Here is a 55,970-nt window from a genome sequence, read left to right as displayed (position 1 = left end):
GCCGACCAGCCGACAGACTGGCGATACCTGTTTGTCGCGATGCCACACAGCGAAACCACGCTGTCGATCGTCGCGAACACCGGCGTCGCGCTCACGGTGCTGATCGCCTGCCTTGCCGCGGCCGACGGGTCCCGGCGATTCCGGCGGATGGCCACGCCCTTGATCGCGGTCGGCAGCATGTCGTTGACCGCCTACGTTTTCCATGTGGCCGCGATCGCGGTACTCGGCTTCGACGTACTCCCCGCCGGTTCGCTCCCGGTGCTGCTCAGCCTGAGCGCCATCATCATGATGTTCGCGTACTGCTGGAGCCGTTTCTTCCGCCGCGGACCGCTGGAGTGGTTGCTGTATCGCGCGACGTCGGTGGCCGAGCGGGTGCGTTAGCCGTCCACCGCCCCTGTGCCTCGGACAGTTCGGGCGGTAGCGTCGGCGGAATGAAGATTCGTGGGGCGATCCTGGAGCGGATCGCGGCGCCGGTGCCGTTCGCCGAGTCGGCGCCTATCAGCGTCGGCGAGCTTGACCTGGGCGAGCCGGGGGCGGGCGAACTGCTGGTGCGGATCGAGGCGGCCGGGCTGTGCCATTCAGACCTGTCGGTAGTAGACGGCAATCGGGTGCGGCCGGTGCCGATGCTGCTCGGGCACGAGGCGGCCGGACGGATCGAGGCGATCGGTCCTGGCGGTAGTGATCTCGCGATCGGGCAGCGCGTGGTGATGACCTTCCTGCCGCGCTGCGGCGAATGCGCGGGCTGCGCGACCGACGGCCGGACGCCCTGCGTGCCGGGCAGCGTCGCCAACAACGCGGGCGAATTGCTCGGCGGCGGAAGACGATTGAGCCGCGACGGCGCCGAGGTGCACCATCACCTCGGGGTGTCCGCCTTCGCGACGCACGCGGTGGTGGACCGCAGGTCGGTGGTTCCGGTGGACGACGACGTGCCGCCCGAGGTGGCGGCCGTACTCGGCTGTGCGGTGTTGACCGGCGGTGGCGCGCTGTTGAATTCGGCGAAACCGGGGCCGGGGGACCGGATCATGGTGGTCGGGCTCGGCGGCGTCGGCATGGCGGCGGTGCTGGTCGCGGTGTCGCTGGCGGCCGATGGTCACGAGGTCATCGCCGTCGACACGGTTCCGGAAAAGCTGGCCCTGGCAAAGGAATTGGGTGCCACGTCCGCCTATACGCCGGCTCAGGTGGCCGAGCTGGGTGTGCAGGCGGAGATAGTCGTCGAGGCGGCGGGCAATATCCGCGCCTTCGAAACCGCTGTCGCCGCAACGGCTGCCGGTGGCACCACGGTGACCGTCGGTCTGCCCGCCCCCGATGCTCGTGCCAGCATCTCCCCGCTTGCCCTTGTCGCGCAAGGCCGTTCGATCGTCGGCAGCTATCTGGGCTCGGCGGTCCCCGCCCGCGACATTCCCACCTATGTCCGCATGTGGCGTGCGGGCCGTTTGCCGGTCGAACGTCTGGTGTCCGCGCACATCGGCCTCGACGAAATCAACCACGCCATGGACGAACTCGCCGCAGGTCACGCCCTTCGGCAGGTCATCGTTTTCGACTGACGAGTGGCAGGGCCGCGGCCCGGCGTCGAAGCCATGGACGCGCCGCTTCGACGGCTTTGGTGATCGCGTCGTGCTCTTCCATCCGGCGGAATGGGACGCCGAGCATCACCGACGAGCACTTCGCCGAGACCATGCGGGTGCTGGAGAAATTGGCCGAAAATATGGCTGGCGCCGCCGCGACCAAGTAAGTAACCTGAACTGACCAGAGTAGTCAAAGTGGTCGAAACGGGTGATCAGATGGCTCGAAAGCGATCGGAGCGACCTGATGTCGCATGGCCCCTTGCCGACGCAAAGGCCAGGTTGTCCGAGTTGATCGACAAGGTGGAACGGGAGGGACCGCAAGTGATCAGTAAGCATGGACGAGAGGTCGCCGTCGTCGTACCCATCGATGAATGGCGTCGGCGGAACGCGCGGCAGGGGAGCTTGGCCGAATTCTTCGCCGACTCGCCGCTACGTGATGCCGATCTAGTCGTGGACCGGGACAGGACGGAATCGCATCACCGCGACGTGACCCTGTGACGGCATTCGAGGTCGAGCCCGCAGGCTATCTCCTGGACACCAACGCCGTCTCGGAGTGGATCAAGCCGCGACCGGACCGCGGGCTGATGGAGTGGTTGCACGAAGCCGACGAGGAACGAATGTTCCTCAGCGTCATCACCATCGGGGAGATTCGTCGAGGCGTCGACCGGATGTCCGACGGACGGCGCAAGGCACGCCTGACCACCTGGCTGTCCGAACAGGTCGCCGACAGATTCGATAAGCGACTACTACCGGTCGACTTCGGCGTCGCGCAAGCCTGGGGCCGAATCCGCGCCAGAGCCGAAAGCATCGGGCAACGCGTCGATGCTGTCGACGCGCTCATCGCGGCGACGGCCGAGGCGCACGGACTTGCCGTTGTCACGCGCAACCGCAAGGACTTCCGTGGCACCGGGGTGCGGTTACTGTGCCCGTGGGGCGAATAGTTATGTGCGGGTGAGGAATTCGGTCCCGACCTCGATGTAGTCGGCGGTTCGGCTGATCAGCAGGGAGTGACCACGCTCGGTGAAGGTGCGGAAATCGCAGCCGGGATGCAGGTCGCGTAGGCGATCGGCGTGGGTGGTGGTGATCAGCGGATCGTCGTCCGCTCGGAAAATCACAGTGGGTCCAGCCCATCCGGGCCCGCGCATGAGCTTGTCGACGCCCTCGGCGAGTTCGAGCAGCAGACGATAGGAATTGGCGGCACCCGCGCTACCCGCCGCGTCGGTGGCCGTCAGAACCTGCTCGATCCAGAACTGGGGATACAGCGCGCCTGGGCGCACGACGGAGCCGAGCGTCAGCGAGGCGCAGTCGTGAGCTCGATCGATCCCCCCGCATCGAGCACCGCGACCACGCCGTCGACCAACTCGGCACAGGTCGCGACGCTCGACAGGTAGTCCGGCGCGATAGTCCGGAACCGCGGCATCAGCGCATCCGCTAAATCGAGCCAGCCGATACTGATCCCCGCGCCACCACTGAGCAGCAGCACCGGATCGCCAATTCCGCCGGTGAAGTACCGCCAATCATGCTGCCCGACACTGAGTTTCTTACGATCGTGCTGCCGTAGAAAGACCGCTGCCCGCTCGCGAATCGAAGTCACGCCCGCGACGGTGAGTCAGATGTCGGCCAGGCGCAAACATGCGCATGTAGCAATGTAAATCACAGAGGTCAGCAGACTGCCGCGCCGACACGGTCGATAGGCTGACACCGACGAAAACGGAAAGAGGAGGTGCGGTGACCACACGGGTCGGAGTACTCGGAGCGCGCGGCAAAGTCGGACAGGCCATCTGTGCGGCGGTAGACGCGGCGGCCGATCTGGAACTGGTCGCCGCCGTCGACAAGGACGATTCGCTCGACGCGTTCACCGAGGCGAACGCGCAGGTCGTCGTCGACTTCACCCACCCAGACGTGGTGATGGGGAACCTGAAGTTCCTGGTACAGAACGGCATCCACGCGGTCGTCGGCACCACCGGCTTCGACGCCGCCCGCCTCGACGAGGTGCGCGGCTGGCTGGCCGACCGCCCCGACACCGGCGTGCTGATCGCACCGAACTTCGCCATCGGCGCGGTGCTGTCCATGCGCTTCGCCGAACAAGCCGCCCGGTTCTTCGAATCGGTCGAGGTCATCGAACTGCACCACCCGAACAAGGCCGACGCGCCCTCCGGCACCGCCTACCGCACCGCGGGCCTGATCGCCGCCGCCCGCGACCAGGCAGGCGTCGGCCGCAGCCCCGACGCCACCACCACCGAACTGGATGGTGCCCGCGGCGCCGACGTCGACGGCGTCCGAGTGCACTCGATCCGCCTGGCCGGACTGGTCGCCCACCAGGAGGTGCTGTTCGGCACCCAGGGCGAGACCCTCACCATCCGGCACGACTCCATCGACCGATCGTCCTTCGCCCCCGGCGTGCTGCTCGGCGTCCGCGAGATCGCCAACCGCCCCGGCCTCACCGTCGGACTCGACCCGTTCCTCGACCTGTGAACGAGCGAACCATTCCCACCCAGGCCCGTACGAACGGCGCGGCCGGAGATCAACGCGGCGCGGTCGTGAACGAGACCGCGGTCCGCACCGAGGTGGCGTCGTGAGCGAACGTCAGCGAGTGAACCGAAGATGCGGCGCGCAGGTGCGCACGATGGAACCGAGCGCTAGCGAGGTGGCGTCGTGAGTGCCGCGGATGGGACCAGGCAGAACCGGGAAGTCGTCAAGGTCGTCGCGTTCCTCGCGGTGCTCGTCCTCGTGCTCGGCTTCTACTTCCTGCTCCTCGGCCGAATCGCGTTCAGCCTCATCGGTTCCGGCGGCGTCGCCGCGATCCTCATCGGCATCGGCGTGCTGATCCTGCCGTTCGTCGGTGCCTGGGTCGTCGCCGCGACCGTGCGCGCCGCCCTAGCCCACCAGCACCTGGCCCGCCGCATCCACGAGGAGGGCCGCGAACTCGACACCTCCGAACTACCGCACCGCCCGTCCGGCCGGATCGAACGCGACGCGGCCGACGAGCTATTCGCCCAGGTGAAAACCGAATGGGAAGCAGACCCCGACAACTGGCGCGTCTCCTATCGCCTGGCCCGCGCCTACGACTACGCCGGGGACCGCACCCGCGCCCGCGCAACCATGCGCCGCGCGGTAGCACTGGAAAAACTCGAACGCGACCAAGCGAAATAGCCGGCGGGACTGCGCAAGTGCCGCACGACCCGCGCCGCGCACTAGGCTCGACCCGTGGCGCAGTTGCTGATCATCCATCACACGCCGTCCCCGCACATGCAGGCCATGTTCGAGGCGGTGGTCTCCGGCGCGACCGACCCGGAGATCGAAGGGGTGGACGTCGTGCGCCGCGCCGCACTCGCCGTCACAGCCTCGGATGTGCTGGCCGCCAACGGATATCTGCTCGGCAGCCCGGCGAACCTCGGCTACATGTCGGGCGCCCTCAAGCACGCGTTCGACACGTTCTACTATCCGTGTCTGGACTCGACGCGCGGTCGGCCGTTCGGTTTCTATCTGCACGGCAACGAAGGCACCGAGGGCGCCGAACGCGGTGTCGGGCAGATCACCACCGGCCTCGGCTGGACACCGGCAGCGGCGCCGGTCATCGTGTCGGGGCCACCGATCAAGGACGACATCCAGCGCTGCTGGGAACTCGGTGCGACCATTGCCGCGCAACTAATGGGCGACTGACAGTTTTTGTCCTCGAAATAGCTAGCAGTGACAATCCATGCCGGTTACAAATAACAGACGGCCCCGATTTCTGGTGTCTGACCATTCGGTGCTTCGGCCCGGCATACTGACAGAACGTTGTTGCGGTGGGGATGTGACGAGTTTGCTCGGGAATGGAGATTTCAGGTGACGTTGGCCGAAGGGGGCAATAACGCACCGCGCCGGATCGGAGTGGTCGAAGACCACGAATCAGTAGCGATCGGACTGGCTGCCATGCTTGCGCCGGAACCCGATCTCGACCTGGTGTTGACCGCTGGCACGGTACCGGAATTACTGGCCGCCGCTCAGGATCTACCGCAACTGGACTTGGTCGTGCTCGACCTGCGCTTGGCCGACGGCTCGACGCCCGAGGACAACGTGCGAGCCCTGCGCGACCGCGGCATCGAGGTGCTGATCTTCACCGGCGCGGACAACGCGTTCCTCGTGCGGTCCGCCGCACGGGCCGGTGTGCTCGGCGTGGTGCGCAAATCCGAGGACGTGCAGACCGTCGTCGCGGCCGTGCGCCGTGCGGGCTCTGGCGAACAGGTGGTGACCACCGACTGGGCCGCCGCCATCGACGGCGACCCGCAGCTGTCCGACGTCGGGCTGAGCCCGCGTCAGGAAGAGGTGCTCACGCTGTACGCATCCGGCGAAAAGGCCTCTCGGGTAGCGCGATTGACCGGTCTGTCCGAACAGACGGTCAACGACTACCTTGGTCGCATCCGGCAGAAGTACGCCGACGCGGGCCGCCCGGCGCCGACCAAGACCGACCTGTACAAGCGGGCGGTGGAGGACGGATGGCTTCCGGTACCCGAGCGGCACCCGCGCGGATGAGCGAGCGCAGCGCGCGCGAACACCATGCACTGCCGACCGCGCGATCGTGGTGGTGCCCAGCGCACAGCGAGGCGGAGTCATGACCGCGTCCAGCATGCTGGACACCCCGACCACCCCCGTGTCACTCGATCGCATCACCACGAGCCGTTGGCGCCGGGGCAGTGCTCCGGCGTCGGCCTCGAGTGGCTACGAAGGCGCGTCCGATCGCATTCTGCGCCGCTTCGGGCTGGCGATCGGAATCGCCGGGGTGATCGTCGCGGTGGTGGAGCTGCCGGAGATCGCGGACCAGAGCCGGTTCGTCGCCGGTGGCTGGACAATCCTCACGGTGGTACTGGCTTTCGGGCTGTTCCCGGTGCTCGCTGCGGTGTCGATCGCGTCGAGCAGGCACCTCATCCAGCTGGTCGCCGGTGCGGCGGCGGTGAGCTTTCTCGCGGCGATGGCCGTGATCCCGTTCGCGTATCCGAATCCGGAACCCGACACCTCCTCGGTGTGGCTGTATCGCGTGCTCGCGCTCGGCGTGCTCGCGGCCGTGCTGGCGTGGCGGCCGATGATCGCGGTCGGCTACCTCGTGATCGGTGCGGTGCTGTCGGCCTGCGCCAACGCGTTCGTGGTCTCGGACGCGACGCCCGTGGTGTTCGCCGGTGACTTCGTGCGCGCGGCCGGATTGTGTGCGCTGTTCCTGTGGTGTGCCGTCTACGCCAAAGCCGCCGCGGATCGGGTTGACCGGGAATCGGCGATCGAGAGCAGGCGCGCGGCGGCCGTCGCGGGTGCCGCGGCCCGCGACCGGGAACGTGCGCGCTTCGCCGCGCTGATCCACGACGCGGTGCTGTCCACCCTGCTCGACGCGTCAAGGGCGGGTACCGACTCGCCGGTGCTGCGCCGGCAAGCCGAACGGACACTCGAACAGCTCGACGAATGCCGGGTCGGCGACTCGGAACCGAATCGGCTCGACGCACAGTCGGCCAGCGGGTTCCTGCGTTCGGCCGTGCACGAGGTCAACCCGGGTATCCGCTTCACCGCGCGGCGCTGGTCCGGATTCGACGACCTGCGCCTGCCGGTGGACGCCGCGGGCACCATCGCCGCCGCGCTCACCGAGGCGGTGCGCAACAGCCTGCGTCATGCCACGGTGCCGGGCCGCGAGGTGCAGCGCACCGTCACGGTGACGATCAGCGCGGGTGGCATCAGGGTCGTATTCCGTGATGACGGTGCGGGTTTCGATATGAGTCATGTGCCCGTCGATCGCCTCGGCATCTCGGTGAGCATTCTCGGGCGGATGCGCCAGCTCGCAGGCGGCGCCGGCTTCGTGGAATCACAACCGGGCGAGGGCACCACGGTGACGTTGGTGTGGGGCAGTGATGGCTGACACCGATACCGAATTCGGGCTCCGGGACCTACTCGGACTGCGGGATCCGGCGGCCGGGCTGTTCCTGCTCATCTTGCAGGCGACCATCGTGCTGTACATGGTGCGCAACTTCGGCGATTCACCGCTGATCGCGGCGGTGGCCGCGCTGGTGCTGCTGGCCGCGGCCGGGGTACTGGTGCTGGTGATCCCGGTCGATCCGCTGCCATTGCCCGCGACGGTGTTCGTGGCCGCGTCCGGTCCGGTGGCGACCGCGCTCACCTCGTTCGGTGTCGATTACGGCTGGTCGAGGCAGGTGTGGACCGCGTTCGCGTCGTCCTATGTGCTCGCGGTGCTCGTGCTGCGCGGTCGGCTCGGCGCGGCGTGGCTCGGCGTCGGTGGCGTCGCGGTGGTGATCGCGACCGTCGGCGTGGTGAACGGGCTGCGCGGCGGCGTGATCGCCGGATCTATCGTGCCGATCTCCACGGTGGCCGGTGTCTCGCTCTTCGCGGTGATCATGCGGCCCACCCAGCGTTCGCTGCGGCTGCTGCGCGAGGAGTCGACGATGCGCGCCGCCGCCGAGGCGACCATGGCCGCGGAGAACGGCGAACGCGACCGCCAGCTGGCCCGCCTCGACAAGGTGGCAAGGCCCATCCTGGAACGCATCGCCGACGGTGTCGAACTCACCGCCACCGAACGCGAACAATGTCGCCTGCTCGAAGCCGAACTGCGCGACGGCCTACGCGCGCCTCAACTCGTCACCGACGAACTCAGCAGCGCCGCCCGCGGCGCCCGCTCCCGCGGCGTCGAGGTGGTTCTGCTCGACGACGGCGGCTTCGCCGGTGTCCCACGCTGGGTTCGTCAACAGGTAATCGAAGCCGCGACAAAGGAATTGGACGCCGCCAACGCCGGCTCGGTCACCGTCCGAGTCCTCCCGATGGGCCGCCGCATCCTGGCCACCGTCCTCGCCAACGCCCCCCACCAAGACCGCCGCACCGAAATAGACGCCGCCGGAAGCATCAAGGTCTCCACCTAGCCCGCGAAGGTTGTCGGACCCGCATGGCATTGTGCGGGGTATGCGGAAGATTAGTGTCGGGGTGGCGCGGCGGGTGGCGCTGGCGGCGCAGGGGTTCGGGGCGCGCAAGCCGGTGCGGGCCACGCGGCGGTCGGTGCTCGGGGTGATCGAGAAAACGCAACTGTTGCAGTTGGATTCGGTGTCGGCGGTGGTGCGGGCGCACTATGCGCCGGTGTTCAGCCGGATCGGGGCCTATGATCGGACGCTGCTCGAAGAGGCGGCCTGGAGCCACACTGCGCGGCGGCCGCGGCGGCTGGTGGAGTATTGGGCGCACGAGGCCGCGCTGATCCCGGTCGAGGACTGGCCACTGATGCGGTGGCGGATGAAGCAGTTCGAGAACGGGCGTTGGGGAGCGGCCACGAAGGTTACCGAGCGTAATCCCGCGCTGGCCAAAGACATCCTGGATGTCATTGCCGAGGTCGGCGCGTGCACCGCCGGGGAGGTGGAACGGCATCTGGAACTGGACAAGCCGCGCGCCAAGGGTTCCTGGTGGAACCTCAGTGACACCAAGGTGATCTGCGAGCAGCTGTTCGCCTCCGGTGCCCTTTCGGTCGACAAGCGCGTCAGCTTCGCCAGGCACTACGACCTGGTCGAACGCGTGATCCCGCCGGAAGTCTTGGCGCGCAACGTCTCCGAGGAGGACTCGGTACGCGAACTGGTGCGCCGCGCGGCCACCGCGCACGGCATCGGCACCGAAACCGACCTGCGCGACTACTACCGCCTGCACCGCCGCCAAACCGAACCGGCCATCGCCGACCTAGTCGACGCGGGCGAACTACTCCCGGTCGAGGTCGAAGGTTGGGACAAGCCCGCCTACCTGCGCGCGGGCACTCCCACCCCGCGCCGCGTCGAGGGCGCCGCCCTGCTGTGCCCGTTCGACCCGCTGATCTTCTTCCGCGCCCGCACCGAACGCCTCTTCGACTTCCACTACCGCATCGAGATCTACACCCCGGAACCCAAACGGGTGCACGGCTATTACGTCTTCCCGTTCCTACTCAACGGCGAACTCGTCGGCCGCGTCGACCTCCGCGCCGAACGCGCGGCGGGCCGCCTGTCCGTCCCCGCCGCCTTCGCCGAACCCGGCCACGACACCCCCGCCACCGCCCACGCCCTCACCGAGTCTCTCCGCGACATGGCCGACTGGCTCGAACTGGACAAGGTGGTAATCGGCCCCCGAGGCAACCTCGCACCGTTCCTCTAGAACGGCAATCATGATCAACGGCACATGGCCGAGTAAGGCCACCACCGTGTGCCGTTGATCATGGACCGCGGCGAGATCCGTCAGACGTCGCGCTTGGGCCCGTAGCCGCGCATCTGATCGCGGAGCGCGCCGGAGACCGCGCCGGACAACCAGGAGTTCAGCGACTGGTTGCTCTGCGCCGCGGCCTCTTCGGCCTTGGACTTCAATGTTTCGACCAGGCGCAGGGTGACGCGGCTGATGTCGCCGGTCATTTCCTCGAAGGTCGGATGATCGTCGGCCGCGGTCTGCTTGCGCAGGTCGACCTTGGCTTCGGTGCCGTCGAAGGAGAGGTGCACCGTGCGGTCACCCAGTTCGGTATTGAGCTCGGCGGCCAGTTCGGACAGCGCGGCAAGCAGCACCAGCCGGGCCGAGCTCTCTGTCGCCGCGGCCAACGCCGCCGCCGTGGCCTGGGTCTTTTCGTCGCCGAGGGCGGCGGCCGCGATCAGGTCCTCGCGCAGGCGGGCGGTGTACTTGTTCAGATCCATGACATCAGTGTGACGCCATATTTGATGTCGCACAAGGACGGGAGTGACATCATGATCGTGCGGCGGGTGCCGCCGCACCCGACCGGCCGGTCCATTCAGCGGCGACGGTGTCGAGAGCGTTCCGCCGACCGGGTAGCCTTTCTGACCATGACGAACGGTGTATCGACGCAATCGGAGCTGCGCGCGTCCGGCACAGTAGGTGTCGCGATGGTGACCCCCTTCAGTGCCGACGGCAAGCTCGACGTCGATGCCGGGGTCTCGCTCGCTGCCCGCCTAGTCGACCGTGGCGTCGACCTACTCGCCATCTCCGGGACCACCGGCGAATCGCCGACCACCAGCGAACAGGAAAAGGCGGACCTGCTCCGCGCCGTCGTCGATGCCGTTGGCGACCGCGCCACCGTGATCGCGGGCGCGGGCACCTACGACACCGCCCATTCCATCGAACTCGCCCGCAACGCCCAGCGCGCCGGCGCGCACGGCCTGCTCGTGGTGACGCCGTACTACTCGCGCCCCTCGCAGGAGGGCCTGTTCGCGCACTTCACCGCGGTCGCCGACGCCACCGACCTGCCGGTCACCCTCTACGACATTCCGCCGCGCTCGGTGGTCCCGATCGCCAGCGACACCATCCGCCGCCTGGCCGAGCACCCGCGCATCGTCGCGGTGAAAGACGCCAAGGGCGATATGAACGCGGGCGCGGACCTCATCGCGAACACCGGCCTCGCCTTCTACTCCGGCGACGACACGCTGAACCTGCCATGGCTGTCGATCGGCGCGACCGGATTCATCAGCGTCATCGGGCATCTCGTGCCCGAGCGCCTGCGCGAGCTGCTCACCGCCTACACCTCCGGCGCGGTGGCGCGCGCCCGCGAGATCAACGCGGCCCTGGTGCCGTTGAACTCGGCGATGTTCCGTTTGGGCGGTGTCGCGATGAGCAAAGGCGGCCTGCGCCTGCTCGGGATCGACGCGGGTGAACCGCGATTGCCGCAGTTGATGCCGAACCCTGAACAACTCGAGTTCCTCGCTGCTGATCTACGGGCAGCCGGGGTGCTCGAATGAGAGAGCGGAGCGAGCGAATCACCACAAACCAGAGCGAGCTAAATGACCGGTGTGCCTCACGCATGACGGAGCTGAGCGTCGTCGAGGTGCACATGAGCGAGCGAATCATCGGCACTGCGACCCCGGTCCGGCCGGAACCGAGCGTTAGCGAGGTGCGGGCATGACCGAACCTGTCGCACGTCGGCCGCGCAGAACCGCCTCGCGCACCGCGGGGCCGCCGCCGGCCGTGCCCGCCGAGCAGCCGGCGCGCATCGAGAAGCCGCAAAAGGCCGTTGCGCAGGCCGAAGCTCAGCCGGAGGCCGTGCAGTCCGCACCCGCCGAGCAGCCCGCGGCGATGAAGACCGCGAGGAAGTCGAGCGCGGCGAAGAAGTCCGCACCGGCGAAGAAGTCGGCCCCGCGCGCCGAAGCGCCGCAAAACGGCCAGCAGGCAAGGAAATCCGGCCGTGGCCGCCAGCAGTCCGGTCGCGGCCGCGCCGAACAGTCCGCGCCCCAACAGGATCCGCGTGCCGCGGCACCCGCGCATGACCGGCTCGGCGCACCGCCGAAGCTGCCCAAGAACGGCCTGCGCATCTTCGCGCTCGGCGGTATCGGCGAAATCGGCCGCAACATGACCGTTTTCGAATACGGCGGCAAGCTGCTCATCGTCGACTGTGGCGTGCTGTTCCCCGAGGATCAGCAGCCCGGCGTCGACCTGATCCTGCCCGACTTCCGGCCGATCGAGCACCGGATCAACGATGTCGTCGCCGTCGTGCTCACGCACGGCCACGAGGACCACATCGGCGCGGTGCCGTTCCTGTTGCGGCTGCGCGCCGATATCCCGGTCGTCGGCTCGAAGTTCACCCTCGCGCTGGTCGCGGCGAAGTGCAGAGAGCACCGCCAGCAGCCGAAGCTGATCGAGGTCATCGAGGGCCAGCACACCACGCACGGTCCGTTCGACTGCGAGTACTTCGCCGTCAACCACTCCATCCCGGACGCGCTCGCCGTCGCCATCCGCACCCCGGCGGGCGTCGTACTGCACACCGGCGACATCAAGCTCGACCAGCTGCCGCTGGATGGTCGCCTCACCGACCTTGCCGGGTTCTCCCGGCTCGGCGACGAGGGTGTCGACCTGTTCCTGGTCGACTCCACCAACGCCGAGGTTCCCGGCTTCGTCACGCCGGAACGCGAGATCGGCGGGGTGCTCGACACGGTGATCGGCAAGGCGCGCAACCGCGTGATCGTCGCCTCCTTCGCCAGCCATGTGCATCGCATCCAGCAGGTCGTCGATGTTGCCCAAAAGTACGGCAGGCGAATCTGTTTCGTCGGTCGCTCGATGGTGCGCAACATGCAGATCGCGCAGGATCTCGGCTATCTGACCGTGCCGGACAGCGTGGTCGTCGACCTGGACCAGGCCGCGACACTGCCCGGCGATCGCCTGGTGCTGATCTCGACCGGTTCGCAGGGCGAGCCGCTGTCGGCGCTGTCCAGGATGGCCCGCGGCGATCACCGCCAGATCAACATCCGCGAGGACGATCTCGTGGTGCTGGCCTCCTCGCTCATCCCCGGCAACGAGAACTCGGTGTTCGCGGTGGTGAACGGCCTGGCCAGGCTCGGCGCCACGGTGATCACCCAGCAGAACGCCAAGGTGCACGTCTCCGGGCACGCGTCCGCGGGCGAGCTGCTGTACCTGTACAACGCGGTGCGCCCGACCAATGCGATGCCGGTGCACGGCGAATGGCGGCACCTGCGTGCCAATGCCGCGCTCGCCATCGCGACCGGCGTGCCGGAGGACCGGGTCATGCTCGCCGAGGACGGCGTCGTGGTCGACCTGGTCGACGGGATCGCGTCCATCGTCGGTCGGGTGCCGGTCGGCCACGTGTACGTCGACGGCCTCTCGGTCGGTGACGTCGGCGAATCGACGCTGTCGGACCGCCTGGTGCTCGGCGAGGGCGGTTTCATCTCGATCACCGTCGCGATCGACGAGACCACCGGCAAGGCGGTCAGCACGCCGGAGGTCAACGGACGCGGCTTCTCCGACGATCCGACGGCGCTCACCGTCGCGGCCGAACTGGTCGAGGCGGAACTGCTGCGGCTGGCGACCGAGGGTGTCACCGACATCCATCGGATCGCGCAGAGCGTGCGGCGCGTCGTCGGCCGCTGGGTCGCCGACACCTACCGTCGCCGTCCGATGATCGTGCCCACGGTTATCGGCGTCTGATCCTGGAATAACGAAAAGCGCCGGATGCCCGTGGCAACCGGCGCTTTTCGGGTTTCTCAGCTCATTCCTGGCAGGCCGCTGATTCGATTTTCGCGCTCTTGACGATATTGCAGGCGAAGGTGTGATCGACCTTCCATTCGCCGCCTTCGGAGACGAAGGAGACGAACGCGTCGTCGACCGGGGTGCCGCCGATGGTGACCTCGGCGTCGGCCTTCAGCTTGCCGTCCGTGGGCTCGTTCACGTTGGTGATCTCCACCTTGACTCTCTGCTTCTTGGCGGCGTCGACGAGGTTGGCGACCAGGTAGGGATCCTGCTCCGCGGCTTGGATCCAGCCGATCTTCTCTTTGTCCGGCACGTTCGGATCGAACGCCTTGGTGAGCCGGTCGTTCAGCTGCTGTGTCGAGGGCTTGGCCAGCACGGGCGAGGACGGTGTGGTCGGCGCGGAGCCGGTTTCCTTGTCGCCCTTGTCACTTCCGCCCTGGAGTTCGCCGGGTTTGGTGTCGGCATTGGCGGTGCTGCTCGGCGACGAGGACTGCTTGTCACCGGAGGCGCAGGCGGTGAGCGTGCACGCGGCGGCGGTGAGGACGATGGCCACGGCGGTCCGGAAAGTGCGGTGTTTCACGATGTTTCCCCTGAAATCGATGCGCGGACGTCAGCCGTGGTTGGACGTGCAGTTCCAGTGCACGATATAGGCGTCGGAGTTGTTGTTGGACAACGCCTTACCCTGCGCACCGGCACGGGACGCGGCGTAGCCCCAGCTGTAGGCGCCGCTGTGGCGGGAATAGGCAACTGCCCCACAGCCATTGGCGAACCAGACCACCGTCGCGCAGTCTCCGGCGCCGCAGCCGCGGACCGCCCGCGCCTGCGCCCCCGCCGAATCCGGGTAGTCGTAGGAGTAGCCGATCAGCCCGGTAGAGGTGGACAGCGCGATCGCGCCGTAGTTGTACGCCTTGGCTTGTGCGGCAGGCGCGCTGATAGCCAGCGCACAACTAGCTGCGGCCGCGATGGCCGCACCAGTCACAAACTTCTTCACAGGGAATGTGCCCTTCTTGTTTTTGAGGCCCACGACCCGATGGACCGAGTGACAAGTTACATAGCGAGCACTCATTGCGGTACCCAAGAATTCGGGGGCTCTCGCGCGCCGAACCGCGGCGATATCACACTCCCGGACCCGAATACGACCGCACACTTTTGCGGTGCCGCACGGGTAATCGCCCGCAATTTCGAGTGTGGGAAATCATATGGTCTGCGGGTCGGTATGTTCAGGGGGTGAGCATCGCGCAGCGGGAACGTCAGGAACTCGTCGAGACCATGACGGCCGTCGGGCCGGAGGCACCGACGCTCTGTGGCACCTGGACGGTGCGAGACCTGGCCGCGCACTTGGTGGTTCGCGAACGACGGCTCGACGCCGCGCCGGGCATCATGCTGAAGCCGTTCGCCGGGTATCTCGAAGGCGTGCAGGCGAAAGTGGCCAGCAAACCGTTCCCCGAGCTGCTCGAACTGGTCAGGACCGGGCCGCCGTGGTGGTCGCCGCTGCGCCCGATCGACGCGCTCGCCAATCTGACCGAGATGTTCGTCCACCACGAGGACGTGCGCCGCGGCAGCCCCGGCTGGATGCCACGCGAGATCTCGCAGGCCGACGAGGACAAGTACTGGTCGCTGGTCAGCCGCATGGCGCGGCGGTCCTACCGCAAATCCCCGGTCACGGTCGTGTTGGAGTCGCTGGACGGTAAACGAGCGGTCGTTCGTTCGAGGCCGGGCGACGAGGTGACGTTGACCGGCGCACCGTCGGAGCTGCTACTGCACTCGTTCGGCCGCGACGAGGTCCGCATCGAGACCACCGGCGAACCCGACGCCGTCAGCACGGTATTGGGCCTCGACCGTTCCGTTTAACCGCTACTTCGCAGACATGCTCGGTTCCTCGCCCATCCGGCAGACGGTCAAGCCCTCTGTGAAGACACGGTTTGCTGTGTGAAGTCGGACCCGACCGGTCGGGTCCGACACGCTGGATCGGCGGTTGGGGGCGCGCGACCCGGATCCGCAGCGACCTGGGCATCTGCACAGTTCGGCACTCCTGAGACCTGCGATACCAGTGTTGCGGATGGTCTGGGAGGGGCGTTTGCGGCTAGCCTGGGCTCATGGCAGGTAAGTCCCGCAGCACCACGACTACTCGGGCGCGGGCGGGATCGGCGCGGGGGAGGACCACCACGGCTCGGTCCCGCGCGGCGACGCCCCGCACCACGACGACCCCGCGCGGGCGCCGCCAACCCGTCCGGCGGCCGGTTCGGCGCAAGTCGAACACCGCGCCGCTCGCGGTGTTCAGCCGCGGCATCAGTAGCGGCTGGAACATGCTTGCGCGCGGCCTCGGCGCCACCACGCGGACGTTGAGCAAGGCGGGCGAGATCGAGCACGGCCACCGTCGTGACGGCATCGCGCTTGCCCTGATCGCGTTGAGCGCGGTGATCGCGGCCGCGGTGTGGCTGTCGGCGGGTGGTCCGGTCGGGCACTGGGTTGGCGAAGCGATCCGTGCCGTTGCCGGATCGGCGTCGGCCGGTTTGCCGTTCGTGGCCACCGCGATCGCGGTGATTCTCATGCGGACCGAGGCGCATCCGGAGATCCGGCCGCGGCTGGTGCTCGGCGGGCTGCTGGTCGGTCTGCCGGTGCTAGGGCTGTGGCACGTCATCGCCGGGGCGCCGACCGATCCGCACGGGCGTTCGCGCGCCGCGGGTTTCGTCGGATTCGTGGTGGGCGGGCCGCTCACCAACGGACTCACCGCCTGGCTTTCGGTGCCGATCCTGTTGCTGGCCATCGTCTTCGGCGTGCTGCTGCTGACCGGCACCACCGTGCGCGAGGTGCCGGCCCGACTGCGCGAGTACTTCGGTACCGGCAGCGGCGGCGACGAATACGGTGAGTACGACGGCGAATTCGAGTACGACCCGGCCAAATATGACGCCGACGGGTTCCCGCTGCATTCCGCCAAGACGAAGCGCCGCGGCCGCACCCCCGTGGAGAACTATCCCCCCGACGAATTCGGCGATCCCGACGCGGTAACCGAGGTGCTCGGCGAGCCGCCGTTGCAGGACGCCAAGCCGATCGCGACGGAAGAGCCTGCCGCCAAGCCGAAACCGAAGAAGCAACGCCCGGTCGTGAAGGTCGAGGACCAGACCCCGCCGCCGCCGAAGCAGCTCGAGTTCGTCGCCGACCGAGAGGTCGAGGGCGACTACATCCTGCCGCCGATGTCGCTGCTGACCGACGGCGATCCGCCCAAGAAGCGCAGTGCCGCCAACGAATCGATGATCGAGGCGATCACCGAGGTGCTGGTGCAGTTCAAGATCGACGCCGCCGTCACCGGTTTCGTGCGCGGCCCGACGGTCACCCGCTACGAGGTGGAGCTCGGGCCGGGTGTGAAGGTCGAGAAGATCACCGCGCTTGCCCGCAATATCGCGTATGCCGTTGCGACCGAGAACGTTCGGCTGCTCGCGCCGATTCCTGGCAAGTCCGCCGTCGGTATCGAGGTGCCGAACTCCGACCGCGAACTGGTCCGCCTCGCCGATGTGCTCAAGGCGCCGTCGACCCGAAATGACCACCACCCGTTGGTGATCGGGCTCGGCAAGAACATCGAGGGCGATTACCTCGCGGCGAACCTGGCCAAGATGCCGCACCTGTTGGTCGCCGGTTCCACCGGCTCGGGTAAGTCGAGTTTCGTGAACTCGATGCTGGTCTCGCTGCTGCATCGGGCCACGCCGGACGAGGTCAGGATGATCCTGATCGACCCGAAGATGGTGGAACTCACCCCGTACGAGGGCATTCCGCACCTGATCACGCCCATCATCACCCAGCCGAAGAAGGCGGCCGCCGCGCTGACCTGGCTGGTGGAGGAGATGGAGCAGCGCTATCAGGACATGCAGGCCAACAAGGTTCGCCACATCGACGACTTCAACAAGAAGGTGAAGTCCGGCGCGATCACCGCGCCGCTGGGCAGCGAACGGGTGTACCGGCCCTATCCGTACATCCTCGCCATCGTCGACGAGCTCGCCGACCTGATGATGACCGCGCCCCGCGACGTCGAGGACGCGATCGTGCGGATCACCCAAAAGGCCCGTGCCGCAGGCATTCACCTGGTGCTCGCCACCCAGCGGCCCTCGGTCGACGTGGTCACCGGCCTGATCAAGACCAACGTGCCGTCCCGATTGGCCTTCGCCACTTCGTCATTGACCGACTCGCGCGTCATCCTGGACCAGCCGGGCGCCGAGAAACTGATCGGCATGGGCGACGGCCTTTTCCTGCCGATGGGCGCGAACAAGCCGACCCGCCTGCAGGGCGCGTTCATCAGCGACGAGGAAATCCACGCCGTCGTCGACTTCGCCAAGAACCAGGCCGAGCCCGAGTACCAGGAAGGCGTCACCGCCGCCAAACAGGGCGAAAAGAAAGACGTCGACCCCGACATCGGCGACGACCTCGACGTCTTCATCCAGGCCGTCGAGCTCGTCGTCACCTCCCAATTCGGTTCCACCTCAATGCTGCAACGCAAACTCCGCGTCGGCTTCGCCAAGGCGGGCCGCCTCATGGACCTGATGGAAACCCGCGGCGTAGTAGGACCGAGCGAAGGCTCCAAAGCCCGCGACGTCCTCATCAAGCCCGACGAGCTGGACGGCCTGCTGTGGACCATCCGCGGCGGCGGCGAAGAGCCACCGCCGGAGGAATCCGACTAGTCGCCGCACACTCGCGGCGCTGCGCGCGATCGAATTCACAGGTTCACCGCCGATACCACGGACGCCAGGCCGTGCGCGGGAGCCACCGCGTGCCCGGAAGGATTTGAACCTCCGGCCTCCTGCTTCGTAGGCAGGCGCTCTCTCCGCTGAGCTACGGGCACTCGCGCCCCACCCGGGCGCGAAAGCTGGGTTCCCTCGACGAGATTCGAACTCGCACCTGCCGGAATCTAGGTCCGGTGCCTCTACCGATTGGGCTACGAGGGATTGGGTTTCGTATCCATGGGTGGAGTCGAACCACCGGCCTGCACCTTCGGAGGGTGCCGCTCTTCCACTGAGCTACATGGATAGGAAACACGGGTGGCAGCAGGAGGATTCGAACCTCCGGTGGTGAATACACCTGATTTACAGTCAGGCCCCTTCGGCCGCTCGGGCATACTGCCGTGATCGTCGCTGTGGAGTTGTGCGGTACGGACACGAAAAAGGGGTCACCCCTTGGCGTTTGCCGCGGAGTGACCCCTTGCTCGGGTCTGTGGAAGACACGGGTCAGGGGCCGCTCCGGACGGTCAGCCGTCGATAGCTGACCGTCGATAGCACGGCATTGGCGCGCGACCGCCAGGCACCAGTGCGCGACCACTGTCGCTGCTGGGTCCCGGTCATCGTCTTCGCCTTCCTGATGGTGTGCGTTCTCTGGTACCGACGTTAACATCCGAATTTCGGGATGGGAACCGAATTTCGGGGTCAGCAGGTGCGGTTGGCCTCGCGGGAGATCGTGAACCCGGCGCCGGTGGTGTCATTGGTGCAGGTCACTCCGCTCTCGGCGGAGTCACAGGTGAACGGTCCAACGGTAAGCATCCCACCATACGGAAGTACTCGTCCGCCACCGCGGCTCCCACCGTCGATCGGCGCGCCGACGAACACGCCCTGGTTCAAACAGAGCGCTTTCGCATGTGCGCCGACGGCCAGCGCGCTCGCTTGCGGATTCTTGCTCCAGCAATCCGTGAACTCGGCGGGCACCGGCGAGGTGGCCCCCTGACAGCCGGCCTGAGCGTTGTCGTCGATCGGCTGATCGAGGATCGCGCAGAGGAACGCCCCGCACCCGGCCAGCAACGTCAGCGCGACGGCGCACGGCACCACAGCGATACGAGCTCCTCGGATTTGCATGACGGCATTCTGTCCTGCGATCCCCGGCTTTCGGCTGGGGCGCGCCGTGCCGCGTGATCGAAGGTGATCCGCGAGCAGTGCCATCACCGCAGGTGACAGCGGCAGATCAGGGCTTGCGCGCCTGCAGGGTGTAGCTGAGCGGCAGCCGCTCCGGGTGCTCGGTGAGATGCCATTCGCCACCATCGCCGAGCGTCATCTTACCGGGCAGCGCCTCCCACGGCACGCTCCGATGCTCGGCAAGCCCGGTGACCGACAGGCCCGCGTTCAACAGCGCGGTCACCACTTCACCGATCCCGTGATTCCATTCGTGGGTCGTCGTCTGCTCGAACTCGGCGTCGGTCTCGACGTAGGTGCCGCCGTCGGAAAACACCATCGGCTCCGGCATTTCGAAGTACGGGTAGCCGAGAACCAGTCGGTCCGTGTGGGTTTCGTCGGTCGCCCACAGCACGGGATGACCTTCCCGAATGAACAGCCGCCCACCGGGCCGCAGCAGCGCGGCGACGGTTCGCGCCCAGCGGTCGATGCTCGGAAGCCAGCACAGCGCACCGTTTCCGGTGTACACCAGGTCGAATTGCGCACCGCCGAGCGCGGATACCGCGTCGTAGACATTCGACTCGACGAAATCGATACCCGTACCGGTCTTTTCGGCGAGTGCGCGCGCCTGCGCCAACGACGCGGGCGAGAAGTCGAGCCCGGTCATGTCGGCGCCCAGCCTGGCCAGGGAGATCGTGTCGGTGCCGATGTGGCACTGCAGATGCACCCCGCGCAGCCCGCTGATGTCGCCGAGCAACGGCTGATCGAACCGCACCGCTGTGCTGAGAAAGTCGGGCTCGGCGAGGAAACGGTGCACCGCGTAGTCGCGCGCCGCGGCATGCGCCGGCGCGCGCTCATCCCAGTTGGCCCGGTTGAGGAGCAGGTAGTCGTCGGTCACGGTCGCCACTCTGGCATGGATGCCTCGGCGCGCGCATGTGAAATTATGGTCAGCAACCAACCCGCTAGCCAACTAGAACGGACAAATCGGGCATGATGGATGCCATGACCTTCGCTACCGATCGACGCACCGCATGCAGGTAACCGCTCTCGAGTGGGTGATCACCATCGTGGTGATCCTCGGCTTGTTCGTCTTCGACTTCTTCGCCCATGTGCGCACCCCGCACGAACCGACCTTCCGGGAATCCGGATTCTGGTCCGCGGTCTATATCGGAATCGCCCTGGCCTTCGGCGGTTTCGTCGCCTGGCAATGGGGTTCGACGTTCGCGGGGGAGTACTATGCGGGCTTCGTCACCGAGAAGGCGCTCTCGGTGGACAACCTGTTCGTCTTCCTCATCATCATGTCCACCTTCGCGGTGCCGCGGATCTATCAGCAGAAGGCGTTGCTGATCGGCATCGTGATCGCGCTGGTGATGCGCGGCGCGTTCATCGCCGTCGGCGCGGCCGCGATCAGCGCGTTCAGTTGGGTGTTCTATCTGTTCGGCTTCTTCCTCATCTACACCGCGGTCAAGCTGATTGCGGAGAGCGGCCACGAGGCCGAGCACGAGGAGAAGCGCGACAGTCGGATCGTCGCGCTGGCCAAACGGCTGCTGCCGACCACCGACAGCTACGACGGCGACAAGCTGGTCACCCGCGTCGACGGACGGCGCGCGCTGACCCCGCTGCTGCTGGCGTTGCTGGCGATCGGCTTCGCCGACCTGCTGTTCGCCCTGGACTCGATCCCGGCGATCTACGGTCTGACGGACCAGCCGTACCTGGTATTCACCGCAAACGCGTTCGCGCTCATGGGTTTACGGCAGTTGTACTTCCTGATCGGTGGACTCCTCGATCGTCTGGTCTACCTGTCCTACGGTTTGTCGGCCATCCTCGCGTTCATCGGCGTGAAGCTGATGCTGCACGCGCTGCACGAGAACACGCTGCCGTTCATCAATGGCGGCGAGCACGTCAGCGTGCCGGAAATCTCCACCCCGGTCTCGCTCGGAGTCATCCTCGGCATCTTGATCGTCGCGACGGTCGCCAGCCTGCTGCGCACCCGCAAGAACTGAGCGGGTTCAGAACACCCGGTTGCTGTCCGGTGCGATCTCGAACCCGTGCCCGTCCTGGTCGTTGCTGCAGATGACGCTGAAAGTCTCGGCCCGACAGGTGAATCCGTGCGCTTTCAGGGTGGATCCGGCGGGCAGCACCGGTCCGACGCCGGTGCCGGTCTTGACCTGCGGCCCGGTGTAGAAACCCTGGTTCACGCACAGATACCCGGCGTCCTCGCCGACCGCGACCGCGGCCGCCGCCGGATCGGTGCGCCAGCATCTCTGCATGTGCGGCGGCGCGGGGCCGGTCGCGCCCTGACAACCCGCGGTGCGTCGCGGTTGGCCGGTCGGCTGATCGAGGATGCCGCAGGTGATCTGCCGGTCCGCCGTCTGGAAGTAATAGCCGTCGGCGTTGCGGTAGAGCACCGGGTCGGCAATGCCGGGCTGGGTCAGCGGGCGGGCCGAAGAAGAGGTTGCTGGGTCCGATTTGTCCGGTACGCCCAGGTACGCGTACAACAGGCCAGCGGTGGCAGCCGTCGACGCGAAAACCGCTACGTATGTGCGCATGGCCGCGAGTCTGCCGTGTGGGGTAGGGGGTATGTCCGTATCGCGCACGGTGTGTCGCCGGAAGTTAGCTGTCTTCGACTAACTATCCGGGCTCGCCGCCCGATTCCCCGCAGGTAGAACCGCCGCGCGGGGAATCGGGACGGCACGCTCAGGACGTGAAAGCGCCGAGCACCGGAAGCCATTCGACGACGCGAACGTCATCGATCAGCTGCTGCCGCGCGAAGGGATCCTCGGCGAGCAGTTCGTCGAGTGCGGCGGCGTCCTCGGCCTGGAACAGGAGCAGCGCGCCGGACCCGTCCGGGTACGGCCCGCTGGTCAGCAGGGCGCCCGCCGCGAGCTGATCGGCCAGCCAGCCGCGATGCTCGGGACGATGGGTGTCCCGGCCGGCGACCGTGGCCTCGGAGTAGGTGTAGTGAACGGCGAAGATCGGCACGGCGAATCGCTTCCTATGTCAGAGAGTAAGCAGCATCCGAGTATTGCCGAGGGTGTTCGGCTTCACGTAGCTCAGGTCGAGGAACTCGGCGACGCCGGTGTCGTAGGACCGGCACATCTCGGCGTACACCTCGGCGGTCACCGGCGTCCCCTCGATCTCCGCGAACCCGTGCCGCGCGAAGAAATCCACCTCGAAGGTCAGCACGAACACCCGCCGCAGCTCCAGCTCGCGCGCCACCGCGATCAACCGCTCCACCACGATCCGGCCGACGCCGCTGCCCTTGACATCCGGGTGCACCGCGACCGTGCGCACCTCGCCGAGATCGGCCCACAGCACATGCAGCGCACCACAACCGACCACCCGGCCGTCGAGCTCGGCAACCCAGAACTCCTGCACCGCTTCGTACAGCGTGACCAGGTTCTTTTCCAGCAGTATCCGACCGGCGTAGACATCGACGAGGCGTTTGATCTCGGGCACGTCGGAGGTTCGCGCGCGTCGGATGACCAGTGCGGTGCTCAGGGGGGTGGCAGTCGACGGGGCGGGTGAGCGCTGCGTGCTTAGAGGCACGCCCGGATGTGCGTCGCTGGTCGAACCACCTAGTGGTCCCCGAGAGTTCATGGGGTGCAGAGTAGTCGGGTGGGTTACCGATAGGCTGAACGTGTGCCACACATCCAGTCGTCCCGCTCACCGCATCGCGCCGGGCAGCGGGTCCGGCATGACGCGCGCCGGGTAGGTGCCGGTCATCGTCATGCCGTGCAGGGTCTGGGGTGTGTATGAGTGCACAACCGGAAGAGATAGAACGACGCTGGTCGGCGACCGCGCCGATCAGGTCCGGGATCGTCTCGCCGCACGCTGAACCCGTCGTGCCGCTGATGAATATCGCGAACATCCTGACGATGCTGCGGATCGCGCTTGTCCCGTTGTTCGTGGTCGCGCTGTTCGTCGACGGCGGGCACGAACCGGTCTGGCGGATCGTCGCGGCCGCGCTGTTCGGCATCGCCGCGATCACCGATCGCTTCGACGGGCAACTGGCGCGCAAATACGGACTTGTCACCGATTTCGGCAAGCTGGCCGACCCCATCGCGGACAAGGCGCTGATCGGTTCCGCGGTGATCGGGTTGTCCGTGCTCGGCGACCTGGCCTGGTGGATCACCCTGGTCATCTGCGGCCGCGAGATCGGTGTCACGCTGCTTCGCCTTGCCGTGGTGCGCCGCGGCGTGATTCCGGCCGGACGCGGCGGCAAGCTGAAAACCCTTGTGCAGTCCCTCGCGATCGCGGTCCTGCTGCTGCCGCTCGGCGGCTGGCTCGCCACCGCGGGCATGGTGCTGATGTATGTGGCCGTCGCGCTGACCGTGATCACCGGCCTCGACTATGTCGGGCAGGCGTTGCGGGTGTGGTTCGCGGGCGGGCCTGGCCGAACGCGCGGCGCATGACGGCGGTCTCGGCTGATCCGTTGCTCGCGGACGTGCCTGCCGCCGATCTGGTGCACGCGTTGACCGCGTCGGGCCAGACCGTCGCGACCGCCGAATCCCTCACCGCCGGGCTGTTGTCCGCGACCATCGCCGGAGTTCCCGGTGCCAGTGCCGTGCTGCGCGGCGGGCTCGTGGTGTACGCCACAGATCTCAAACACAGCCTCGGCGGCGTCAGTGCCGAAGTATTAGAGACGGAAGGTCCGGTCGCGGCGAGTACCGCCGAACAACTGGCGGTGGGCGCCCGGACGAGATGCGGGGCAGACTGGGGAGTAGCGCTGACCGGTGTCGCCGGACCCGATTCGCAAGACGGGCACCCGGTCGGCACCGTTTTCCTCGGTCTAGCCGGGCCGGGGCACACCGAGGTGATGCGGTTGAAACTCCTCGGGGACCGGTGGACGATCAGGATCAGCGCGACGCACATCGCGGTGCGTGAATTGTTGCGATGTGTGCGACGACCGGACGCGCGTGCGGCCGGGCAGGGCGGGCAAGGTGAATGATTTGCGCCCGGCGGGAACCAACCGGGCCTTGTCCGACGTTGTGCCAGAAAGAACGGCGTGCGTGGCACTCGTGAGTGTCATGCAGGTCCCCTGACAGGGAGCGAAGGAGAACGAGATGACGCTGCTGCGAGAGGCCATCGGGGACAGTCTGCGGCGTGCTCGTCTCGCCCAGAACCGGACGCTGCGCGAGGTGTCCACCTCGGCGCGCGTGAGTCTTGGCTATCTCTCCGAGGTCGAGCGGGGCCGTAAAGAAGCCTCCAGTGAGTTACTGGCCGCCATTTGCGCGGCCCTCGATGTGCCGCTGTCCCGGGTGCTCTGGGATGTGAGCACGATCATGGCTGGCGCCGACGGCCTGCCGACCCGCACCCCGGCCGATGCCGCGGCCGCAGCGCTGCCGGTCGACGCGGAGCAGACCGCCGCCGAGGCCGCGCCCGCCGCGGACGTGCCCGCCGCCGAGCCCGCGCTCGCACCGGCGAGTGCCAGTCTGTCGGTGGCCGGAGCAGGCGTTCGTCCGCTGCCGCTGGCCATGGACACCAGAATCGTCATTCCCGCACCGAAGGCCGACATGCTGGTCCTGGTGAAGGGCATGTGACACCCAGCGACAGGTGGCAGCCGCGGCAACGCTGCGGACCGGCGCCGAAAGCGGATAGATTCTCACTAGGCGTCGGTTGGGCCGGGTATACCCGGCCCAACGGCCGCATGGTGGAGGATAGGCACATATCGAGTGCGTGACGGTCGCGCACTGGAGCCGCGTCGAGGGGCGCGGCACGTCAGATGGAGGCGGGATCAATCGATGGCTAATCCGTTCGTCAAGGCCTGGAAATACCTGATGGCCCTCTTCGATTCGAAGATCGAGGAGCACGCGGATCCGAAGGTCCAGATTCAGCAGGCTATCGAGGAAGCTCAGCGCCAGCATCAGGCCCTCTCACAGCAGGCCGCGTCGGTCATCGGCAATCAGCGTCAGCTGGAAATGAAACTGAACCGGCAGCTCGACGAGGTCGAGAAGCTCAATGCCAACGCGCGCCAGGCGGTCACGCTCGCCGACCAGGCCGGTAACGCTGGCGACACCGAGAAGGCGATCCAGTACACCAACGCCGCCGAGGCGTTCGCCGCGCAGCTGGTCACCGCCGAGCAGTCGGTCGAGGACCTCAAGGTGCTGCACGACCAGTCGCTGCAGGCGGCCACCCAGGCCAAGAAGGCCGTCGAGCAGAACGCGATGCTGTTGCAGCAGAAGGTCGCCGAGCGCACCAAGCTGCTCAGCCAGCTGGAGCAGGCCAAGATGCAGGAGCAGGTCTCCGCGTCGCTGCAGCAGATGGATTCGACGCTGTCGGCGCCGGGGACAACGCCGAGCCTGGACGCGGTGCGCGAGAAGATCGAGCGCCGTTACGCCAACGCCCTCGGTTCCGCCGAGCTCGCGCAGAACACGGTGCAGGGTCGCATGCTCGAGGTCCAGCAGGCCAGCATTCAGATGGCCGGGCACAGCAAGCTCGAGCAGATCCGCGCGTCGATGCGCGGCGACCAGCTGCCAGCGGGTGGTGCGGCCCAGCCTGCCGTCAATCCCGCACCGGCCCAGGCCAACCCGGCACAGCCGCAGATGAACAAGGGCCAGGCCGCACAGCAGTAGCCGCTCGGCGAGGACTTGTCGGTGGTGGCTGGTTCACTGGTCGACAACACGGGTACCGGCGGGTCGGCCGTCGGCCACGCCGGACCGTGCTGGTCCGATCCGCGCAACCAGTGGGAGAGATGGCATGACTCGGGATAAGGCGTTTCCGGGCCGCAGGCGCGATGCGGCGATCGTGCGAGCGCAGGCGGCGCTGGCGCCGCAACCGGGAAGCCTGCCCGACAGTCTGCGCGAGGCAGGCGAGCACGCGCTGGTCGCGGTGCGCCGCTGGGCCGACCCGCGCGAGCGGGAACTACGCCGTCGGCGCCGAGTCCGCCGCCGCAGCTTTCAGCTCGGTACCGCCTCCGGCATCACCACCGCGGGAGCCGTCGGGCTCGTGATCCTCACGGCGCCTGCATGGATCGTCGTCGTAATCGGCAGCGGCGCGGTCGCACTCGCCACCGGCACCGCGCTCAGCGCCCGCCGCTACTTGCGGCTGCGCAACTCACCACTGCCGCAAGCCACGTTCATCCCACGCAAACAGCCACCCCTGTGGTCCCGGGCGCGCGGACCCATCGCCAGACTGGTCCGCGCCGAACGAGCCCTGCACGCCCTCGGCGCCCAAATCGCCCGCGGCAACCGGCTGCCCGACGACGAACTCACCGACATGCTCGAAACAGCAGGCTCCGGCTCGGCCGCCCTGCACGCCCTCGCCGCCGACGTGACCGCGATGGAACAGGCACTGGGCGCCATGGGCCGCACCAAATCGCCTGCGGCAGCAGCCCTCACCGACAACCTCCACTTCGCCCTCGGCCGCCTCGACACCGGCGTAGTCGAATACGAACAGGTCGTCGCCGCCGCAGGCCGGATCCTCGCAGTCCCCGAAAGTGCCGTGCTACGACACAATTTCGACGCGATCGTCGCCGACCTCCGCCACGCCGCCGACCGCCTGGACGGGTGGGCACAAGCTCTGACCGAGGTCGCCGATCAGCAGGTGCCGATCTCGCAGCCAGGTCAGCTCTGACCACCGCGTGAACCCAGGGGCTGCGCCGGATCTACCCTCTCGGGATCGCCCTCGGCTTGTGTCGACCCTTGTGGTCTGGTGCTCCCGAATGCTGGGCCCAACTCGGTCGGAGCATCACCCCTGCGGATCATCAGCACACGTTCGTCTGGCAGGCGGCTGCCCCTGAGTGCCGCGCAATCCTGAGCGCGCGCACCGCTGGGCAGCTCCCGATCCATCGCGGTGTCGCCGAGCCAGGGCGTGCAAGGCGCGGCACAGCTGCGCGATTACGTACGACGCGCTCGCCAACGTTTCAGCAGCAGGGCGAGGAGTGGGAACACGAAGAATGCCACGAGCAGCGCGAGAATTGTTGCGGCGGTGGAGGTTCGATTGCCCGGTGTATCCGTGTGCCGCGGTGTCGCGAACGGCGGGCCCGGATACTGCGTCGTCAGGTACCGGGGTGCGGTGTTTCGCGATGGTGGGTTTTGCGCTGGCGGGGACGGCGTGCCTGGGTACCGCTCAGCCGGGTACGGCGAGGTGGTGTCGTGCTGTGCTGGGTACCGCCGGGCCAAGTCCGCCGGGGTGGTGTCGTGCTGTGCTGGGTACCGCCGGGCCAAGTCCGCCGGGGTGGTGTCGTGCTGTGCTGGGTACCGCCGGGCCAAGTCCGCCGGGGTGGTGTCGTGCTGTGCTGGGTACCGCTGAGCCAGGTCCGCCGGGGTGGTGTCGTGCTGTGCCGGGTACTGCTGAGTCAAGTCCGGCGAGGTGCCGTCGTGCTGTGCCGGGTACTGCTGAGTCAAGTCCGCCGGGGTGCCGTCGTGCTGTGCTGGATACTGCTGAGTCAAGTCCGCCGGGGTGCCGTCGTGCTGTGCCGGGTACTGCTGAGTCAAGTCCGCCGGGGGCCGTCGTGCTCTGCTGAGTACTGCTGAGCCAGATATGGCGGGGTGGCGTGGTGCTGTGCCGGGTACTGCTGAGCCAGGTATGGCGGGCCGAGGCACGGGCTCCCGACGGGCCCGGGCGTGACGCGATGCGGTGGGCAAGGCAGGGCGTGCTGGGGTACCGGGTATTCAGGCGGCGCGGGGTCGATCATCACGTCATCGTCGTTGTTCGGCGGACATCGGTGTATCCGCCGAACAGTCGACACAGCAGTGCATCCGGCGCGCAGGCCACGCACATTATGTGACGCAAGTGCCACGATCAGGCGGGGGTTGTCGGCGCGGATGGTCGCGCCTGCGTACGCCCCGCGCACGTTATGACGCAAAGGCCCGTTCATCCGGTTGATCCGAGCGGCGTCGCAGAACCCGGCCGACGCTACCGGCGAACCGTGCGCTAACCGGTCTCGATTCAGCGAAGTCCATCCCGATTCAGCGCAGTCCATCCCGGCGTCGCAACTCCTCGGCCCTGGCGCGCAGCGCGGCATTGACCAGTTCGCGGCCCTCGGCCATCAGGTCGAGTACTTCCCAGGAAGCTTTGCGGGCGGCGCCGCCGACGATTCCGGCGATCGCTCCGCCGTGGCGCCGAGCCGCCGCGGCCAGTTCTTGTGCGAGTTCGTTTTCCATCAGGCACCGACCGTCACGTGGGATTCAGTGAATGAGTGTGTGCCGAACGAGGTGTGTACATAAGCCGACCATCCCTTCCTGACTGCGACTATCCGGCAAGCTGCGCGCAAGATCAGAGTACAACCGTACACTGACCGAGGTCGCCGCTGGGAGAGCGCAAAACCGAAGCCTCCGCGAAGCGTAATAGGCGACGGGGCCGACCGGTACACCCAACCGAGGCGACCCGCACCGAACCCCCGCGACACATCGCCCGGTCGCGCGCTGATTTCACCGATGAGGCGTTTGGTGTAGATCACGCCGGGTAGTTGCCTTCTTGTAGCTGATCGGCCGGATTCCCTCACAGGGGATCGGGAACATTCACTACAAGGGCAGGAGCAGACAGATGCTTGATATTGCCTACCGAAAATCCGCGATCGACCAGGACACGCAACGGCTGGATATCAGCAGATATCTGGCCTGGGGCAACGTCGATGATCCGGTCCGACGCTCGCGGCAATCGCAGCGAATCGCCGAGGATCTCGACCAGTCCGATCAAAAAGCTAGTGCCTGAATCACTTTCATCGAATGCAACGCGGAGGAATCACATCATGACCGGAATGCTGGAAGAACTCATCGGAAGCGCTGTGTACGACCCGGAAGGCGACAAGATCGGCAAGGTCAAGCGGATCTACGTCGACAACACCTCCGGCGCGCCGACCTGGGTGTCGGTGAGCACCGGCATGTTCAGCGGTGACTCGCTGGTCCCGCTGGCGGGCGCCCAGCTGCAGCACGACCCGGAAGCACTGCAGGTGCGCGTCGAGAAGGAGGAGGTGAAGACCGCGCCGCATCTCGAGCACGACGGTCTGATCAGCCCCGAAGCCGAACGCGAACTGTTCGATCACTACCACATCGACCCGAGCAAGGCCGGTATGGAAATGGGTGGCAGGCAGCAGATGCGTGGCGGTCGCCGCCCCGATGACCAGGGCATGGTGCGTTCCGAGGAGCGCCTGGCGGTCAACAAGCAGAACGAGGAGGTCGGCCACGCGCGTCTGCACAAGTACGTGGTGACCGAGGAGCAGACCGTCACCGTGCCGACCACGCACGAAGAGGTCCGGATCGAGCGCGAGCCGATCACCGACCGCTCGCAGGTCGGTCGCGCCGACATCGGCGAGCAGGACGCCGAGGTCACCCTGCACGAGGAGCGGGTCACCGTGCAAAAGGAAACCGTGCCGGTCGAGCGGGTCCGCCTCGCCGTCGATCAGGTCCAGGACGAGCAGACCGTGTCCGAAACGGTCCGCAAGGAGCGGATCGAGACCGAAGGCGTGCAGGACGATCGCCGCAACCCGCGTCGTAAGTGACCCTCGGCGCGACTGATATCACTGGGTGAGGATCAGGCCAAACCTGATCCTCACCCATATCTCTGCCACACGAATCAGTCAGTGCAGCAATGGTATTGGTGATGTTGTGGCCCTCTCGGAGGCGTCGATCAGGAGCCTGGCTTGCCCGAATGTCGCCGTTCGCCCGCGCGGATCTGTTAATCGCCCAGGGCGGCAACAGTGTTGGCTTCGGCGTCGATCAGAAGCCTGGTTCCGGGCGTCGGAAGCGATGCGCGAGTATCGCGACGTCGCGGTACCGGGTGACCCGCTGGACGGTCGAATGTGCTGGACTGCTTGGGGTTCCGGTCGCGCGAGCTGGATGCAGTGCGGGATCGTGCCGGAGGATGCGAACCTCGAGGTCGACGGTTTCCGGAGCGAGCGCGGCGCCGAATTGGGCGGCGAGGGTGAGTCGTAAGCAGCGCAGGAGGTCGAGCGCGTCGACCTGCCTGCCCGCGCGGTAGAGGGCGAGCGCGTGCAGTCGGGCCAGCGGTTCGTGCAGCGGGTGCTCGCCCGCCAAAATGCCCATCTCCCTGAGGCATTCGAGGCCGGTGCCGAGGCGCAGCGCGGCATCCAGTCCGGCGATGGTCAATTCGAGCCGCCACGCGTCCAGCCTGGCGGCTTCCACCGCGGCGTACGGCGCCCACAGGAGGTCGGCGAGCGCCGGTCCGCGCCAGAGCCGCAGTACCTCGTCGGCGGCCGCTCTGACCTCGGCATAGCGACCGGCCCGCTGTGCGGCATACAGCCGATCCGCGATGGCTTCCGCGGCGAGCAGGTCGCCGACGACCAGCGTTGTTCGGTAGCCGGCCGGGGTGCGCAGGACCGTCGCGCCGTGCGCACCCAGCGCCGTCCGCAGTCGCGAGACGACAACGCGCAATCGTTCGACCGGTCGCGAGAGCTCGCCGTCACCCCACAGATCAGCGGCAAGTCGCCGATCGGGGACAGGAACCCCACCCGCGAGCGCGAGCCGAACCAACGCTGCCCGCTCGAGCGGACGGTCGACCCCGATCATCACCGCCCCATCGGTGACCGACACCGGCCCGAGGATGCGCACCTGCGCGTATCCCGAAGCGCTGGCCGGATAGATGATGCGTTGTGGCGCAGTCATTTTCGCCTCTCCTTCCGGTTCGACGGCGACGGACCGACAACGGTGACCCCATACCGCGCGAATTCCGTCTCGACCTCCGCTCCCGAGGGCCGCCGGGTATCGGCGGGCGGCAACACGAGCCCGGTGGCCGCGGTACCGAACGTCCGGTGTGCCCGCTCCACACCCGCCGGGGTGTAGTGGTGCAGCACCCGTGCCGTGGCGGTATGCACCGCGAACCCATGCGGAATACCGCGGGGCAGCCACACCGAGGTACCCGGCCCGGCAGGAATGCGGGCCAGTCCGCGATGCACGGTGAGCTCACCATCGAGGACGAAGCACAGTTCGTCCTCGCGCGAATGCAGATGGACCGGCGGCTCGTCACCCTTCGGCAGCACGACCTCGGCGAGCGAAAGCACCCCGCCCGTGGTTTCAGCGCGCTGATGCCAGATCATCAGCCACCCGAACGCCCATTCTGCGATCGGCTGGTGCTGCCCGAGTTCGTGACGTTGTTCCGGCAAGGCAGGACTCCTCGATTGATCACCCGATGTGAACAATGCTCGATCCGCCGAGCCGAGAACGGAAACACCGATCCGCTGTCGGATCTACAATCCACACTTGTGGATGTGGAATTCCGGCACCTACGCGCGTTCCACGTACTGGCCACCGAGCTGAACTTCACCAAGGCGGCGGCTCGCCTGCACCTGACCCAGCAGGCGCTGAGCAATCAGATCAAGCAACTCGAAACGCGTATCGGCGCCACACTTTTCCAGCGCAACAGCCGTCAGGTGACGCTCACCGACGCCGGTCGAACGCTGCTGGCCAGGGTGCCCGACATCCTGGACACCGTCGGCGCGGCGATCGCCGACACCCGCGACACCGAGTCCGGCCAGCGCACCGAACTGATCGTCGGCATCCGAGGGGTCACCGGCCTGGACATCACGCCACGGGTGTTGCGCGCCTTCGCGGCCGAGTTCCCACACGTCGCGGTGACCGTCGGCAAGGTCGAATTCGACGATTCGAGCGCGGGCCTGCTGGCCGGTGCCTCGGATGTCGGGTTGATCTGGCTGCCCGCGCCGGACGGCCTCGACGTGACGCCGCTGCTTGCGGAGGAGCGGATCGCGCTGCTCCCCGCCGATCATCCGTTCGCCGCCGACGCCGCGGTCGCGCCCGCGGAACTGGCCGTCCAGCCGTTCGCGTGGTGGATCGACAATCGCGATCTCGTGGCACGCGACTTCATGACACTGGCCGAATACCGCGACGGCCCAGCGACTATCGGCGCCGAGGTAGCCACGCTGGAGGATCTGCTCGCCGCGGTGGGCAGCGGTCAGGCGGTCGCGGTCTCGGTCGCCTCGGTGTCGCGTTTCTTCCCGTGGTCGGGTGTCGTCACTCGGCCGTTGCTCGATGTCGCGCCCGCGGTACTGGCCGTCGCCTGCCGCGCGGGCGATGCTCGACCGCTGGTGGCGGCCTTTGTTCGGATCGCGTCGAAGGTCGCGGCCGAACTGACCGCCGAGGGCGCGGCGGCCCCGTCGCCGTGATACTCGCGGCGGGTAGGTAGTCAGGGTTCACCCTGATCTTCACCCCGATATCGTTGCTGACCTGGTGATTTATCGCCGCACAGCTGTCAGAGTAGAACCTGTCGGATCGTGGGAGAGCGGTTCGCGGAGACCCTCGGAGGCTGGCAAATGTTGTGGAAGATTATCGGAATCGTCGCGGTCGTCTGGATCGCGCTGGCCATCATCGGTGCGCTGATCAAGGGGCTGTTCCCGATCCTGGTGATCAGCGCCATCGTGTTCGGCCTGTACCTGCTGTACAAGGCGGTGTCGGGCTCGGACAACTCGGTCAGCAAGCTGTAGCTTCCGCCTGCGGAGCGGCTTCAGCGCGCCGGGTAGCGCAGCGAAGCCGTGCGGGCGGCCGTCGGACGGAACCAGGTGTGGCCGGGATCCCACCGGGAGGCGCGAGCGAAGTCGCGACCGTCCGACCAGGGGCCGTGTGCTCCCCGATGAGGGGAAGCGCACGGCCCCTTCGTCGTATCGAGGTCTGCTTGAATGGCATTCGTGGAGCACCTACCGGAGGATTGGCAGCGCGGGCTGGTCATCGTCGCGCACCCCGATGACATCGAATACGGTGCCGCCGCGGCGGTGGCTCGGTGGACGGGGCAGGGTAAGGACGTTCGGTACGTCCTGGTCACCAGCGGGGAGGCTGGCATTGCGGGGCTGCCGCCCGCGGAATCCGGGCCGGTGCGCGAGGCCGAGGAGGTTGCTTCCGCCAAAGCTGTTGGCGTGCAACAGGTGGACTTCCTCGGCTATCCCGATGGGCGGGTCGAGGAATCCTTGCGGTTGCGTCGTGATCTGGCCGGGGCGATCCGGCGGCATCGACCAGAACTGGTGGTGCTCTTCAACTTCAGCGACACCTGGGCTCCTGGTTACGCCAACAGCGCCGATCATCGTGCGGTCGGCCGCGCGGCCTTGGACGCCATTTCCGACGCCGGTAACGAGTGGATCTTTCCCGAGTTGACCGACGCGCCGTGGTCGCCGCGCTGGGGAGCGGTGGTGGGCCCCAAGGTAACTCACGCCGTCGACGTCACCGCGAACATCGATCAGGCCACGGCGTCGTTGGCCGAGCACCGCCGCTACCTGGAGGTGCTCAGCTCGGAACCGGTGCAGGATCAGGTTCGCGCCATCGTGGACCGGGCGACCGGCCCGATCGAAGATTTTCCGGCCGAGCGAGCCGTCGGCTTCGAGCTCTACTACTTCAGCGGCACGCCGGACTGAGCTCGGCGAGACCCGTTGTCACCCAGCCGAACCAGCACCCACACGGCATCGGTGAGGGGGAACTGACGGCGGCGGCCTCTCGCGTTACTCCGCCACCAGTTCCCCATGATCTTGGTCGGCGACCCGCCTGATGACGGGAATCCAGGAGTCGAGGGGTGCGACGGTGAGGCCGACCACCTTGCCCGCGTCGTCGGCGCGACGCAGGGCGAGGGCGGCGTCGAAATCCGGGTCGGCACGGAATTCGGCGATCTCCGCGGCGTTCATCGGACCGCCCTGCGCTACGAGGGTGCGTTGGCTGGAGGGGGACAGGCCCTCGGTATGCGCCGAATCCGTCGCTGCCAGATAGCGTTTCGCGACCACATGCAGCTCGACCAGGCGTGCGACGCGAGCACCGAGCAGCTCGCGGATCGCGTCCGCGCCATGCCTGCCGTGGCCCGCGTCGTCACCGGGGACGAGCTGGTGGCCGATGTCATGCACCAACCCGGCGACCTGCAGCTCCTCGTCCCGTGGATACCGCTGCCGCAGCAATTCCGCGCACTGCCGGTCGTGGTCGAGGATGTCGACCGGATCGCCGCTGCGGTCCGGCATATCCCAGACGTCCTCGCCGTTCGCCAGCAGCACCATCAATTCGTCCACCGTGGACACCCGCACGATCGCTCCACTCTCCGACACCAATTGGTCTAGACCATAGCGCCGCGCGGGCCGGAGGTCACGTGAAGTTCTGCTGTCGAGCAGGTGAAGTCGCGGGAGATGGGTGCTGCCGGGCCGCGAGACGGTGTGGCAGGCTATGCGGATGCGAGTAGCCGTAGTCGCGGGACCCGATCCGGGGCATGCCTTTCCCGCCATCGCGTTGTGCTTGCGTTTCCTGGCCGCCGGCGACGAGCCCGTGCTGTTCACGGCCCCGCGCTGGTTCGACGCCGCCCGCGATGTCGGAATCGGCGTCCGTCGCCTGAAGGGCCTGGCCCCACGCCCGGCCGACGATGACACCGACGCGGGCCAGCGCATCCACGAGCGCGCCGCGCACATTTCCACCGAGATCATGCCCGACCTCGGCGCCATGCTGCCCGAGCTGGTCGTGTCCGACGTACTCACCGCGGGCGGCGGCCTGGCCGCGGAACGACTCGGTGTCCCGTGGGTCGAGCTGTCCCCGCACCCGCTCTATCTGCCGTCGAAAGCCTTGCCGCCCATCGGAAGTGGCCTCGCCCCCGGCGAGGGGCTGCGCGGCCGGATGCGCGACGGCGTGCTGCGCACGATGACCGCCCGCGACATCCGCAACGGCTTGCGTCAGCGCGAACATGCCCGCGAAGGCGTCGGCCTGCCCGCCACCGACCCGGGCCCCGCCGCCCGCCTGATCGCCACCCTCCCCGCGCTGGAGGTGCCGCGTCCCGACTGGCCCGACAACGCCCACGTCATCGGCCCCCTGTTCTGGGAACCCACCGACGCGATCCTGTCGCCCCCACCGGGCGACGCCCCCTTGGTGATGGTCGCCCCGTCCACCGCGCACACCGGCGTGACCGGCATGGTGGAGACGGTCCTCGACGCGCTCGCGGGAGCCGATGTCCGCGTGGCGATCTCGACCCTCGACACCCCGCCCGCCGATCTACCACCTTGGGCCACAGCAGGTTTGGGTCGCCAAGACGAACTCCTGACCCACGCGTCGGTCGTCGTTGGTGGTGGCGGCCACGGCCTCCTCGCGAAATCGCTGTCCGCCGCCGTCCCCGTTGTCACCATCCCCGGCGGCGGCGACCAATGGGAGCTCGCCAATAGGGCTGTCCGACAAGGAAGTTCGCTACTCGTCCGCCCGTTGACGCCGGATGCTGTCCGCGCCGCCGTCCTGGAAATCCTGTCGACCCCGCACTTCGCCGCGGCCGCGAAGCAGGCAGCGGCGACCGCCGCGGACGTCGCCGACCCGATCCAGCTCTGCCATCAGGTTCTCGACACGGTGCGGGCGGGTTAGCGGCCCTCCACGGCGAGTAACAGGGCGGGTGGGGGTTGCGGGTATCTTGGGCACGGTGCGATTGACGGAGTTCCAGGAGCTGTTGCATACCGAATTCGGGTCGGCCAGGGGCGATGCGCTGCTGGCCGATCATGTGATCCCGGCATTGGGGCGGACGGGGTCCGATGCCATCGAGGCGGGCGTTGATCCCCGGGATGTGTGGCGTGCGCTCTGCTCGGAGTTCGACGTGCCGCGCGGGCGGTGGTGAGCGTGCCGGGCCAGGCGGTGGATCGGGACGGGCCGCTATACCGGTTCGACGACCGTGAGCGAATGATTCCGGTCGATCCGCAACGGCTGGCCGCGCGGCTGGCCAAGGCCGAGCCCGTCGACTTCGCCGGATTCCGGCAGACCGGTATCGAAGCGATGCTGCTCGGACGCTACGACCAGGCACTCGACCTGTTGGACCAGGCGCTGGAACTGGTGGACACCGAGGAACGCCGGATCACGGTGTGGATCAACCTCGGCGACGTCTACCGCTACCAGGGCGACGCGGCCACCGCCGAAACGCTGTATCGCCGCGCCGTCGAGCACGCGCGGGTCGCCGCGCCGGACGTGCTGTCGTTCGCCGTCCAACATCTCGGAAAGGCGCTGGCCGAGCAGGACCAGCTGACCGAGGCACATGAGCTGCTGCGCGAGGCGCTCGACTTGCGTACGGCCGAGGGCGATTCCGAGCTGATCGAATCCACCAGGGTCGCGCTGGAGCGGCTCACCGCGCTGCCGATTCCGTTGCCGCCGAAGGTCGCCGCGCTGCTCGGTGCCGCGCCGACCTGGTCGGACGAGCACGAGGGAAAGAGCGGCGGCGTCGCGTTCGTCAACGAAACCTATTGGGTCAAGCGGGGACCGAAGGCGGTCGCGGAACACGAGCGGCTGAACTGGCTGCGCGACCGCGGAATTCGGCTGCCGGAGATCGCCGTGTTCGACGGTGACGTGCTGGTGCTGGCCGACGCGGGCGCGTCCAGCCTGGCCGCGCGGGCCGACGCGGGCCAGGGGGCGACGTCGGTGGGCGCGATCCTCGGTGCGCTGCTGCGCCGGTTGCACAGCATTCCCATTGCGGAGTGTCCCTTCGACGGACGTCTCGATGTTGTGCTGGCACAGGCGCGTCGCCAGGTGATCGAGGGCTTGGTCGATCAGGACGACTTCGATGCAGATAATGACCTCAGCCCGGAAGACGTCTTGGCACGGCTGCTCGCCGAGCGCCCCGACCACGAGGACCTGGTCGTGGCACACGGCGACTTCACCTCACCCAACGTGCTGGAGGGCGCGATCCTGCTCGATGTCGGCGCGCTCGGCGTAGCCGACCGGTACCGCGACCTGGCACTTGCCGTGCGCGATCTGCGCGACCACTTCGATGCCGACGAGGTGACCGCGTTCTTCGCCGCGTATGGCCTCACCGAACCGGATCATGGTCGCCTGGAGTACTACCGCCTGCTCGACGAATTGTTCTGAGGCTCAAGGCTTTTTGGCGTAATGGCGGGCCGCCTTGGTGCGGTTGCCGCAGGTCGCCATCGAATGCCAGCGGCGGGTACCGTTTTTCGAGGTGTCGTAGAAGAACAGCACGCAGTCGGGGTGGGCGCACTGGCGGATGCGGTCCGGAGCCTCGGTGAGTAGGTGCAGCAGGTTGTCGGCCGCCAACCAGGCTGGCAGCCACGTGGTGTCGGGGATGTCGGTGACGTCCTCGGGTCCGGTGTCGGTCAGGGTGCGCCGGATTCGACCGTGCTCGAGTACCTCGTTCAGTGCGGTGGGTGCGGCGTTGCGCACCACGTCGTAGATGGCGGCGCGTGCCGTCAAGACCGCGTTCAGGGTCGCCTCGTCGGCGGTCGCGCGGTCGGTCAGCCCGGCCGAGGCCAGCCACACCGCGAGACCTGCCACATCGATGAGCAGGTCCTGTGGGTGTCCGTTCTCGTTCCACCGCGTGTTGAGCAGGTCGAGTGCCAGCGGTTCGCCGAGGTGGGGGCGTGGATCGCGCATGACTGAGGGTATCGAGCTCCTTCTGGTGGTCGGGGCAGCGCCATTTCTCTAACCGTCTAATCGAAGTTTACAGGTTGACGTGCGCGTTCCGTTGTGACTATCCTCTAACCAGTTAAACCGGTAAAGACGGTTGACGCGTCGAGGAGGATTACATGACCACGGTTGCCGCACCCAAGCTCAGCACTGGGCATATCGGGCTGAACGTCGCCGATCTGGATCGATCGGTCGACTTCTACCGCCGTGCACTGGGTTTCGAGCAGCTCACCGCGAGCACCGACGGCGACCGGAAATGGGCGTTCCTCGGCATGGGCGGCAAGCTCGCGCTGACGCTGTGGCAGCAGAGCGCGGGGACGTTTTCCACTGAAACCCCAGGCCTGCACCATCTTTCGTTCCAGGTCGACACCATCGACCAGGTGCGTGCGATCGAGGCCGCGCTGCGCGAGCAGTCGGTGCCCCTCGTGCACGACGGCATCGTCGCGCACGGTGAGGGCGTCGCCTCCGGCGGCATCTTCTTCGCCGATCCCGACGGCATCCGGCTCGAGGTCTACGCGCCGACCGGCGCCGAATCCGCACCCGCGCCCAGCGCCGACGCGCCGACCTGTGGATTCTTCTGAGCCGCAGCGCTGTTGAACCTTCCGGCGGCGCTGGCCGTCGTCGGAGCATTGCCCGCGACAGGAGTATTGCGATGGCACCCTTCCATTCCGGCGAGCTCGCCGTCCAGCAGCGCATGGGTCAGACGGAGATCGCCGACCGGGTCGGCCGGTCGATCCGCGCCGACATCCCGGCCGTCGCCGCCTCTTTCCTGGCCGAGCAGCCCATGGTGGTGATCGCGGCGGCCGACGACGCGGGCAGGCTCTGGGCGAGTGAACTGGTCGGGCCGCCTGGCTTCGTGCACGCCGTCGACGCGGCGACCATCGTCATCGACGCACGGCCCACCGCGGGAGATCCGTTGCGGGAGAGGCTGACCCACCCCGCCCGCATCGGCATGATCGCCCTGCAACCGCAGCGGCGCAGGCGGATGCGGATCAACGGTGCCGCGACGGCGGCGGGTGGCGGCTTGCGCATCGCCACCGAACAGGTCTATGCGAACTGTCCGAAGTACATCACCCGCAGGCACATCGAGTCCTACCAGGCGGATATCGAGCCGCCGCTGCCCCGGCACAGCACCGAACTCGACGCACGCCAGCAGGCGACGATCGCGGCCGCCGACGCGTTCTTCGTCGCCACCGCCGACGCCGCGGGCAACGCCGATGCCTCGCATCGCGGCGGCAATCCCGGCTTCCTACAGGTGCTTTCGCCGACCCGGCTGCGGTGGCCCGACTATCGGGGCAACTCGATGTTCATGACACTCGGGAACATCGAGGTGAACCCGCGCTGTGGCATCCTGGTCCCCGACTGGACCACCGGCGGCACCCTCCAACTCACCGGAACTGCCGAGTTGACCTGGGCGCCGGAGACGTTCGCCGTCGGCGCGCAATGCTCGATCGACTTCACCATCACCGAGATCGTCGAACGCTCCGGCGCGGGCCCACTGCGCTGGGGTCCACCCGAACTATCGCCCGTCAACCCCTGAGCGCCCATCGAAGAGGAGTCGTTCGTGCGTCCTCCAGTACCACCGTTCGATCTCGAATCCGCCAAGGTCAAGGTGCTTGCCGCCGAAAACGCCTGGAACACCCGCGATCCCGAGAAGGTCGCCGCCGCGTACACCGAGGACTCGGTCTGGCGGAACCGAGACGAGTTCTTCACCGGCCGCACCGCCATCATCGAATTCCTCACCCGCAAATGGGCTTCGGAAAACAGCTACGCACTCCGCAAGGATCTCTGGGCCTTCGAAGGCAACCGGATCGCGGTGCGTTTCCAATACGAATGGCACGACGAATCCGGCCAATGGTGGCGCAGCTACGGCAACGAACAGTGGGAATTCGCCCCCGACGGCCTGATGTCGCGCCGCGAAGCCAGCATCAACGACGTCCGTATCCCCGAATCCGCCCGCCGCATCCTCGGCCCCCGCGAACCGGGCGACGATTCGGTGCTGCCCCAGCAGTAGCCGACCACAGTGCGGATCCGGAAGATGCGGATCTCGACGCGGTAGGGCTCGTGGGTTGGTGTCGCGGGGGTCGCGATCAAGATCATGGGGAACTGATGGCGGCAAAGTTCGAGAAGGGGCCGCCACCAGTTCCCCATGATCTTGAAGACGGCGCCGTCCGAGGTGGACGGCGCCGTGGTCGGGCGACGCGGATCGTGCGGGGTCAGGCTGCGATGGCTTCCTGCTCGAGGTTGTCCGACTTCATGGCGGGGCGTTGGCGGTGGAGCAGGGCGAAGGCGATCACTCCGAATACGATGCCGACGGTGGCGGCGACGGTGAAGGCCGCGTTGAGGCCGGATACGAAGTGCGGCAGCGTCATCGGTTGGTCCGCGTGCGCCGCGCCGCGGAACACCGTGCCGAGTACCGCGACGCCGAGCGCGAGCCCGAGCTGACGTGCGGTATTCACCGCACCCGCCGCCGTGCCACCCTGCTGCGGCGGTACCGCGGCCATGCCGACCGACACGAGTGCCGGCGCGTTGATGCCGATCCCCGCGCCGATCACCACGAAACCGGGAACCAGTGCGGCCCAGGATGATCCGGTGTCGATCACGGTGAGCAGTCCGGTGCCGATACCGACAACCACCAGTCCCGCGCCGATGGTCCACTTCGGCGCGGCGTCGTGCATCAACCGTCCGAACACCCCGGCGACCAAGAACGCGGTCGCGGCCATCGGTAGCAACGCCAATCCCGCGTGCAGCGGTGTCATTCGCAATTGCTGCTGCAACCAGAGCGAAACCAGGGGAGTGCTCGCGAAAGCCGCGAACGTTTGCCCGCTCGCGCCGAGCAGGGTCGCCCCGAAGTCGCGGTTGCGCAGCAGCGCAAGCGGGAACATCGGTGCGGCGCTGCGGGATTCGACGACGGCGAAGACAGCGATCGCGACAGCGCCCAGTACCAACGTGCTCACCGCGCGACCATCCGACCAGCCGTGCTCGCCGCCGCGAATGACGCCGTAGGTGAGCGCGGTCGCCGCGGTGGCGAAGGCGAGCATGCCCGGCACGTCGACGGCCCGGTCCGCGCGGCGTACCGACGCCGGAAACACACTGGCGGTCAACGCGATTGCCAGCACCGCGATCGGCAGGTTGACGAAGAAGATCCACCGCCAGGACAACGCCTCGGTCAGCACGCCGCCGAGCACCACCCCGACGCCCGCCGCCGCACCGGATACCGCACCCCAGACGCCGAAGGCGATGCCGCGGTCGCGCCCGGTGTAGGTCGAGTGCAGCAGCGACAGCGTGGTCGCGAACATGGCCGCGCCGCCGATGCCCTGAAGTATCCGCGCCGCAATGAGATTCGACGAGGTGTCGGCGACTCCGCAGCCGAGCGAAGCGAGGGCGAACAACACGAGTCCTACGAGGTAGGCGCGTTTCGCACCGACCCGGTCGGCCAGCGAGCCGAGGACGAGCAGCAGCGCAGCCAAGGCAAGCGCATACCCATCCACCACCCACTGCAGGCTGGACAACCCGGCGTGCAGATCGGCCGCGATGTCGGGCAGCGCGACATTGACGATGGTGACGTCGATGAGCAGCATCAGCGTGCCGAGGCACGCGGCGAACAGGGGGAGCCATTTCTTCACGGAAGCCTCCACGGCGGAATCGAACGATATCGACGCCAAGCGTGCGGCAATCGAACGTATCCGCCTAGCCATATGGTCTGCTGCGTTAGATTCCTCCTATGCAGCACGATATTGTCGCGGAATCCTCTGCCTTGGACATTCTCGATCGACAGATCCTGCGCGCGCTGGTGCTCGACGCTCGCATCCCGTTCGCCAAGCTCGGCGGCATCCTCGACGTCTCCGAGCAGACGGTGGCACGCCGCTACCGTTCGCTGCGCGAGCGCGGCATCATGCACGTATCGGGGCAGCTCAACGCCGTGCCGCTCGGGCACGCGCGGTGGGCGCTGCGGATCAAGTCGACACCCGACAAGGCGCTGCAACTGGCCGAATCACTGGCCAGATTCCCGGATTTGAGCTGGGTCACGCTGCTGTCCACCGGGTCCGAGGTCACCTGTGTGAGTAGGCCGCGTTCCCTCGAACGACGGGACGCGCTGCTGCTGCACACGCTGCCGCGGGCGAGTCAGGTGCGCGAGGTGATCGCGCACGAGGTGATGCACCGGTTCGAGGCCGACGAGGAATGGCCGCGCTTCAACCACCTCTTCACCGACCAGCAGCTGCGTGAGTTGGGCCCGCCCCGCTCTCAGTTGGCGGCGGCCGGACCGGACGCATTGCCGGATCTGACACCCGAGGACGAGGCGATGCTCGCTCTGCTAGGGCGCGACGGGCGCGCGCCGTACGCGCAGATCGCGGCCGAAACCGGTTGGACCGCACCACGAGTCGCGCGACGGATGGCCGAACTCGAGCAGTCCGGCGTGCTGTTCTTCGACCTCGACTTCGCGATCGAGGGCATGGGGTACCTCGTGCGGGCGGCGCTGTGGCTGCGCGTTCGCCCGCACGATCTGGACGCGGTAGGGCGGGCGATGGCGACCCACCCGGAGATCGTGTTCGTCGGCGCGACCACCGGGCCGACCAATCTGATGGCGTCGATAATCTGCCGTGACACGCCCCACCTCTACCGCTACATCACCGAACGGCTCGGCGCGTTGGACGGCATCACCGACCTCGAGGTGACACCCGCGCTCCGCGTGCTCAAACAAGCACAAACGCTGCTCAACAGCGACCGGGTGTCGCTGGTACGTTGACCCAGGTCAGCCCGCTGATTTTGTTCGTACACAGGTAACTTGCCGGGTACCGGCCAACCTGCAACGGCCACCCACCGCCGGTCGCCAACGGCATCCCGGTGGCAGACGGGTCCGGCCTGAAGGCCAGGAGAGGCGGAACTGCGCGGCGTTTGCCGAGGCCGCAGAAGTTCGATTGCGTGTTCCAGGGCGCGTCGCTTGACTCGAACACGTGTTCGTCTAATCTTGGCGCCAGAACTTGTCGGTGCCGCCCTCTAATGTTGGCGCCAACCACAGCAGAGACTTACCCGTCGAAAAGGGGATCAAGACATGGCACCACAGGCGTACGACCGCGACAAGGCTCTCGAACTCGCACTTGCTCAGGTCGAGAAGAACTTCGGCAAGGGCGCGGTCATGCGTCTCGGTGATGAGGTACGTCAGCCCCTCGCGGTGATCCCGACCGGCTCCATCGCGCTGGATGTCGCGCTCGGCATCGGCGGCCTGCCGCGCGGCCGCATCGTCGAGGTCTACGGCCCGGAATCCTCGGGTAAGACCACCGTCGCGCTGCACGCGGTGGCCAACGCTCAGGCCGCGGGCGGTGTCGCCGCGTTCATCGACGCCGAGCACGCCCTCGACCCCGATTACGCCAAGAAGCTCGGCGTCGACACCGACGCGCTGCTCGTCTCGCAGCCGGACACCGGTGAGCAGGCGCTGGAAATCGCGGACATGCTGGTTCGCTCCGGTGCCATCGACATCATCGTGATCGACTCGGTGGCCGCGCTGGTGCCGCGCGCCGAGATCGAGGGCGAGATGGGTGACAGCCACGTCGGCCTGCAGGCCCGCCTGATGAGCCAGGCGCTGCGCAAGATGACCGGTGCGCTCAGCAACTCCAACACCACCGCCATCTTCATCAACCAGCTGCGCGAGAAGATCGGCGTGATGTTCGGTTCTCCCGAAACCACCACGGGCGGTAAGGCGTTGAAGTTCTACGCCTCGGTCCGCCTCGACGTGCGCCGCATCGAGACGCTCAAGGACGGCACCGACGCGGTCGGTAACCGTACCCGGGTGAAGGTCGTGAAGAACAAGGTCAGCCCGCCGTTCAAGCAGGCCGAGTTCGATATCCTCTACGGCCACGGCATCTCCAAGGAGGGCTCGCTCATCGACATGGGTGTCGAGCACGGCTTCGTGCGTAAGTCCGGCTCCTGGTACACCTACGAGGGCGACCAGCTCGGCCAGGGCAAGGAGAACGCCCGCAAGTTCCTGCTGGAGAACGTCGACATCTGCAACGAGATCGAGAAGAAGATCAAGGAGAAGCTCGGTATCGGCGCCGATGTGACCGCGGATGCCGCCACCGCCGAGGTCCCCGCCGATTTCTGATCCGATGAACGGCCGACGCCAGTCCCCACCGCGCCGGACCGCGCCCGATGAGTCGCGGTCCGAGCCGGTGCAGGAGATGCGTCGTCGGCTCCATGAACTCCTGTCCGCCTCTGGTGCCGCCACCGATCCTGTTGGATTTCGGCCCGGCGGACAGGACCCCGGACGAGTCCGATCGGCCGAAGGTGGTTCGGCCGAAACGGACACGTTGGGAACTCGGTCGAGCGCGTCCGATCCGCAGCGGGCGCGTTCGGCTGGGTCCGGCCGCGGACGTCGAAAGTCGTCCCGGCGCACAGACTCCCAGTCGGCTGACTCCGAACAGTCCGAAGGCCGATGGGCGGATCCGGTGGCGGCCGGATCCGAGCGGGGTGCTCGCTCTCCGGAGCTCACTCCGCCAGGCGGGACGGTCGAGCAGGCGAAAGAGGCGTGTCTTCGCCTGCTCGCCGTCCGCGCCCGCAGCCGTGCCGAGCTCGCCCAGCGACTGGCGGCCAAGGGCTACAGCGAGGAGATCACCGACCGTGCCCTCGACCGGCTCACCGAGGTCGGCCTCATCGACGACGCGGCCTTCGCCGAACAGTGGGTGCATTCACGGCATACCTTCTCCGGCAAGGGCAAACAGGCACTCGCCCAGGAACTCCGCCGCAAAGGCGTAGCCCAATCCGACGCCGCCCCCGCCCTCGACGCGATCAGCTCCGACGACGAAGAATCCCGCGCCCGCGAACTCGTCCGCCGCAAACTTCGCAGCATCCCCTCCGGTCTCGACCGCGACAAAACAATGCGCCGCCTCGTCGGCATGCTCGCCCGCCGCGGCTACAACCAGTCCACCGCCTTCACCGTGGTCAAAGCCGAACTGGCGCAAGCCGATGTCGATACCTCGGACATCGACCAGGACTAGCGCCGGTCCGGATCATGTCTGAGCGCGGCGTGCTCGCGTAGGTGGGCGACTGTCACCCGCGTCGTGCCGAGGCGGCAACCTCCGGGAATGAATCTCTGAGTCTCGTGGCTGTCGTTCAGGCCGGGTGGTGACAGCTGCCCGGTTCCGTGTGTTCAGTTTTGAGGGAGTGTCAGCACAATGTCCGTCACACAGCCTGCCGCCGAACGCGTGCGCGTCTCTGCGGAACCCGACTGGTACGAATCGGCCGGTATATCGCTCGGCGTTCGGGTCGGGAACTTGGTCTTCACGTCGGGGCAAGCGCCGATTGATGCCCAGGGAGCTACGGTCGGCGTGGGGGACTTCGAGCGGCAAGCCCGTCAGGCGCTCGCGAATCTCTCGACGGTCCTGACCAACGCGGGCTCCAGCCTCGCCGAGGTAATCAAGGCAACCGTGTTCGTCACCGACATCACACAGCAGGACATCTTCGCGACGTTGCGTGCCGAACACTTCCCTAACAAGCCGCACCTCGCGGAGTCATTCGTGGAGGTCTCCTCACTCGCCAACCCTGAGTGGATGATCGAGATCGAGGCCATCGGGCTCGTCGGGTAACGCCAACCGCCCCGGCGCTGGCGGTCTTGAAGCCGGTAAACCCTTCCATCGCAACGACTTCGACCCTGTCGCACCAAGTCTTGGGTCGTTCGGCCTGCCAGGTTTGAACGCCTGCTCGGAGCGGCCCTCGACCATGTCCCTATCAGGCGCGGTCGTGGAGGGTGATCTGGTAGCCGTCGGCGCCGGGGACGATGGCGCATAGCTTGTTCCCAGCTCGCGTCTCACCGCCGATTGGCTGCGATAGTCACAGCCCCGGGATGGTGACGAAGACGGCGCCCAGGCTGTCCTGACGGAAGAAGATGTCGTCCGGGGGATTTCGGTAGGACCGGATGCCGGAGTCGGGGAGCCAGGTGTAGTCGACCAGCTGTAGCGGCAGGGGACCGGCCGGTGCGACCAGTTCTACGTCGATGCCGTCGGGTGCGGGTGCGTAGAACTGGAAGCCCGTCTTCGGTAGCGGCGTTACTTCGCGGCCCGCCACCCGCATGGAGCTGGGGGTGGTGTCATAGTGCAGGCCGATGCTCGTCGCGTTGCGGGTGGAGCGCAGGCGAAGGCGGACGGTGCGTTGTCCGGATTCTGTTGTGTCGGAGAGGATTTCGGCGGTCGGCGCGGAGAGTTTCTCGGCGGTGGCGATGCCGCTCGTGATGGCGGTCGGCCAGAGTTGGGCGAATCGCTGACTTGGCGCGGTGTCGTTGACGAGGTGGCGGGTCCAGCGATCGGGGGCTTCGCGCGAGAGCCACAGGGCCTCGTTGCGGTCGGCATCGAGCGCATATATGAGTTGCGACGTCAGCGGATGACGATCGTCGAAACGGTCGACGGCCAGACCGACGGCGGCGAGCACGAGCGTGAGCACGAACGCGGTCGATGGGATCGCCCATCCGCGCCGAGCAGGCCAGGCCTGGGTGAGGGTCAGCAGGAGGAGCCCGCCGAGCAGCGCCACCGCGGGCGCGACCAGGAACGGGGCGGTGGTGATGCCGGTCTGCAGCACGGCCCACGTCGCGCTGCCGAGGAATATCGCCGCCGGTATGAGGAACACGGTGAGGATCGGCAGCCGCCATCGTTCGGGCACCGCGAAGGTGGCCGCCACGCCCACCGTCGCACTGAAGGTCGGGATGACCAGCACGTGCGCGGTGGCGGGGGCGAGGATCGCGAGCGCCGCGCCCAGTATCGCCAGGCAGCACAGCAATCCGGCCGCGGCGGCCGTGGTCCCGAACAGTCGCCGCGCGATCACATACCAGGCGACGAGGACCGTGCCGGACAACACGAGGATCGCCAGGTAGTAGAACTCAGGCCGATACGGGTCGACGAACAGAGGCCGGTACTCGGGCCGGATCGCCTGCACCACTTCCCACAGCCCGTATACCGCGCCCGTCGCGAGCGGCGCCGCGACCAAAGCCGTTGCGGCGGCGCCGAGTATCCGCCGCAGGCTGGTCTCCCCGGCCCGCCGCAACTGCCAGCTGAGCCATCCAACGGCAAGGACGGTGGCCACGGCGAGCGCGATGATCACCCACAACGGCAGCACCACCAGTGTGCCGAAGGGCAATTGGAAGAAAGCGCGATCGGTGTCGTCCGCGACGGTGAGGTCCTTGTCGCCGAACTCCCTGGCCAGCGCGAGGCTGTTGTCACCCATTTGCTGCACCGTCGCCAGGTCCACGTGGGCCGGGTCATCGAAACGGTTGTGGTAGTACGCGCTTCGACCGGCGTAAGCCCAGTCGAGCAGGTGCAGGCCGGTCGGCTCGAAGGAGGCGAAGTCGGTGTTGCTCGATGTCTGCGCACCGGCCAACGTCGTGGTCAACGAGTCCGTGTTCGGATGCGGAGCGGCGTCCTCGACGGCACGGATCAGCGCGTTGTCGGGATGCGTTGTCCGCCACAACAACGGTGGGCCGCCCGCGCCGCGCGCCTCGTGATTGATGACCACACCGGCGCCCGGACCGACCTTGCCCGCCGCGACGAACGCTTCCGCGCCGAGCAGCCCGGTCTCCTCCGCATCGGTCAGCAGGATCACCACGTCGTTGCGCAACGCGGTGCCGCCGGCCCGCAGCGCGCGCACATCCTCCAGCACCGTCGCGACGCCGACCCCGTCATCATTCGCCCCGGGCCCGGAGGCGACGGAATCGTAATGCGCCGTCAGGAAAACCGTTCCGGTCGAATTCGTCCCTGGTAGCCGGGCAACGATGTTCGCGACCCGCGCCATCCCGAGCACGTCCCGCTGGAGCGTGGTGGGGTATCGCCCGACGCCCTCTTGAATCTCGGCCGCCACCCCGAGCTCGCGCAGCTCCGCGACAAGATGATCACGAACGCGGTCGTGCTCCGCCGTACCAACCGGATGCGGCCGCTGCGCGATCTCCTCCACCACCCGAAACGCCCGCTCTGCACTGAAAACGTCGCCAGGCGCTGACTCGGGCCGATGTCCACGCGGCTGCTGATCCCACGCGGTCAGCACCACCACGGCCAGCAGAACAGCAAACGCCAAGAACCCCGAAACCCGTCGCCCCATCCGCACGGACGCGATCGTAACCGACCACCCCGACAGGTCGTTGCCCCCAATCCCACCGCCCCACACCCACAAATCCCGCGCCCGGATTCGTGCCCTGCGCATGAATTCGCTGGCAGTGTCATGCGCGGCGGGCGATTTCGTGCGCGGCAGACGAAGAGGTGTGCAGAACCCCGCGTTGGCGGATCAGCCGTTCACCGGTGTCAGCGATCAGACTGGTCGGGTGACGCTCGCGCGTTTGTCTCGAGGCCCGGCGCCCGAATTCATGCCCCCGCGGATGAATCCGCTGGCAGTTTCGTGCGCGGCAGACGAAGAGGTGCGCGGGATGGGAACGGACGCGTCGCGCCTGACGTCTACAGGTTCGGCGTTCGGACCCCCAACGCGAACGGCGGTGCACCGGAGCGGATTACCGCATCCAGTGCACCGCCGTCCGCGTTGCGTTGAAGCCGACCTACTTCCTGCCGGTGAGGTCCATTCCTGGCACCGCATCGGTGAGGATCGAGTCGGCCGCCACCACGGCACCACCCTTGCCCTTCTTCCGCGCGCGCAACCGTTTCTCCAGCTTGGTTGCCACGAACGTGAGCGTCATGTTCAAGATGATCATGACGATGGCGATCACGATCAGTGAGGGAACCGTGTTCTGTTCCGCCGCACCGAGTTGCTGACCGGAGCGCACGATCTCGGTGTAGGTGATCTGATAACCCAGCGCCGAGTCCTTCAGCGCGACAACCATTTGCGAGACCAGCGCGGGCAGCATCGCGGTGATCGCCTGCGGCAGCAGGATCAACCGCATCAGCTGGTTCTTGCGCATGCCGAGCGCGACGGCCGCCTCGGTCTGGCCCTTGGGCAGCGAACGGATACCTGCGCGGACGATTTCGGCGATGACCGAGCCGTTGTAGATGGTCAACGCGATCACGACCGCGGCAAGTGCCAGGTCGTCGGCCTTGAACAGCTTGTTCTTGGAGAACAGCGCGAACAAGAAGATCATCAGGATCAGCACCGGGATGGCACGCGCCAGCTCGACGACCGCACCGGCGACCCACCGCACCACCCGATGTTCGGACAGTCGCAGAATGCCGAAGACGATGCCGATCAACAGCGCGAACACGATCGACAGCAGCGCGGCGACGACCGTGCCCTTCAGGCCGGGCAGCAGATACGTCCGCCAGACCTCGGCGTCGACGAACGGCTTCCACTTCTCCGCCGTGAACTGTCCCTTGTCGGCGAACCCGTTGTAGAGAACCCAGAGGAACGCCGCCACCGCGACGATAACGACCACCGAGTAGAGGCGGTGCCGAAGGCGTCCCTTGGGGCCGGGCGCATCGAAGAGAACCGAAGGCGCGGCAGTCATCGGGCCACCTCGAATCGTTTGGCGAGCCAGCCGAAGAGCAGCCCGGTCGGCAGGGTCAGGATGACGAAGCCGAGCGCGAAGATGGCACCGATGGTGACCACCGCTGCCTCGTTCTCGTTGATGTTCGCCATGAGCGTTGCCGCTTCGACGACGCCGATGGCGGAGGCGATGGTGGTGTTCTTGGTCAGCGCGATCAGCACGCTGCCCAGCGGGGCGATCACGACCCGAAATGCCTGCGGCAGCACGATGAGTCGCAGATTCTGGGAGAAGGTCAGACCGAGCGAACGGCCCGCCTCCGACTGTCCCATGGCCACGGTGTTGATACCCGATCGCAGCGACTCGCAGACGAAAGAGCCGGTGTAGATGCTGAATCCGAGGATGGCGTAACGGAAGTTGTTCTCCGCCACCGAATTCGGACCGTCGCCCGCGAGATGCCAGCCCATCGTTGTGTACAGGCCGAGCGACATGAAGATGATGATCAGGGTGAGCGGGGTGTTGCGGAAAATGGTGACGTAGGCGGTGCCGACCGCGCGGGCGATCGGTACTGGGGACACGCGCAGCGCGGCGACGATAGTGCCGAGGATCAGCGCGCCGATCGCCGAAAGGACGGTCAGCTTGATGGTCACCCAGAAGGCGTCGAGGATTTGATCGTCATACCTCGAGATCAGGTCGAACACGGCGTACGTGTCCCTCCCATCGGTTCTCGATTATCAAGGGAAGTGCGGCGGGTGGCCCGATCCCGTGGGGTCAGGCCACCCGTGCGGGGTGAAAAGCTCAGTACCGGTTGACCTTCGGCGGCTCCGGCGCCTGGTATCCGGATCCGCCGACGGTCGCGTCGAAGGCCTTCTTCCAGGAACCGTCGGCGAACATCGCCTCGATCGCGTCGTTGACCTTGTCGCGCAGTTCCTTGTCGCCCTTCTTCAGGCCGATGCCGTAGTTCTCCGTGGTGAACGGCTTGCCGACGACCTTGAACGCACCCGTGCTCTGCGCGGCGTAACCGGCAAGGATGATGTCATCGGTGGTCACCGCGTCCCACGAACCGGCGCGCAGGCCCTCGAGGCACAGCGAGTAGGTGTCGTTGGTCTGCAGCTGGGTGTCCGGGAAGTTCTTCTCGATGTTCTGCGCGGGCGTCGAGCCCTTCACCGAGCAGACCTTCTTGCCCTTGAGGGTTTCCGGGGTGCTGATGTCGGTGTTGTCGGCGCGCACCAGGAACGACTGTCCCGCAACGTAGTACGGGCCCGCGAAGTCGACCTTCTGCTTGCGCGCGTCGGTGATCGAGTAGGTGGCGACGATGTAGTCGACCTGGCCGTTGTCGATCAGCGTCTCGCGCTGGCTGGACGGCGCTTCCTTCCAGGTGATGCCGTCCGGCTTCACCCCGAGCTTGTCGGCGACGTACTTGGCGACCTCGACGTCGAAGCCGCTGTAGGAGCCGTCCTTGTTGCGCAGGCCGAGGCCGGGCTGGTCGAACTTGATGCCGATGGTGAGCTTGCCGTCCTTGGCGTGATCCAGGGTGGACTTGCTGTCACCGCCGCCACACGCGGTGGCGGTCGCGGCGGCGAGTGTCAGGGCGATCGCGCCGACACCGAGTCGCAGGGCACGGTTGATCCTCATCGAGTTTCCTTCTCCCTCTCATGGGTTTGCTGGCCGTGGTCATGGTTCGAGGCCGTCAATCGGTTCGGCACGAGCTCAGCGGTCTATCTGTGGTCAGTGGCTCAAGATCTTGCCGAGGAAGTCCTTGGCTCGTTCGGACTTCGGCGCGGTGAAGAAGGCCTCTGGTTCGGCGTCCTCCACCACCTGGCCGTCGGCCATGAACAGGACCCGGTTGCCCGCGCGGCGGGCGAAGCCCATCTCGTGGGTGACGACCAGCATGGTCATCCCGTCCTTGGCCAGCTGGACCATCACGTCGAGCACTTCCTGGACCATTTCCGGGTCAAGTGCCGAGGTCGGCTCGTCGAACAACATGACCTTCGGGTTCATCGCCAGCGCGCGGGCGATGGCGACACGCTGCTGCTGACCACCGGACAGCTGGGCCGGGTACTTGTCGGCCTGGTTACCGATGCCGACCCGGTCGAGCAGTTCCATGGCGTGCGTGCGGGCCGTGTCCTTCTTGACCTTGCGTACCTTGATCGGCGCGAGCATGACGTTCTCGACGATCGTCTTGTGCGCGAAGAGGTTGAACGATTGGAACACCATGCCGACGTCGGCGCGCAGCGCGGCGAGGCCGCGGCCCTCGGCGGGCAGCGGGACGCCGTCGATGGCGATGTCGCCGGAGTCGATGGGTTCCAGGCGGTTGATGGTGCGGCACAGCGTCGACTTCCCGGAGCCCGAGGGGCCGAGAACAATGACTACCTGTCCCTTCGGAACTTCGAGGTCGATATCGCGCAGAACATGCAGTTCGCCGAAGTGCTTCTGCACATTGCGCATCGAGATCATCGGCGCGCTGGTGGCGGCGCTGGCGTCCCCTGTAGAAGCGTCCCCCGTTGAATCGGGCGCGGCGGCGTCGTCGGTCATGGTCCAAGACTGTAAAGGCAAAATGTGGATTTGCCCGAGTTTCGGCGACACACCGTTATGCCGCGCCGAGCGGACACGTCTCGGTAACCCAGTCGACCGGTTCGTCCGAATCGTCGGATTTCGAGCTTCGGGTGGGCGCGACGACGACACGCCGTGCCTGATCAGGGGCGGTCGGCGGCTGCCGCGACCGAGCGGCCCGACGGCTAGCGCGCCGTCGTTCGGCGGCGCGTTCGCAAGTTCTATGCCCCTAAAACTGGGGTTGGGCGTGCCCGTACCCTGGACCCGTGGATTCGATCGGACAGGCAGTGTTGACTCCCACCCACCTTCCCACTGACGGCATGCGCAGCTACGAGGTCCGCACCTTCGGCTGCCAGATGAACGTGCACGATTCCGAACGCTTGTCCGGACTCCTGGAGGACGCGGGTTACGTGAAGGCCGCGCCGGGGGCGACGGCCGACCTGGTCGTCCTCAATACCTGCGCGGTGCGCGAGAACGCCGACAACAAGCTCTACGGCACCCTCGGTCATCTGGCCTCGATCAAGGCCGAGCAGCCCGGCATGCAGATCGCCGTCGGCGGCTGCCTTGCGCAGAAGGATCGCGGCGTCGTTGTCCGCAAGGCGCCGTGGGTGGATGTGGTGTTCGGCACGCACAACATCGGCTCGCTGCCTGTGCTGCTGGAACGGGCACGGCACAACGCCGAGGCGCAGGTGGAGATCCTGGAATCGCTGGAGGCGTTCCCGTCGAGCCTGCCCGCCAAGCGGGAGTCCGCGTACTCGGGCTGGGTGTCGATCTCGGTGGGCTGCAACAACACCTGCACCTTCTGCATCGTTCCGTCGTTGCGTGGCAAGGAGGTCGACCGCCGCCCCGGTGACGTGCTCGCCGAGGTGCAGGCGCTGGTCGACCAGGGCGTGCTGGAGGTGACGCTGCTCGGACAGAACGTGAACGCCTACGGCGCCTCGTTCGCCGATCCGGACGAAGCGCGCGATCGTGGCGCGTTCGCCAAGCTGCTGCGCGCGTGCGGCGGCATCGATGGGCTGGAGCGCGTGCGCTTCACCTCGCCGCATCCGGCCGAGTTCACCGACGACGTGATCGAGGCGATGGCCGAGACCCCGAACATCTGCCCGCAGCTGCACATGCCGCTGCAATCCGGTTCGGACAAGGTGCTCAAGTCGATGCGGCGTTCCTACCGCAAGGCGCGCTACCTCGGCATCATCGAGAAGGTGCGAGCGGTGATGCCGCACGCGGCGATCACCACCGACATCATCGTCGGATTCCCGGGGGAGACCGAGGAGGACTTCCAGGAGACCCTGGACGTGGTCCGCCAGGCGCGCTTCACCAGCGCCTACACCTTCCAGTACTCCAAGCGGCCAGGAACCCCGGCCGCCGACATGCCCGATCAGCTGCCGAAAGCCGTTGTGCAGGAACGCTATATGCGGCTGATCGCGCTGCAGGAGGAAGTCTCCCTCGACGCGAACCGTGCGCTCATCGGCACCGAGGTCGAACTGCTCGTGGCCGATGGCGCGGGCAAGAAGAACGCCGCCACCGCGCGGATGAGCGGTCGCGCCCGCGACGGCAGACTGGTGCATTTCCGGCCGGGCGGCACGGCCGAGTCGATCCGTCCCGGCGACATCATCACCGTCGATCTCACCGAGGCGGCACCGCATCACCTGATCGCCGACGCGCCGATCAAGTCGCATCGCCGCACGGCCGCGGGGGATGCGCACGAACGTGGTGTCACCCCGAAGACCGAGCCGATCGGCGTCGGCCTCGGACTACCCCGTATCGGTGCTCCCGCGCCGGAACCGGTCGCGGCCGCGGGCTGCTCGACCGGTTGCGGCACATGAGTGTGCGAACTAGAGACATCGCCGAGGCACTCGGTCATGCTGGAGCGGAACGCAATCCGGGCGCGGGCATGATGTGTTCGCGCAAGCCGGAACCGAGTGTCGGCGAGGGGGAAGCGTGAACGACAAGCCCGGCGAAGACGGCTTCGTGGCCGGCGGCGCGGAGCCAGCGCCCGGACCGGGCGACCAGCCCGTGAACCGCAAACCTACTACCGGCGGTAGTGGGTCGGCTGCGGCGAACGAACCCGGTGATGGCACAGTGGACGCGGGCAGTGCAGCGAACCACGAACAAGCCGAACGAAACGAGGGTTCAGTGAACTCGGTCGAGAGCAGCAACTTCGAGCAGTTCCGCGACGACCTGGACGCGGTGGAACGGCGCATCGCCGGGGAGATCGACCCCGGTGTGCGCGCCATGGTGGTCGCTGGCGCGGTGTTCGTGCTGTTGCTTTCGCTGGTGCTGCCGCACGCCGGTGGCGCGCGCGGTTTCGACGTGCTGCTCGGCACCGAGGCCGCCCGGATGGAGCACATCGGGCTGCCGTCACGGATTTTCGTCTGGTTCCTTGTCGTGTTCGGCGTCGGCTTCTCGACCCTCGCCCTGATGACGCGTCGCTGGTTCCTGGCCTGGATCGCCGTCGCCGGCACCGCCATCACCAGCGTGTTCGGCGTCTTCTCCATCTGGCACCGGCAGACGCCGGGCATCAACAACTACCACGGCGCCGGCCCCGCCATCGGCCTCATCCTGGGCACCATCGCCGCGATCGTGCTGACCTTCCACTGGGTCCGCGTGGTCTGGAGCCGCACCGCCCTGCAGTTGGCCGCCGAAGAGCAGCGCCGTAATGCCTCGGCCGCCGCGGAGGAGCGCGACCGTCGCCGCCGCACCGGCGAAAACTGAACTCGCACAACAAGGGCGGGCTTCCAGCGCAGTGCTGGAAGCCCGCCCTTGTCTGATATCTAGCGGTTGGTGACGGCGCCTTCGGCGGCTTCGGCCCACTCGCGCCACTGCTTGGCCTGTTCGAGGGCCTTCTCCGCGTCGCGGGCCTTGCCCGCGGCCTGCGCCTTGGCTGCCTGCTCCTCGAATTGCGCTACCCGCTCACGGAATTGGGCCGCGCGGGCCATCGCCTCCGGGTCGGTGCGGCGCCACTGCGCGTCGACCGCGTCGCGGACTCGCTTCTCGATGGTGCGCAGCTTGCCTTCCAGTTCCTGGATGCGTTCGCGCGGGACCTTGCCGATGGCGTCCCACTTGTCCTGCAGTTCGCGCAGCGCGGCGCGGGCGGCTTCCAGGCCGTTGGCCGGGTCGATGTGCTCGTAGGCCTGCAGCAGCTCTTCCTTGGCGGCCGCGTTGGTGTCGAACTCGGCGTCGCGTTCGGTGACGGCGGCATTGCGGGCGGCGAAGAACACGTCCTGCGCGCTCTTGAAGCGCCGCCACAGCGCCTCGTCGGCCTCGCGCGGCGCCCGCCCAGCGGCCTTCCACTCGGCGAGCAGGTCACGGAAGATGCCAGCGGTGCCGACCCAGTCGGTCGAGCCGGACAGTTCCTCGGCGCGTACACACAGCTCTTCCTTGCGCGTCTTCGCGGAGGCGCGTTCCCGATCGAGTTCGGCGAAGTGCGCGCCGCGCCTGCGGTTGAACGCCTCGCGGGCCTTGGAGTACCGCTTCCACAGCGCGTCGTCGACCTTGCGGTCAACGCCCCGGATCGACTTCCACTCATCGAGGATCTCGCGCAGCCGATCGCCCGCGGACTTCCACTGGGTGGATTCGGCGGCGATCTTCTCGGCCTCCGCGCACAGCGCTTCCTTGCGCTCGGTGTGCTCGTGACGTGCCTTGTCCTTCTCCTCCTTGGCCTGCGCGGCAGCCTCTTCGGAGTGTTCGGCGATCGCGTCGAGGCGCTTGGCCAGTCCGTCGACATCGCCGATGACGGCGGCGGTCGGCAGCGATTCGGCGAGGGCGACGGCGGCGGCCTTGGTCTTGCGGGCGTCCGCGCCCGCGGCAAGGCGGGCCTCGAGCAGCGCGACCTCGGTGGCCAGGTCGTCGAACCGGCGGCCGAAGTGGGCGAGGCCCTCGGCGGCGTCACCGGCCTGCCAGGAGCCGACCTGACGTTCACCGTCGGCGGTCTTCACCCAGGCGGTGCCGTCGTCGTCGACCCGCCCCCAGGCGCTGGGATCGGAGACGGCGGGCACGACGGGATGCGGATGCTGGGCCTGACCCGGTGTCGCGTGCGGCTTGGGGGGTTGGATCGAGCCGCCGGGTTTCGGGGCACCGGAAGAGCGCGGCATCGCGCCGGGGCTGGCTTTCGCGGTTCCGTTGCTGTCGGTCATTGCTCCTCGTCCCTGCCGCGCGTCACGGCTGCCTGGTTACGCCCTAGCTCATCCCATTGAACCCGGTTTGAGCGCTTGTGACCATCGACCCATGCCTTCACTCGGCGGAATCTCGGGGATTGCAACCCCTGATGACCTGGGTTGTAGCTCATCGAACAGTATCAATCTCGACCAGCTTTGCGGCAGAGACA

Annotated in this window: 61 protein-coding genes, 4 tRNA genes and 1 pseudogene (1 of these 66 cut by a window edge); 38 read left to right on the top strand and 28 right to left on the bottom strand. The window is 67.3% G+C overall.

What is annotated here, in order from left to right:
- The 4 genes from OG203_RS12370 to OG203_RS12355 all read left to right on the top strand — a co-directional run.
- Positions 1–381: the final stretch of a DUF418 domain-containing protein gene (locus OG203_RS12370; RefSeq protein ID WP_405165793.1), read on the top strand. It extends 705 nt beyond the left edge of the window; 381 of the gene's 1,086 nt are visible here — the last part of the coding sequence; its start codon lies beyond the left edge, outside the window; its stop codon occupies positions 379–381.
- Between the two features lie 50 nt (positions 382–431).
- On the top strand, positions 432–1,544 hold the full coding sequence (locus OG203_RS12365) for an alcohol dehydrogenase catalytic domain-containing protein (protein WP_405165792.1): 1,113 nt from the start codon (positions 432–434) through the stop codon (positions 1,542–1,544).
- Between the two features lie 237 nt (positions 1,545–1,781).
- Positions 1,782–2,063 (top strand): type II toxin-antitoxin system Phd/YefM family antitoxin, encoded by a 282-nt coding sequence (locus OG203_RS12360; RefSeq protein WP_405165791.1) that lies wholly within the window; start codon positions 1,782–1,784, stop codon positions 2,061–2,063.
- Positions 2,060–2,506, top strand: coding sequence for a type II toxin-antitoxin system VapC family toxin (locus OG203_RS12355; protein WP_405165790.1), 447 nt, complete (start codon positions 2,060–2,062; stop codon positions 2,504–2,506). The genes OG203_RS12360 and OG203_RS12355 overlap by 4 nt, the downstream gene beginning before the upstream one ends.
- Here the strand turns inward: OG203_RS12355 and OG203_RS12350 are convergent, their stop codons facing one another.
- Positions 2,507–2,842, bottom strand: coding sequence for an alpha/beta fold hydrolase (locus OG203_RS12350; RefSeq protein WP_405165789.1), 336 nt, complete (start codon positions 2,840–2,842; stop codon positions 2,507–2,509).
- 14 nt (positions 2,843–2,856) lie between these two features.
- Positions 2,857–3,159: an alpha/beta fold hydrolase gene (locus tag OG203_RS12345; protein WP_405165788.1), complete on the bottom strand. Its 303-nt coding sequence runs from the start codon at positions 3,157–3,159 to the stop codon at positions 2,857–2,859.
- A gap of 134 nt (positions 3,160–3,293) precedes the next feature.
- Here OG203_RS12345 and dapB point away from each other — a divergent pair, with 134 nt between their 5' ends.
- The 7 genes from dapB (at position 3,294) to OG203_RS12310 (ending at position 9,695) form a co-directional block, all read left to right on the top strand.
- Positions 3,294–4,040 carry a 4-hydroxy-tetrahydrodipicolinate reductase gene (gene dapB, locus OG203_RS12340; RefSeq protein ID WP_405165787.1) on the top strand — a complete coding sequence of 249 codons (747 nt, stop codon included), beginning with the start codon at positions 3,294–3,296 and terminating at the stop codon, positions 4,038–4,040.
- Between the two features lie 180 nt (positions 4,041–4,220).
- Positions 4,221–4,718 (top strand): hypothetical protein, encoded by a 498-nt coding sequence (locus tag OG203_RS12335; RefSeq protein WP_405165786.1) that lies wholly within the window; start codon positions 4,221–4,223, stop codon positions 4,716–4,718.
- Positions 4,719–4,772: 54 nt separating this feature from the next.
- Positions 4,773–5,228, top strand: a complete 456-nt coding sequence (locus OG203_RS12330) for a flavodoxin family protein (RefSeq protein ID WP_405165785.1) — start codon at positions 4,773–4,775, stop codon at positions 5,226–5,228.
- A 165-nt stretch (positions 5,229–5,393) separates the two neighbouring features.
- A complete protein-coding gene (locus OG203_RS12325) occupies positions 5,394–6,080 on the top strand; it encodes a response regulator (RefSeq protein WP_150405770.1) in 687 nt (228 codons plus the stop codon).
- Positions 6,081–6,159: 79 nt separating this feature from the next.
- Entirely contained in the window at positions 6,160–7,443 is a 1,284-nt protein-coding gene (locus tag OG203_RS12320; protein WP_405165784.1) for an ATP-binding protein, read from the top strand.
- A complete protein-coding gene (locus tag OG203_RS12315; protein ID WP_405165783.1) occupies positions 7,436–8,455 on the top strand; it encodes a hypothetical protein in 1,020 nt (339 codons plus the stop codon). Before OG203_RS12320 ends, OG203_RS12315 begins: the two co-directional genes overlap by 8 nt.
- Positions 8,456–8,495: 40 nt before the next feature.
- Positions 8,496–9,695: a winged helix-turn-helix domain-containing protein gene (locus OG203_RS12310; RefSeq protein WP_405165782.1), complete on the top strand. Its 1,200-nt coding sequence runs from the start codon at positions 8,496–8,498 to the stop codon at positions 9,693–9,695.
- Between the two features lie 80 nt (positions 9,696–9,775).
- On the opposite strand, the gene OG203_RS12305 is transcribed toward OG203_RS12310, so the two are convergent.
- Positions 9,776–10,219 (bottom strand): hypothetical protein, encoded by a 444-nt coding sequence (locus OG203_RS12305; RefSeq protein WP_405165781.1) that lies wholly within the window; start codon positions 10,217–10,219, stop codon positions 9,776–9,778.
- Between the two features lie 147 nt (positions 10,220–10,366).
- Here OG203_RS12305 and dapA point away from each other — a divergent pair, with 147 nt between their 5' ends.
- Together dapA and OG203_RS12295 are read left to right on the top strand one after the other, a co-directional pair.
- Entirely contained in the window at positions 10,367–11,275 is a 909-nt protein-coding gene (gene dapA, locus OG203_RS12300) for a 4-hydroxy-tetrahydrodipicolinate synthase (protein WP_405165780.1), read from the top strand.
- Between the two features lie 160 nt (positions 11,276–11,435).
- Positions 11,436–13,472, top strand: coding sequence for an RNase J family beta-CASP ribonuclease (locus OG203_RS12295; RefSeq protein ID WP_405165779.1), 2,037 nt, complete (start codon positions 11,436–11,438; stop codon positions 13,470–13,472).
- Between the two features lie 61 nt (positions 13,473–13,533).
- On the opposite strand, the gene OG203_RS12290 is transcribed toward OG203_RS12295, so the two are convergent.
- Together OG203_RS12290 and OG203_RS12285 are read right to left on the bottom strand one after the other, a co-directional pair.
- Entirely contained in the window at positions 13,534–14,094 is a 561-nt protein-coding gene (locus OG203_RS12290) for a hypothetical protein (protein WP_405165778.1), read from the bottom strand.
- A gap of 30 nt (positions 14,095–14,124) precedes the next feature.
- The gene (locus OG203_RS12285) at positions 14,125–14,505 is read right to left on the bottom strand and encodes a DUF4189 domain-containing protein (protein ID WP_405165777.1); all 381 of its coding nucleotides are present in this window, start codon (positions 14,503–14,505) and stop codon (positions 14,125–14,127) included.
- Between the two features lie 236 nt (positions 14,506–14,741).
- Here OG203_RS12285 and OG203_RS12280 point away from each other — a divergent pair, with 236 nt between their 5' ends.
- Positions 14,742–15,365, top strand: a complete 624-nt coding sequence (locus OG203_RS12280) for a TIGR03085 family metal-binding protein (RefSeq protein ID WP_405165776.1) — start codon at positions 14,742–14,744, stop codon at positions 15,363–15,365.
- Positions 15,366–15,610: 245 nt separating this feature from the next.
- Positions 15,611–18,184: a DNA translocase FtsK gene (locus OG203_RS12275; RefSeq protein WP_405165775.1), complete on the top strand. Its 2,574-nt coding sequence runs from the start codon at positions 15,611–15,613 to the stop codon at positions 18,182–18,184.
- Positions 18,185–18,272: 88 nt separating this feature from the next.
- Here OG203_RS12275 and OG203_RS12270 read toward each other — a convergent pair.
- The 6 genes from OG203_RS12270 to OG203_RS12245 all read right to left on the bottom strand — a co-directional run bounded on the left by OG203_RS12270 (position 18,273) and on the right by OG203_RS12245 (position 20,276).
- Positions 18,273–18,345 (bottom strand) — tRNA-Arg (locus tag OG203_RS12270).
- Positions 18,346–18,374: 29 nt separating this feature from the next.
- Positions 18,375–18,448 (bottom strand) — tRNA-Leu (locus tag OG203_RS12265).
- A gap of 10 nt (positions 18,449–18,458) precedes the next feature.
- Positions 18,459–18,530 (bottom strand) — tRNA-Arg (locus tag OG203_RS12260).
- 12 nt (positions 18,531–18,542) lie between these two features.
- Positions 18,543–18,624: transfer RNA gene (locus OG203_RS12255), tRNA-Tyr, on the bottom strand.
- A gap of 298 nt (positions 18,625–18,922) precedes the next feature.
- Entirely contained in the window at positions 18,923–19,345 is a 423-nt protein-coding gene (locus OG203_RS12250) for a hypothetical protein (protein ID WP_405165774.1), read from the bottom strand.
- Positions 19,346–19,451: 106 nt separating this feature from the next.
- Positions 19,452–20,276 carry a class I SAM-dependent methyltransferase gene (locus tag OG203_RS12245; RefSeq protein WP_405165773.1) on the bottom strand — a complete coding sequence of 275 codons (825 nt, stop codon included), beginning with the start codon at positions 20,274–20,276 and terminating at the stop codon, positions 19,452–19,454.
- A 133-nt stretch (positions 20,277–20,409) separates the two neighbouring features.
- On the opposite strand from OG203_RS12245, the gene OG203_RS12240 reads away from it, so the two are divergent.
- On the top strand, positions 20,410–21,381 hold the full coding sequence (locus OG203_RS12240; RefSeq protein ID WP_405165772.1) for a TerC family protein: 972 nt from the start codon (positions 20,410–20,412) through the stop codon (positions 21,379–21,381).
- Between the two features lie 6 nt (positions 21,382–21,387).
- Here the strand turns inward: OG203_RS12240 and OG203_RS12235 are convergent, their stop codons facing one another.
- From OG203_RS12235 to OG203_RS12225, 3 genes are all read right to left on the bottom strand, one after another.
- A complete protein-coding gene (locus OG203_RS12235; RefSeq protein WP_405165771.1) occupies positions 21,388–21,927 on the bottom strand; it encodes a hypothetical protein in 540 nt (179 codons plus the stop codon).
- 148 nt (positions 21,928–22,075) lie between these two features.
- Entirely contained in the window at positions 22,076–22,360 is a 285-nt protein-coding gene (locus OG203_RS12230) for a YciI family protein (protein WP_405165770.1), read from the bottom strand.
- A gap of 18 nt (positions 22,361–22,378) precedes the next feature.
- Entirely contained in the window at positions 22,379–22,978 is a 600-nt protein-coding gene (locus OG203_RS12225) for an amino-acid N-acetyltransferase (RefSeq protein WP_405165769.1), read from the bottom strand.
- A 155-nt stretch (positions 22,979–23,133) separates the two neighbouring features.
- Between OG203_RS12225 and pgsA the strand changes: the two genes are divergently transcribed.
- The 5 genes from pgsA (at position 23,134) to OG203_RS12200 (ending at position 26,953) form a co-directional block, all read left to right on the top strand.
- Complete coding sequence (gene pgsA, locus OG203_RS12220; protein WP_405165768.1) at positions 23,134–23,793, top strand: CDP-diacylglycerol--glycerol-3-phosphate 3-phosphatidyltransferase; 660 nt, start codon at positions 23,134–23,136, stop codon at positions 23,791–23,793.
- Positions 23,790–24,329 carry a CinA family protein gene (locus OG203_RS12215; RefSeq protein WP_405165767.1) on the top strand — a complete coding sequence of 180 codons (540 nt, stop codon included), beginning with the start codon at positions 23,790–23,792 and terminating at the stop codon, positions 24,327–24,329. Before pgsA ends, OG203_RS12215 begins: the two co-directional genes overlap by 4 nt.
- A 115-nt stretch (positions 24,330–24,444) precedes the next feature.
- Entirely contained in the window at positions 24,445–24,921 is a 477-nt protein-coding gene (locus OG203_RS12210) for a helix-turn-helix domain-containing protein (RefSeq protein WP_405165766.1), read from the top strand.
- Positions 24,922–25,122: 201 nt separating this feature from the next.
- On the top strand, positions 25,123–25,953 hold the full coding sequence (locus OG203_RS12205) for a PspA/IM30 family protein (RefSeq protein ID WP_405165765.1): 831 nt from the start codon (positions 25,123–25,125) through the stop codon (positions 25,951–25,953).
- Positions 25,954–26,077: 124 nt separating this feature from the next.
- Positions 26,078–26,953: a hypothetical protein gene (locus tag OG203_RS12200; protein WP_405165764.1), complete on the top strand. Its 876-nt coding sequence runs from the start codon at positions 26,078–26,080 to the stop codon at positions 26,951–26,953.
- Positions 26,954–27,216: 263 nt separating this feature from the next.
- Here the strand turns inward: OG203_RS12200 and OG203_RS12195 are convergent, their stop codons facing one another.
- Both OG203_RS12195 and OG203_RS12190 read right to left on the bottom strand, forming a co-directional pair.
- On the bottom strand, positions 27,217–27,816 hold the full coding sequence (locus tag OG203_RS12195; protein ID WP_405165763.1) for a hypothetical protein: 600 nt from the start codon (positions 27,814–27,816) through the stop codon (positions 27,217–27,219).
- A gap of 474 nt (positions 27,817–28,290) precedes the next feature.
- Positions 28,291–28,485, bottom strand: a complete 195-nt coding sequence (locus tag OG203_RS12190; RefSeq protein WP_405165762.1) for a hypothetical protein — start codon at positions 28,483–28,485, stop codon at positions 28,291–28,293.
- Positions 28,486–28,867: 382 nt separating this feature from the next.
- Between OG203_RS12190 and OG203_RS12185 the strand changes: the two genes are divergently transcribed.
- Both OG203_RS12185 and OG203_RS12180 read left to right on the top strand, forming a co-directional pair.
- Positions 28,868–29,035, top strand: a complete 168-nt coding sequence (locus tag OG203_RS12185) for a hypothetical protein (protein ID WP_396992466.1) — start codon at positions 28,868–28,870, stop codon at positions 29,033–29,035.
- Positions 29,036–29,072: 37 nt separating this feature from the next.
- Positions 29,073–29,822, top strand: a complete 750-nt coding sequence (locus tag OG203_RS12180; RefSeq protein ID WP_405165761.1) for a DUF2382 domain-containing protein — start codon at positions 29,073–29,075, stop codon at positions 29,820–29,822.
- A gap of 217 nt (positions 29,823–30,039) precedes the next feature.
- On the opposite strand, the gene OG203_RS12175 is transcribed toward OG203_RS12180, so the two are convergent.
- A complete protein-coding gene (locus OG203_RS12175; protein WP_405165760.1) occupies positions 30,040–30,945 on the bottom strand; it encodes a BTAD domain-containing putative transcriptional regulator in 906 nt (301 codons plus the stop codon).
- Positions 30,942–31,442, bottom strand: a complete 501-nt coding sequence (locus OG203_RS12170; protein ID WP_405165759.1) for a cupin domain-containing protein — start codon at positions 31,440–31,442, stop codon at positions 30,942–30,944. Before OG203_RS12170 ends, OG203_RS12175 begins: the two co-directional genes overlap by 4 nt.
- Positions 31,443–31,541: 99 nt before the next feature.
- On the opposite strand from OG203_RS12170, the gene OG203_RS12165 reads away from it, so the two are divergent.
- The 3 genes from OG203_RS12165 to OG203_RS12155 all read left to right on the top strand — a co-directional run bounded on the left by OG203_RS12165 (position 31,542) and on the right by OG203_RS12155 (position 33,695).
- On the top strand, positions 31,542–32,459 hold the full coding sequence (locus OG203_RS12165; protein WP_405165758.1) for a LysR family transcriptional regulator: 918 nt from the start codon (positions 31,542–31,544) through the stop codon (positions 32,457–32,459).
- Positions 32,460–32,606: 147 nt separating this feature from the next.
- A complete protein-coding gene (locus OG203_RS12160; RefSeq protein ID WP_378726539.1) occupies positions 32,607–32,777 on the top strand; it encodes a hypothetical protein in 171 nt (56 codons plus the stop codon).
- 201 nt (positions 32,778–32,978) lie between these two features.
- Complete coding sequence (locus OG203_RS12155; RefSeq protein WP_405167852.1) at positions 32,979–33,695, top strand: PIG-L deacetylase family protein; 717 nt, start codon at positions 32,979–32,981, stop codon at positions 33,693–33,695.
- Positions 33,696–33,779: 84 nt separating this feature from the next.
- On the opposite strand, the gene OG203_RS12150 is transcribed toward OG203_RS12155, so the two are convergent.
- Complete coding sequence (locus tag OG203_RS12150) at positions 33,780–34,346, bottom strand: HD domain-containing protein (protein WP_405165757.1); 567 nt, start codon at positions 34,344–34,346, stop codon at positions 33,780–33,782.
- 142 nt (positions 34,347–34,488) lie between these two features.
- On the opposite strand from OG203_RS12150, the gene OG203_RS12145 reads away from it, so the two are divergent.
- From OG203_RS12145 to OG203_RS12135, 3 genes are read left to right on the top strand one after another with little or no spacing between them, the layout of a single operon-like run.
- On the top strand, positions 34,489–35,652 hold the full coding sequence (locus OG203_RS12145) for a glycosyltransferase (protein ID WP_405165756.1): 1,164 nt from the start codon (positions 34,489–34,491) through the stop codon (positions 35,650–35,652).
- A gap of 55 nt (positions 35,653–35,707) precedes the next feature.
- Positions 35,708–35,899, top strand: coding sequence for a DUF3046 domain-containing protein (locus OG203_RS12140; protein WP_405165755.1), 192 nt, complete (start codon positions 35,708–35,710; stop codon positions 35,897–35,899).
- Positions 35,900–35,901: 2 nt separating this feature from the next.
- Positions 35,902–37,137, top strand: coding sequence for a tetratricopeptide repeat protein (locus OG203_RS12135; RefSeq protein WP_405165754.1), 1,236 nt, complete (start codon positions 35,902–35,904; stop codon positions 37,135–37,137).
- A 3-nt stretch (positions 37,138–37,140) separates the two neighbouring features.
- Here the strand turns inward: OG203_RS12135 and OG203_RS12130 are convergent, their stop codons facing one another.
- Positions 37,141–37,659, bottom strand: coding sequence for a CGNR zinc finger domain-containing protein (locus OG203_RS12130; protein ID WP_405165753.1), 519 nt, complete (start codon positions 37,657–37,659; stop codon positions 37,141–37,143).
- Positions 37,660–37,811: 152 nt separating this feature from the next.
- On the opposite strand from OG203_RS12130, the gene OG203_RS12125 reads away from it, so the two are divergent.
- The 3 genes from OG203_RS12125 to OG203_RS12115 all read left to right on the top strand — a co-directional run bounded on the left by OG203_RS12125 (position 37,812) and on the right by OG203_RS12115 (position 39,706).
- Entirely contained in the window at positions 37,812–38,273 is a 462-nt protein-coding gene (locus tag OG203_RS12125; protein ID WP_405165752.1) for a VOC family protein, read from the top strand.
- A 71-nt stretch (positions 38,274–38,344) separates the two neighbouring features.
- Positions 38,345–39,232, top strand: coding sequence for a pyridoxamine 5'-phosphate oxidase family protein (locus tag OG203_RS12120; protein ID WP_405165751.1), 888 nt, complete (start codon positions 38,345–38,347; stop codon positions 39,230–39,232).
- Positions 39,233–39,256: 24 nt separating this feature from the next.
- Positions 39,257–39,706, top strand: coding sequence for a nuclear transport factor 2 family protein (locus OG203_RS12115; RefSeq protein ID WP_405165750.1), 450 nt, complete (start codon positions 39,257–39,259; stop codon positions 39,704–39,706).
- A 202-nt stretch (positions 39,707–39,908) separates the two neighbouring features.
- Here the strand turns inward: OG203_RS12115 and OG203_RS12110 are convergent, their stop codons facing one another.
- Positions 39,909–41,318: an MFS transporter gene (locus OG203_RS12110; protein ID WP_405165749.1), complete on the bottom strand. Its 1,410-nt coding sequence runs from the start codon at positions 41,316–41,318 to the stop codon at positions 39,909–39,911.
- Between the two features lie 98 nt (positions 41,319–41,416).
- Here OG203_RS12110 and OG203_RS12105 point away from each other — a divergent pair, with 98 nt between their 5' ends.
- The 4 genes from OG203_RS12105 to OG203_RS12090 all read left to right on the top strand — a co-directional run bounded on the left by OG203_RS12105 (position 41,417) and on the right by OG203_RS12090 (position 45,272).
- Positions 41,417–42,439 carry an Lrp/AsnC family transcriptional regulator gene (locus tag OG203_RS12105; RefSeq protein ID WP_405165748.1) on the top strand — a complete coding sequence of 341 codons (1,023 nt, stop codon included), beginning with the start codon at positions 41,417–41,419 and terminating at the stop codon, positions 42,437–42,439.
- 306 nt (positions 42,440–42,745) lie between these two features.
- Complete coding sequence (gene recA / locus OG203_RS12100) at positions 42,746–43,792, top strand: recombinase RecA (protein ID WP_405165747.1); 1,047 nt, start codon at positions 42,746–42,748, stop codon at positions 43,790–43,792.
- 343 nt (positions 43,793–44,135) lie between these two features.
- Positions 44,136–44,684 carry a recombination regulator RecX gene (gene recX, locus OG203_RS12095; protein WP_405165746.1) on the top strand — a complete coding sequence of 183 codons (549 nt, stop codon included), beginning with the start codon at positions 44,136–44,138 and terminating at the stop codon, positions 44,682–44,684.
- Positions 44,685–44,861: 177 nt separating this feature from the next.
- Positions 44,862–45,272, top strand: a complete 411-nt coding sequence (locus OG203_RS12090; protein WP_405165745.1) for a RidA family protein — start codon at positions 44,862–44,864, stop codon at positions 45,270–45,272.
- A 13-nt stretch (positions 45,273–45,285) separates the two neighbouring features.
- On the opposite strand, the pseudogene OG203_RS12085 reads toward OG203_RS12090, so the two are convergent.
- From OG203_RS12085 to OG203_RS12060, 6 genes and pseudogenes are all read right to left on the bottom strand, one after another.
- Positions 45,286–45,425: pseudogene (locus tag OG203_RS12085) on the bottom strand (ISL3 family transposase); the annotation flags it as partial.
- Between the two features lie 91 nt (positions 45,426–45,516).
- The gene (locus OG203_RS12080; protein ID WP_405167851.1) at positions 45,517–47,766 is read right to left on the bottom strand and encodes a M20/M25/M40 family metallo-hydrolase; all 2,250 of its coding nucleotides are present in this window, start codon (positions 47,764–47,766) and stop codon (positions 45,517–45,519) included.
- A gap of 448 nt (positions 47,767–48,214) precedes the next feature.
- On the bottom strand, positions 48,215–49,114 hold the full coding sequence (locus tag OG203_RS12075; RefSeq protein WP_405165744.1) for an amino acid ABC transporter permease: 900 nt from the start codon (positions 49,112–49,114) through the stop codon (positions 48,215–48,217).
- On the bottom strand, positions 49,111–49,791 hold the full coding sequence (locus tag OG203_RS12070) for an amino acid ABC transporter permease (protein ID WP_405165743.1): 681 nt from the start codon (positions 49,789–49,791) through the stop codon (positions 49,111–49,113). The genes OG203_RS12075 and OG203_RS12070 overlap by 4 nt, the downstream gene beginning before the upstream one ends.
- Before the next feature lie 97 nt (positions 49,792–49,888).
- Positions 49,889–50,725, bottom strand: a complete 837-nt coding sequence (locus OG203_RS12065) for a glutamate ABC transporter substrate-binding protein (protein WP_405165742.1) — start codon at positions 50,723–50,725, stop codon at positions 49,889–49,891.
- A 93-nt stretch (positions 50,726–50,818) separates the two neighbouring features.
- The gene (locus tag OG203_RS12060) at positions 50,819–51,547 is read right to left on the bottom strand and encodes an amino acid ABC transporter ATP-binding protein (RefSeq protein ID WP_405167850.1); all 729 of its coding nucleotides are present in this window, start codon (positions 51,545–51,547) and stop codon (positions 50,819–50,821) included.
- Between the two features lie 416 nt (positions 51,548–51,963).
- Here OG203_RS12060 and miaB point away from each other — a divergent pair, with 416 nt between their 5' ends.
- Positions 51,964–53,469, top strand: coding sequence for a tRNA (N6-isopentenyl adenosine(37)-C2)-methylthiotransferase MiaB (gene miaB, locus OG203_RS12055; protein WP_405167849.1), 1,506 nt, complete (start codon positions 51,964–51,966; stop codon positions 53,467–53,469).
- Positions 53,470–53,779: 310 nt separating this feature from the next.
- Positions 53,780–54,358, top strand: coding sequence for a hypothetical protein (locus OG203_RS12050; RefSeq protein ID WP_405167848.1), 579 nt, complete (start codon positions 53,780–53,782; stop codon positions 54,356–54,358).
- 59 nt (positions 54,359–54,417) lie between these two features.
- Here OG203_RS12050 and OG203_RS12045 read toward each other — a convergent pair whose 3' ends face one another.
- Positions 54,418–55,779: a DUF349 domain-containing protein gene (locus OG203_RS12045; protein WP_405165741.1), complete on the bottom strand. Its 1,362-nt coding sequence runs from the start codon at positions 55,777–55,779 to the stop codon at positions 54,418–54,420.
- Positions 55,780–55,970: the final 191 nt, after the last annotated feature.

Origin of the sequence: Nocardia sp. NBC_01499 (genome assembly GCF_045040275.1) — a bacterium.
In the GTDB taxonomy this organism is placed as follows: Bacteria; Actinomycetota; Actinomycetes; order Mycobacteriales; family Mycobacteriaceae; genus Nocardia.
Note: the sequence above shows the minus strand (reverse complement) of the source record. Positions and strands in the feature narration are given on the sequence as shown.

Coding starts and splice junctions, on each gene's coding strand:
- OG203_RS12315 (WP_405165783.1), top strand. CDS start 7,436: ATGGCTGACACCGATACCGAATTCGGGCTCCGGGACCTACTCGGACTG.
- OG203_RS12310 (WP_405165782.1), top strand. CDS start 8,496: ATGCGGAAGATTAGTGTCGGGGTGGCGCGGCGGGTGGCGCTGGCGGCG.
- OG203_RS12210 (WP_405165766.1), top strand. CDS start 24,445: ATGACGCTGCTGCGAGAGGCCATCGGGGACAGTCTGCGGCGTGCTCGT.
- OG203_RS12080 (WP_405167851.1), bottom strand. CDS start 47,766: ATGGGGCGACGGGTTTCGGGGTTCTTGGCGTTTGCTGTTCTGCTGGCC.
- OG203_RS12320 (WP_405165784.1), top strand. CDS start 6,160: ATGACCGCGTCCAGCATGCTGGACACCCCGACCACCCCCGTGTCACTC.
- miaB (WP_405167849.1), top strand. CDS start 51,964: ATGCGCAGCTACGAGGTCCGCACCTTCGGCTGCCAGATGAACGTGCAC.
- OG203_RS12225 (WP_405165769.1), bottom strand. CDS start 22,978: ATGAACTCTCGGGGACCACTAGGTGGTTCGACCAGCGACGCACATCCG.
- OG203_RS12120 (WP_405165751.1), top strand. CDS start 38,345: ATGGCACCCTTCCATTCCGGCGAGCTCGCCGTCCAGCAGCGCATGGGT.
- OG203_RS12160 (WP_378726539.1), top strand. CDS start 32,607: ATGTTGTGGAAGATTATCGGAATCGTCGCGGTCGTCTGGATCGCGCTG.
- OG203_RS12240 (WP_405165772.1), top strand. CDS start 20,410: ATGCAGGTAACCGCTCTCGAGTGGGTGATCACCATCGTGGTGATCCTC.
- OG203_RS12275 (WP_405165775.1), top strand. CDS start 15,611: ATGGCAGGTAAGTCCCGCAGCACCACGACTACTCGGGCGCGGGCGGGA.
- OG203_RS12130 (WP_405165753.1), bottom strand. CDS start 37,659: ATGCGCGATCCACGCCCCCACCTCGGCGAACCGCTGGCACTCGACCTG.
- OG203_RS12125 (WP_405165752.1), top strand. CDS start 37,812: ATGACCACGGTTGCCGCACCCAAGCTCAGCACTGGGCATATCGGGCTG.
- OG203_RS12250 (WP_405165774.1), bottom strand. CDS start 19,345: ATGCAAATCCGAGGAGCTCGTATCGCTGTGGTGCCGTGCGCCGTCGCG.
- OG203_RS12215 (WP_405165767.1), top strand. CDS start 23,790: ATGACGGCGGTCTCGGCTGATCCGTTGCTCGCGGACGTGCCTGCCGCC.
- OG203_RS12235 (WP_405165771.1), bottom strand. CDS start 21,927: ATGCGCACATACGTAGCGGTTTTCGCGTCGACGGCTGCCACCGCTGGC.
- OG203_RS12075 (WP_405165744.1), bottom strand. CDS start 49,114: ATGACTGCCGCGCCTTCGGTTCTCTTCGATGCGCCCGGCCCCAAGGGA.
- OG203_RS12185 (WP_396992466.1), top strand. CDS start 28,868: ATGCTTGATATTGCCTACCGAAAATCCGCGATCGACCAGGACACGCAA.
- OG203_RS12065 (WP_405165742.1), bottom strand. CDS start 50,725: ATGAGGATCAACCGTGCCCTGCGACTCGGTGTCGGCGCGATCGCCCTG.
- OG203_RS12145 (WP_405165756.1), top strand. CDS start 34,489: ATGCGAGTAGCCGTAGTCGCGGGACCCGATCCGGGGCATGCCTTTCCC.
- OG203_RS12105 (WP_405165748.1), top strand. CDS start 41,417: ATGCAGCACGATATTGTCGCGGAATCCTCTGCCTTGGACATTCTCGAT.
- OG203_RS12045 (WP_405165741.1), bottom strand. CDS start 55,779: ATGACCGACAGCAACGGAACCGCGAAAGCCAGCCCCGGCGCGATGCCG.
- dapA (WP_405165780.1), top strand. CDS start 10,367: ATGACGAACGGTGTATCGACGCAATCGGAGCTGCGCGCGTCCGGCACA.
- OG203_RS12205 (WP_405165765.1), top strand. CDS start 25,123: ATGGCTAATCCGTTCGTCAAGGCCTGGAAATACCTGATGGCCCTCTTC.
- OG203_RS12090 (WP_405165745.1), top strand. CDS start 44,862: ATGTCCGTCACACAGCCTGCCGCCGAACGCGTGCGCGTCTCTGCGGAA.
- OG203_RS12060 (WP_405167850.1), bottom strand. CDS start 51,547: ATGATCTCGATGCGCAATGTGCAGAAGCACTTCGGCGAACTGCATGTT.
- OG203_RS12360 (WP_405165791.1), top strand. CDS start 1,782: ATGGCTCGAAAGCGATCGGAGCGACCTGATGTCGCATGGCCCCTTGCC.
- OG203_RS12175 (WP_405165760.1), bottom strand. CDS start 30,945: ATGACTGCGCCACAACGCATCATCTATCCGGCCAGCGCTTCGGGATAC.
- OG203_RS12305 (WP_405165781.1), bottom strand. CDS start 10,219: ATGGATCTGAACAAGTACACCGCCCGCCTGCGCGAGGACCTGATCGCG.
- OG203_RS12365 (WP_405165792.1), top strand. CDS start 432: ATGAAGATTCGTGGGGCGATCCTGGAGCGGATCGCGGCGCCGGTGCCG.
- pgsA (WP_405165768.1), top strand. CDS start 23,134: ATGAGTGCACAACCGGAAGAGATAGAACGACGCTGGTCGGCGACCGCG.
- OG203_RS12295 (WP_405165779.1), top strand. CDS start 11,436: ATGACCGAACCTGTCGCACGTCGGCCGCGCAGAACCGCCTCGCGCACC.
- recA (WP_405165747.1), top strand. CDS start 42,746: ATGGCACCACAGGCGTACGACCGCGACAAGGCTCTCGAACTCGCACTT.
- OG203_RS12190 (WP_405165762.1), bottom strand. CDS start 28,485: ATGGAAAACGAACTCGCACAAGAACTGGCCGCGGCGGCTCGGCGCCAC.
- OG203_RS12180 (WP_405165761.1), top strand. CDS start 29,073: ATGACCGGAATGCTGGAAGAACTCATCGGAAGCGCTGTGTACGACCCG.
- OG203_RS12200 (WP_405165764.1), top strand. CDS start 26,078: ATGACTCGGGATAAGGCGTTTCCGGGCCGCAGGCGCGATGCGGCGATC.